Annotated in this window: 46 protein-coding genes and 2 tRNA genes (1 of these 48 running past the window's edge); 29 read left to right on the top strand and 19 right to left on the bottom strand. The window is 64.6% G+C overall.

Annotation, left to right across the window (positions count from 1 at the left end; all coding sequences use genetic code 11):
* From FW760_RS10750 to FW760_RS10735, 4 genes are all read left to right on the top strand, one after another.
* On the top strand, positions 1-633 hold a 633-nt coding region (locus tag FW760_RS10750), incomplete at its 5' end, for an RluA family pseudouridine synthase (protein ID WP_446443783.1).
* Positions 634-778: 145 nt separating this feature from the next.
* Positions 779-2068 carry a M18 family aminopeptidase gene (locus FW760_RS10745; protein ID WP_054914664.1) on the top strand — a complete coding sequence of 430 codons (1290 nt, stop codon included), beginning with the start codon at positions 779-781 and terminating at the stop codon, positions 2066-2068.
* Positions 2069-2238: 170 nt separating this feature from the next.
* A complete protein-coding gene (locus FW760_RS10740) occupies positions 2239-2403 on the top strand; it encodes a hypothetical protein (protein ID WP_167400231.1) in 165 nt (54 codons plus the stop codon).
* 47 nt (positions 2404-2450) lie between these two features.
* Positions 2451-4619, top strand: a complete 2169-nt coding sequence (locus FW760_RS10735) for a mechanosensitive ion channel family protein (protein ID WP_275732087.1) — start codon at positions 2451-2453, stop codon at positions 4617-4619.
* On the opposite strand, the gene FW760_RS10730 is transcribed toward FW760_RS10735, so the two are convergent.
* Positions 4616-5329, bottom strand: coding sequence for a UTRA domain-containing protein (locus tag FW760_RS10730; protein WP_446443782.1), 714 nt, complete (start codon positions 5327-5329; stop codon positions 4616-4618). The two genes, FW760_RS10735 and FW760_RS10730, sit on opposite strands and share 4 nt — an antisense overlap.
* Before the next feature lie 346 nt (positions 5330-5675).
* Between FW760_RS10730 and FW760_RS10725 the strand changes: the two genes are divergently transcribed.
* From FW760_RS10725 to FW760_RS10700, 6 genes are all read left to right on the top strand, one after another.
* Positions 5676-6740, top strand: coding sequence for an ABC transporter substrate-binding protein (locus tag FW760_RS10725; RefSeq protein WP_043859983.1), 1065 nt, complete (start codon positions 5676-5678; stop codon positions 6738-6740).
* Between the two features lie 79 nt (positions 6741-6819).
* Positions 6820-7626, top strand: coding sequence for an alkaline phosphatase family protein (locus FW760_RS10720; RefSeq protein WP_104572067.1), 807 nt, complete (start codon positions 6820-6822; stop codon positions 7624-7626).
* A gap of 5 nt (positions 7627-7631) precedes the next feature.
* Positions 7632-8465, top strand: a complete 834-nt coding sequence (locus FW760_RS10715) for an ABC transporter permease (RefSeq protein WP_054914921.1) — start codon at positions 7632-7634, stop codon at positions 8463-8465.
* A complete protein-coding gene (locus tag FW760_RS10710) occupies positions 8452-9249 on the top strand; it encodes an ABC transporter permease (RefSeq protein ID WP_054914667.1) in 798 nt (265 codons plus the stop codon). The genes FW760_RS10715 and FW760_RS10710 overlap by 14 nt, the downstream gene beginning before the upstream one ends.
* Position 9250: 1 nt before the next feature.
* Complete coding sequence (locus tag FW760_RS10705; RefSeq protein WP_043859980.1) at positions 9251-10240, top strand: ABC transporter ATP-binding protein; 990 nt, start codon at positions 9251-9253, stop codon at positions 10238-10240.
* 24 nt (positions 10241-10264) lie between these two features.
* Positions 10265-10918 (top strand): HAD family hydrolase, encoded by a 654-nt coding sequence (locus tag FW760_RS10700; protein ID WP_043859979.1) that lies wholly within the window; start codon positions 10265-10267, stop codon positions 10916-10918.
* A 59-nt stretch (positions 10919-10977) separates the two neighbouring features.
* Here FW760_RS10700 and FW760_RS10695 read toward each other — a convergent pair whose 3' ends face one another.
* A complete protein-coding gene (locus tag FW760_RS10695; RefSeq protein WP_043859978.1) occupies positions 10978-11940 on the bottom strand; it encodes an NAD(P)H-quinone oxidoreductase in 963 nt (320 codons plus the stop codon).
* Between the two features lie 139 nt (positions 11941-12079).
* Between FW760_RS10695 and FW760_RS10690 the strand changes: the two genes are divergently transcribed.
* A complete protein-coding gene (locus FW760_RS10690) occupies positions 12080-14161 on the top strand; it encodes a carboxy terminal-processing peptidase (protein WP_167400229.1) in 2082 nt (693 codons plus the stop codon).
* Between the two features lie 123 nt (positions 14162-14284).
* Entirely contained in the window at positions 14285-16060 is a 1776-nt protein-coding gene (locus tag FW760_RS10685; RefSeq protein WP_315406400.1) for a GGDEF domain-containing protein, read from the top strand.
* On the opposite strand, the gene FW760_RS10680 is transcribed toward FW760_RS10685, so the two are convergent.
* From FW760_RS10680 to pcaQ, 5 genes are all read right to left on the bottom strand, one after another.
* Positions 16042-16410: a hypothetical protein gene (locus tag FW760_RS10680; RefSeq protein ID WP_116055198.1), complete on the bottom strand. Its 369-nt coding sequence runs from the start codon at positions 16408-16410 to the stop codon at positions 16042-16044. The genes FW760_RS10685 and FW760_RS10680 overlap by 19 nt on opposite strands.
* The gene (locus FW760_RS10675) at positions 16407-16754 is read right to left on the bottom strand and encodes a helix-turn-helix domain-containing protein (RefSeq protein ID WP_058541022.1); all 348 of its coding nucleotides are present in this window, start codon (positions 16752-16754) and stop codon (positions 16407-16409) included. The genes FW760_RS10680 and FW760_RS10675 overlap by 4 nt, the downstream gene beginning before the upstream one ends.
* Positions 16755-16853: 99 nt before the next feature.
* The gene (locus tag FW760_RS10670) at positions 16854-17294 is read right to left on the bottom strand and encodes a YkvA family protein (RefSeq protein WP_043859973.1); all 441 of its coding nucleotides are present in this window, start codon (positions 17292-17294) and stop codon (positions 16854-16856) included.
* 276 nt (positions 17295-17570) lie between these two features.
* Positions 17571-18293 (bottom strand): FKBP-type peptidyl-prolyl cis-trans isomerase, encoded by a 723-nt coding sequence (locus tag FW760_RS10665; protein ID WP_054914671.1) that lies wholly within the window; start codon positions 18291-18293, stop codon positions 17571-17573.
* Positions 18294-18481: 188 nt separating this feature from the next.
* Positions 18482-19414, bottom strand: coding sequence for a pca operon transcription factor PcaQ (gene pcaQ, locus FW760_RS10660; protein ID WP_043859971.1), 933 nt, complete (start codon positions 19412-19414; stop codon positions 18482-18484).
* Between the two features lie 102 nt (positions 19415-19516).
* On the opposite strand from pcaQ, the gene FW760_RS10655 reads away from it, so the two are divergent.
* The 4 genes from FW760_RS10655 (at position 19517) to FW760_RS10640 (ending at position 24451) form a co-directional block, all read left to right on the top strand.
* A complete protein-coding gene (locus tag FW760_RS10655; RefSeq protein ID WP_043859970.1) occupies positions 19517-19720 on the top strand; it encodes a ParD-like family protein in 204 nt (67 codons plus the stop codon).
* Positions 19717-20499, top strand: a complete 783-nt coding sequence (gene map / locus FW760_RS10650; protein WP_043859969.1) for a type I methionyl aminopeptidase — start codon at positions 19717-19719, stop codon at positions 20497-20499. Before FW760_RS10655 ends, map begins: the two co-directional genes overlap by 4 nt.
* Positions 20500-21050: 551 nt before the next feature.
* On the top strand, positions 21051-21743 hold the full coding sequence (locus tag FW760_RS10645; protein ID WP_043860023.1) for a DUF1266 domain-containing protein: 693 nt from the start codon (positions 21051-21053) through the stop codon (positions 21741-21743).
* Positions 21740-24451 carry a molecular chaperone DnaJ gene (locus tag FW760_RS10640; RefSeq protein ID WP_446443781.1) on the top strand — a complete coding sequence of 904 codons (2712 nt, stop codon included), beginning with the start codon at positions 21740-21742 and terminating at the stop codon, positions 24449-24451. Before FW760_RS10645 ends, FW760_RS10640 begins: the two co-directional genes overlap by 4 nt.
* Here FW760_RS10640 and FW760_RS10635 read toward each other — a convergent pair.
* A complete protein-coding gene (locus FW760_RS10635; RefSeq protein WP_054914674.1) occupies positions 24448-26139 on the bottom strand; it encodes a molecular chaperone HscC in 1692 nt (563 codons plus the stop codon). The two genes, FW760_RS10640 and FW760_RS10635, sit on opposite strands and share 4 nt — an antisense overlap.
* Positions 26140-26345: 206 nt before the next feature.
* Between FW760_RS10635 and FW760_RS10630 the strand changes: the two genes are divergently transcribed.
* From FW760_RS10630 to FW760_RS10620, 3 genes are all read left to right on the top strand, one after another.
* The gene (locus FW760_RS10630; protein ID WP_446443780.1) at positions 26346-26870 is read left to right on the top strand and encodes a sigma-70 family RNA polymerase sigma factor; all 525 of its coding nucleotides are present in this window, start codon (positions 26346-26348) and stop codon (positions 26868-26870) included.
* A 44-nt stretch (positions 26871-26914) separates the two neighbouring features.
* Entirely contained in the window at positions 26915-27877 is a 963-nt protein-coding gene (locus FW760_RS10625; RefSeq protein ID WP_043860020.1) for a FecR family protein, read from the top strand.
* A gap of 108 nt (positions 27878-27985) precedes the next feature.
* Positions 27986-30451: a TonB-dependent siderophore receptor gene (locus tag FW760_RS10620; protein ID WP_254996448.1), complete on the top strand. Its 2466-nt coding sequence runs from the start codon at positions 27986-27988 to the stop codon at positions 30449-30451.
* Positions 30452-30614: 163 nt separating this feature from the next.
* Here FW760_RS10620 and FW760_RS10615 read toward each other — a convergent pair.
* A tRNA-Asp gene (locus FW760_RS10615) sits at positions 30615-30691 on the bottom strand.
* 16 nt (positions 30692-30707) lie between these two features.
* A tRNA-Val gene (locus FW760_RS10610) sits at positions 30708-30783 on the bottom strand.
* A 159-nt stretch (positions 30784-30942) separates the two neighbouring features.
* Here FW760_RS10610 and rdgC point away from each other — a divergent pair.
* From rdgC to sugE, 3 genes are all read left to right on the top strand, one after another.
* Positions 30943-31863, top strand: coding sequence for a recombination-associated protein RdgC (gene rdgC / locus FW760_RS10605; RefSeq protein WP_043860018.1), 921 nt, complete (start codon positions 30943-30945; stop codon positions 31861-31863).
* Positions 31864-32004: 141 nt separating this feature from the next.
* Positions 32005-32967, top strand: a complete 963-nt coding sequence (locus FW760_RS10600; RefSeq protein ID WP_116055209.1) for a bile acid:sodium symporter family protein — start codon at positions 32005-32007, stop codon at positions 32965-32967.
* A gap of 117 nt (positions 32968-33084) precedes the next feature.
* Positions 33085-33402, top strand: a complete 318-nt coding sequence (gene sugE / locus FW760_RS10595) for a quaternary ammonium compound efflux SMR transporter SugE (RefSeq protein WP_043860016.1) — start codon at positions 33085-33087, stop codon at positions 33400-33402.
* Positions 33403-33417: 15 nt separating this feature from the next.
* On the opposite strand, the gene FW760_RS10590 is transcribed toward sugE, so the two are convergent.
* Positions 33418-35292: an MFS transporter gene (locus FW760_RS10590; protein WP_088514018.1), complete on the bottom strand. Its 1875-nt coding sequence runs from the start codon at positions 35290-35292 to the stop codon at positions 33418-33420.
* Positions 35293-35460: 168 nt separating this feature from the next.
* Positions 35461-36603, bottom strand: a complete 1143-nt coding sequence (locus tag FW760_RS10585; RefSeq protein ID WP_116055212.1) for a TDT family transporter — start codon at positions 36601-36603, stop codon at positions 35461-35463.
* 174 nt (positions 36604-36777) lie between these two features.
* Between FW760_RS10585 and FW760_RS10580 the strand changes: the two genes are divergently transcribed.
* Positions 36778-37956, top strand: a complete 1179-nt coding sequence (locus FW760_RS10580; protein WP_043860013.1) for an MFS transporter — start codon at positions 36778-36780, stop codon at positions 37954-37956.
* A gap of 58 nt (positions 37957-38014) precedes the next feature.
* Here FW760_RS10580 and FW760_RS10575 read toward each other — a convergent pair whose 3' ends face one another.
* Positions 38015-39208, bottom strand: coding sequence for an MFS transporter (locus tag FW760_RS10575; RefSeq protein WP_100635012.1), 1194 nt, complete (start codon positions 39206-39208; stop codon positions 38015-38017).
* 90 nt (positions 39209-39298) lie between these two features.
* Here FW760_RS10575 and FW760_RS10570 point away from each other — a divergent pair, with 90 nt between their 5' ends.
* Positions 39299-39844, top strand: a complete 546-nt coding sequence (locus FW760_RS10570) for a TetR/AcrR family transcriptional regulator (protein ID WP_043860011.1) — start codon at positions 39299-39301, stop codon at positions 39842-39844.
* A 111-nt stretch (positions 39845-39955) separates the two neighbouring features.
* The gene (locus FW760_RS10565; protein ID WP_043860010.1) at positions 39956-43432 is read left to right on the top strand and encodes a PAS domain-containing hybrid sensor histidine kinase/response regulator; all 3477 of its coding nucleotides are present in this window, start codon (positions 39956-39958) and stop codon (positions 43430-43432) included.
* On the opposite strand, the gene rmuC is transcribed toward FW760_RS10565, so the two are convergent.
* Complete coding sequence (rmuC, locus tag FW760_RS10560; protein WP_162484864.1) at positions 43404-44789, bottom strand: DNA recombination protein RmuC; 1386 nt, start codon at positions 44787-44789, stop codon at positions 43404-43406. The genes FW760_RS10565 and rmuC overlap by 29 nt on opposite strands.
* 175 nt (positions 44790-44964) lie before the next feature.
* On the bottom strand, positions 44965-45390 hold the full coding sequence (locus FW760_RS10555; protein ID WP_078479791.1) for a tetratricopeptide repeat protein: 426 nt from the start codon (positions 45388-45390) through the stop codon (positions 44965-44967).
* 957 nt (positions 45391-46347) lie between these two features.
* On the opposite strand from FW760_RS10555, the gene FW760_RS10550 reads away from it, so the two are divergent.
* The 3 genes from FW760_RS10550 to FW760_RS10540 all read left to right on the top strand — a co-directional run bounded on the left by FW760_RS10550 (position 46348) and on the right by FW760_RS10540 (position 48809).
* The gene (locus FW760_RS10550) at positions 46348-46572 is read left to right on the top strand and encodes a hypothetical protein (RefSeq protein WP_446443779.1); all 225 of its coding nucleotides are present in this window, start codon (positions 46348-46350) and stop codon (positions 46570-46572) included.
* A gap of 335 nt (positions 46573-46907) precedes the next feature.
* Positions 46908-47390 (top strand): hypothetical protein, encoded by a 483-nt coding sequence (locus FW760_RS10545; RefSeq protein WP_054914682.1) that lies wholly within the window; start codon positions 46908-46910, stop codon positions 47388-47390.
* A 144-nt stretch (positions 47391-47534) separates the two neighbouring features.
* Positions 47535-48809 carry an OmpP1/FadL family transporter gene (locus FW760_RS10540; RefSeq protein ID WP_446443778.1) on the top strand — a complete coding sequence of 425 codons (1275 nt, stop codon included), beginning with the start codon at positions 47535-47537 and terminating at the stop codon, positions 48807-48809.
* A 41-nt stretch (positions 48810-48850) separates the two neighbouring features.
* Here FW760_RS10540 and FW760_RS10535 read toward each other — a convergent pair whose 3' ends face one another.
* On the bottom strand, positions 48851-49786 hold the full coding sequence (locus FW760_RS10535) for a LysR family transcriptional regulator (RefSeq protein WP_446443777.1): 936 nt from the start codon (positions 49784-49786) through the stop codon (positions 48851-48853).
* A 113-nt stretch (positions 49787-49899) separates the two neighbouring features.
* On the opposite strand from FW760_RS10535, the gene FW760_RS10530 reads away from it, so the two are divergent.
* Positions 49900-50166: a DUF2798 domain-containing protein gene (locus FW760_RS10530; protein WP_043862527.1), complete on the top strand. Its 267-nt coding sequence runs from the start codon at positions 49900-49902 to the stop codon at positions 50164-50166.
* A gap of 7 nt (positions 50167-50173) precedes the next feature.
* Here the strand turns inward: FW760_RS10530 and FW760_RS10525 are convergent, their stop codons facing one another.
* From FW760_RS10525 to FW760_RS10515, 3 genes are all read right to left on the bottom strand, one after another.
* Positions 50174-50725: a glutathione peroxidase gene (locus tag FW760_RS10525; RefSeq protein ID WP_054914684.1), complete on the bottom strand. Its 552-nt coding sequence runs from the start codon at positions 50723-50725 to the stop codon at positions 50174-50176.
* Between the two features lie 151 nt (positions 50726-50876).
* Positions 50877-52085: an MFS transporter gene (locus FW760_RS10520; protein ID WP_043862529.1), complete on the bottom strand. Its 1209-nt coding sequence runs from the start codon at positions 52083-52085 to the stop codon at positions 50877-50879.
* A 63-nt stretch (positions 52086-52148) separates the two neighbouring features.
* Positions 52149-52342: the 3' end of a MarR family winged helix-turn-helix transcriptional regulator gene (locus FW760_RS10515; protein ID WP_043862530.1), read on the bottom strand. It continues 211 nt past the right edge of the window; only the last 194 of its 405 coding nucleotides appear in the window; its start codon lies beyond the right edge, outside the window; it ends in the stop codon at positions 52149-52151.

The following is a 52342-nucleotide window of genomic DNA, read 5'->3' as shown; positions in this document are numbered from 1 at the left end:
CCGCTGTCCAACGTTCACATCCTTCACCAGGATGCCGCCATCCTGGTGGTCAACAAGCCGACCCTGCTGCTGTCCGTGCCGGGGCGCGCCGACGACAACAAGGATTGCCTGATCACCCGCCTGCAGGAAAACGGCTACCCCGACGCCCTGATCGTGCACCGTCTGGATTGGGAAACCTCGGGGATCATCCTGCTGGCGCGCGACGCCGACAGCCACCGCGAGCTGTCGCGCCAGTTCCATGACCGTGAAACCGAGAAGGCCTACACCGCACTGTGCTGGGGCCAGCCTGCGCTGGACAGCGGCAGCATCGACCTGCCGTTGCGCTACGACCCGCCCACCAAGCCACGGCACGTGGTGGACCACGAGCAGGGCAAGCATGCGCTGACCTTCTGGCGCATCGTCGAGCGCTGTGGCGATCATTGCCGGGTGGAGCTCACGCCGATTACCGGGCGTTCACACCAGTTGCGCGTGCACATGCTGTCGATCGGGCATCCACTGCTGGGGGATCGACTGTACGCCTACCCCGAGGCCCTGGCGGCGCATGAGCGGTTGTGCCTGCATGCCAGCATGCTGAGCTTCACCCACCCGGTGAGCGGCGAGCGACTGCGCTTCGAGTGCCCGGCGCCGTTCTGATACACCGCGGCGCGGCTATCGCGGGTCAGCCCGCTCCCACAACGATCACCCTGAACGCTGTGGGAGCGGGCTTGACCCGCGATAGGGCCCACGCAAATCCGTGATCAATACGTTAAACTCGCGCCACTGCTGTCTGGAGTGACCTATGCGCGATGCACTGAACCAAGGCCTGATCGACTTTCTCAAGGCCTCCCCCACGCCGTTCCACGCCACCGCCAGCCTGTCGCAGCGCCTCGAGGCCGCCGGCTACCAGCGCCTGGACGAACGTGACAGCTGGGCCACCACGCCCGGCGGACGCTACTACCTGACCCGCAACGACTCCTCGATCATCGCCATCAAGCTCGGCCGCCATTCGCCGCTGCTCGACGGCATTCGCCTGGTCGGCGCCCACACCGACAGCCCCTGCCTGCGCGTCAAGCCACAGCCCGAACTACAGCGCCAGGGCTTCTGGCAGCTGGGCGTGGAAGTCTACGGTGGCGCCCTGCTGGCCCCCTGGTTCGACCGCGACCTGTCGCTGGCCGGGCGCGTGACCTTCCGCCGCGACGGCAAGGTCGAAAGCCAGCTGATCGACTTCAAGCAGCCCATCGCGGTGATCCCCAACCTGGCGATCCACCTCAACCGCAGCGCCAACGAAGGCTGGGCGATCAACCCGCAGACCGAGCTGCCACCGATCCTGGCCCAGGTGGCCGGTGACGAGCGCGTCGACTTTCGCGCCCTGCTCACCGAGCAACTGGCCCGCGAACATGGCCTGAACGCCGACGTGGTGCTGGACTACGAGCTGAGCTTCTACGACACCCAGGACGCCGCCGTGGTCGGCCTGCATGGCGACTTCATCGCCGGCGCGCGGCTGGACAACCTGCTGTCGTGCTACGCCGGCCTGCAGGCCCTGCTGGCCGCCGACAGCGACGAGACCTGCGTACTGGTGTGCAACGACCACGAAGAGGTCGGCTCCAGCTCCGCCTGCGGCGCCGACGGCCCGATGCTGGAACAGACCCTGCGCCGCCTGCTGCCCGACGGTGACGATTTCGTCCGGGCCATCCAGCGCTCGCTGCTGGTGTCGGCCGACAATGCCCACGGCGTGCACCCCAACTACGCCGACCGGCACGACGGCAACCACGGGCCCAAGCTCAACGCCGGCCCGGTGATCAAGGTCAACAACAACCAGCGCTACGCCACCAACAGCGAAACCGCCGGTTTCTTCCGCCACCTGTGCATGGCCGAGGAAGTGCCGGTGCAGAGCTTCGTGGTACGCAGCGACATGGGCTGCGGCTCGACCATCGGCCCGATCACCGCCAGCCACCTGGGTGTGCGCACGGTGGACATCGGCCTGCCGACGTTTGCCATGCACTCGATCCGCGAGCTGTGCGGCAGCCAGGACCTGGCGCACCTGGTCAAGGTGCTGACCGCGTTCTACCTGAGCCGCGATCTGCCCTGACCTGACAGGCCTGCGCCCACAGCACTGCGGTGATCGCCAAACAGGCGCCGTACCTGTGGGCGCTGGCTTGCCAGCGAAGAGGCCACGACTGACCCCCATCAACCCGCGCGCAAACATTTGGCGCTATGCTTGCCCATCACTACACCTCCTACAGCATAAGGACCTTGCGCATGTCCGAGTTTCAAACGATGTTCCTCCCGGTGATCGCCGGGTTGATCCTGCTCACCGTCGGCTTCAGCATGCGCGAGCGCAACAGCGGGGTGCTGATGATGTGGATCGGCATGCTGGGCATCCTGGGCATCATGGTGTGGAAGATCCTCGAGAAACTCACCTGACAAATGCTCTACACTCGGGCGATTGAGTGTTCGAGGTTGATCGTCCGGTGCCTGCCTTCCTGCGTTTCCTGTCCCTGCTGCTGATTCTGTTCCTGCCCCTGGGCCACGCACACGCGGCCGGCCTACCGGGCCTGCTTGGCGGTTCGAGCAAACCCCAGCCCGAGGCGACTGAACCCCTCGCGCAATCGCTCGACGATGTCATCAAGAACCTCGAGAACGACCAGCAACGCAGCAGGCTGCTGGCCGACCTGAAGAAGCTGCGCGACGCCACCAGGCAAGCCCAGCCCAGTGCCGAGCAAGGTGTGCTGGGCCTGATCGGCACCACCTTCAACGAACTGGAAAAGCAGTTCAGCGGCGAGGCCAGCCCGTTCAACCGCTGGAGCCGCGAACTGGAACTGGCCCAGATCGAGCTCAGTGCGCGGGTGGTGCCGGTGCATGAATGGCCGACGATCCTGTTCGGTTTCGCCGCCATCATCGCGCTCTGGAGCCTGCTGGCCTACGCGCTGAACTGGGTCAGCCACCAGGTACGCCTGCGCTTCGGCCTCACCGAAGAGCTGCCGCAACACCCGCGCACCTGGGACCTGGTGCGCTTCGCCCTGCGCAAGCTCGGGCCTTGGCTGGTGGCGCTGATCATCACCGTGTACCTGAGCTTTGCCCTGCCCTCTTCGCTGGGCAAGTCGATGGCCATGGTACTGGCCTACGCCCTGGTGGTCGGCACCTGCTTCTCGGCCATCTGCGTGATCGCCTTCTCGCTGCTCGATGGCCCGCACCGCCACCGCGCCCTGTACATCCTGCGCCACCGCGCGTTCCGTCCGCTGTGGCTGATCGGCAGCTTTGCCGCCTTCGGCGAGGCGATGAACGACCCACGCATGGCCGCCGCCCTGGGCGACCACCTGGCGCACACCCTGGCGACCCTGGCCAACATTCTGGCGGCGCTGTCCACCGGGCTGTTCATCCTGCGCTTTCGCCGCCCCATCGCGCACCTCATTCGCAACCAGCCGCTGTCTCGGCGCCTGACGCGCCGCGCCCTGAGCGACACCATCGAGATCCTCGGCACCTTCTGGTACCTGCCGGCCCTGGTGCTGGTGGGCATTTCGCTGTTCGCCACGTTCGTGTCCGCCGGCGACACCAGCACGGCCCTGCGCCAGTCGCTGATGTGCACGGTGCTGGTGGTGATGTGCATGGTGGTCAATGGCCTGGTGCGCCGCCATGCGCTCAAGCCGCAGCGGGCCAACCGGCGCCAGGCGGTCTACGCCGAACGCCTCAAGAGCTTTGGCTACACCCTGGTGCACCTGCTCATCTGGCTGGTGTTCATCGAGCTGGGCCTGCGTGTATGGGGCTTCTCGCTGATCGGTTTCACCGAGGGCGAAGGCCACGAGGTGGCGGTGCGCGTGTTCGGCCTGGCCGGCACGCTGATCGCCGCCTGGCTGGTGTGGATCCTCAGCGACACCGCCGTGCACCACGCACTCACCCGCTCGCGCAAGGGCCTGGCCAATGCCCGTGCGCAAACCATGATGCCGCTGATCCGCAACGTGCTGTTCGTGGCCATCTTCATCATCGCGGTGATCGTGGCCCTGGCCAACATGGGCATGAACGTCACGCCGCTGCTGGCCGGTGCCGGTGTGATCGGCCTGGCCATTGGCTTTGGTGCGCAATCGCTGGTGGCCGACCTGATCACCGGCCTGTTCATCATCATCGAGGACTCCCTGGCCATCGATGATTATGTGGATGTCGGCGGCCACCTGGGAACCGTCGAAGGCCTGACCATCCGTACCGTGCGCCTGCGCGACATCGACGGCATCGTGCACACCATCCCGTTCAGCGAGATCAAGAGCATCAAGAACTACTCGCGCGAATTCGGCTACGCGATCTTCCGCATCGCCATCCCCTACAACATGAGCATCGACAAGGCCATCGGCCTGGTTCGCGACGTGGGCCAGAAGATGCGCAGCGATCCGCTGCAACGGCGCAATATCTGGTCGCCGCTGGAGTTCCAGGGGGTGGAGAGCTTCGAGTCCGGCTCGGCGGTGCTGCGCGCGCGCTTCAAGACCGCGCCGATCAAGCAATGGGAGGTGTCGCGGGCATTCAACCTGGCGCTCAAGCGCCAGCTCGACGAAGCCGGGCTGGACCTGGCTACCCCGCGTCTTTCGGTGCAGGTGGTGACCGCCGGCGGTGGCCCCGCCCAGGACACCGCCCCCGTCGACAGCAACGCCTAGCCCGCCTCGGCCACGATGCGAATCGCATCGTGGCGCCAGTACTCCAGGTCGCAGTCGATCAGCCGCCCGTGCTGGTCGCTGTTGACCCGGGTGATATGCAGGCCGGCACTGCCGGCCGACACCTTCAGCGCCATCGCCGCCGCCACCGGCAACGCGGTGGGCAGCGTCTCGAAACGCACCCGGCCATAGGCGATGCCGTAGTGCAGCGCGTACACCTCGGTCAGCGACTGGCTCAGGTCGAAATCCAGAATCCCGGCAAAGTACTCGGGGTTGAGGTAATGCTCGGCATAGAGCACCGCGCGCCCATCGATACGCCGCAGGCGGCAGATCTGGATCACGCTGGACAGCGCCGGCAATTGCAGGCGCGCACAGATCGCCGCCGGCGCCGGCTGCAGGCGGGCCGACAACAGTTCGGTAGCCGGCTGTCGACCCTGGTCGCGCACCATGGCATGGAAGTGGCTGCGCTCGATCAGGTCATAGCTCAGGCGCTGGGGCGCCACGAACCAGCCACGGCGTTCCTCGCGGTAGATCAGCCCGCAGGCCTCCAGTTGCACCAGCGCCTCGCGCAGGGTGATGCGCGTGGTATCGAACACCTCGCTGAGCTTGCGTTCGGCCGGCAACTTGCAGCCGGGCGCCAGCAGGCCATGCTCGATCTGCTCTTGCAGGGCATTGCATATGGCTGTTACTGCACGCGTGGGCAGTCGATGCATCAAGGGTTACCTATCTGGACTAGTCCAGCCTGGTGCGTGTGCCAGAACGGCGCAGCGACGATGGCCGGGCGGAGTAACCAAAGCCTAGGCAATCCACATGAACGGCACATGACAGCGCGCCGGACGGTCACGCACAGGCCCGGTCGAGTGCGGTCAAGGCGTTGCGGATCAAGCACTTGAAACTGGTCTACGCTCTATTTTCAGGGCCGCTGCACACACCTGGCGCGGCGCCTTCGACATCAAACTGTCATGCAACCGGCCTACCTTGGCTCGGGTATTGCTGACCTAGACCAACCGAATCGAAACCCTCTCAGCGTTTTGCACGGCACCCATCAAGGAGCTTCGGATGAAACAGCTTTTTCTGGCCTCACTGTTAGGCACCAGTATTGCCCTGTGCACCTCGGCCATGGCCGCGGACACCGACCTCAAGGCCCTCGAGGACGCCGCCCGCAAGGAAGGCGTCGTCAACAGCGTCGGCATGCCCGATGCCTGGGCCAACTGGAAGGGCACCTGGGCGGACCTGGCAAGCAAGTACGGCCTCAAGCACATGGACACCGACATGAGCTCGGCCCAGGAAGTGGCCAAGTTCGATGCCGAGAAAGACAACGCCAGCGCCGATATCGGCGACGTCGGCGCCGCCTTCGGCCCCATTGCGCTGGCCAAGGGCGTGACCCAGCCGTACAAGCCCAGCACCTGGGAGCAGATACCGACCTGGGCCAAGGACCAGGACGGACACTGGGCACTGGCCTATACCGGCACCATCGCCTTCATCATCAACAAGCAGCTGGTCAAGGAAGAAGACATTCCCAAGACCTGGCACGACCTGGAAAAGGGCAAGTACAAGGTCGCCATCGGTGACGTCGGCACCGCTGCCCAGGCGGCCAACGGCGTATTGGCTGCAGCCATTGCCTACAAGGGCGACGAGTCCAACATCGAGCCGGGCCTGCAACTGTTCACCAAGCTGGCCCAGCAGAAGCGCCTGTCGCTGGCCAACCCGACCATCCAGACCCTTGAGAAGGGCGAGATCGAGGTCGGCGTGGTGTGGGACTTCAACGGCCTGAGCTACCGCGAGCAGATCGACCCGAAACGCTTCGAGGTACTGATCCCGTCCGACGGCTCGGTGATGTCCGGCTACACCACCATCATCAACAAGTACGCCAAGCACCCGAACGCCGCCAAGCTGACCCGTGAATACATCTTCAGCGATGCCGGGCAGACCAACCTGGCCATCGGCCATGCGCGGCCGATTCGTGCCGAGCACCTGAAGCTGCCGGCGGACGTGCAGGCCAAGCTGCTGCCCAACGAGCAGTACGCGCCGGCGCAGCCGATCAAGGATGCAGCGGCATGGGAAGCCACCTCCAAGGCCCTGCCGCAGAAGTGGCAGGAGCAGGTCATCATCGAGATGGAGTGAAACCATCGCGGGTCAGGCCCGCTCCCACAAGGAGCGGGCTTGACCCGCGATGTGGTCATCGCTGTCACCGGAGCCACCCATGAACCACAACGTCATCCTCGTCATCCTCGACGGCCTCAACCACCAGGTGGCCCACCACGCCATGGGCCACCTGCATGCCTATGTAGAAGCAGACCGCGCTGCCCTGTACCGCCTGGAATGCGAGCTGCCGGCACTGTCGCGACCACTCTACGAATGCATCCTCACCGGTGTGCCGCCGATCGACAGCGGCATCGTGCACAACAACGTCACGCGCCTGTCCACCCAACGCAGCATTTTCCACTACGCCCGCGACGCCGGGCTGAGCACCGCCGCCGCGGCCTACCACTGGGTCAGCGAGCTGTACAACCGCTCCCCTTTCGAACCGCTGCGTGACCGCCACACCCATGCGCCGAAACTGCCGATCCAGCATGGCCTGTTCTACTACGCCGACCACTACCCCGACTCGCACCTGTTCGCCGACGCCGAGTACCTGCGGCGCAAGCACGCACCGAACTTCCTGCTGGTGCATCCGATGAACATCGACGATGCCGGGCACAAGCACGGCCTGGACAGCAGCCAGTACCGCAACAGCGCACGCAGCGCCGATATCCTGCTGGCCGACTACCTCAGCACCTGGCTGCAGGACGGCTACCAGGTGCTGATCACCGCCGACCACGGCATGAACAACGACCGCTCGCACAACGGCGTGTTGCCCGAGGAGCGCGAAGTGCCGCTGTTCGTGTTCGGCGATGCGTTCAGCCTCGACCCGGCCGCCAAGCCCCTGCAGACCGAACTGTGCGGCACCGTATGCGAACTGCTCGGCATCCCCCACGACAAGCCGGTATGCCGGGAGCTGCTCTCGTGAACTCGATCACCCGTGGCAAATGGCTGGCGCTGTTGTGCCTGCTGCCCTTCGCGGTATTTTTCATCATCTTCCAGATCGCCCCGCTGACCTGGGTGGCCGTGCACAGCCTGCAGGCCGAAAGTGGTTGGGGCCTGGACAATTTCAGCAAGGTGCTGGGCTCGAAGTTCTACCGCCAGGCCATCCAGCACAGCCTGGAGATCAGCTTCTGGTCGAGTCTGTTCGGCATCCTGATCGCCATCCTGGGCAGCTATTCGCTGCGCAAGGTGGACTCGCGCCTGCGCGACTTCGTCAACGCCTTCGCCAACATGACCAGCAACTTCTCCGGCGTGCCGCTGGCCTTCGCCTTCATCATCCTGCTTGGCTTCAACGGCGCGCTGACCCTGCTGCTCAAGCAGGCCGGGATCATCGAGGACTTCAACCTCTACTCCAAGACCGGGCTGATCATCCTCTACACCTACTTCCAGATCCCGCTGGGCGTACTGCTGCTGTACCCGGCGTTCGACGCCCTGCGCGAAGACTGGCGCGAATCGGCCGCCCTGCTGGGCGCCAGCGCCTGGGACTACTGGCGCCTGATCGGCCTGCCGGTGCTGACCCCGGCGCTGCTGGGCACCTTCGTGATCCTGCTGGCCAACGCACTGGGCGCCTACGCCACGGTGTACGCATTGACCACCGGCAACTTCAACGTGCTGCCGATCCGCATCGCCGCGCTGGTGTCCGGCGACATCTCGCTGGACCCGAACCTGGCCAGCGCGCTGGCGATGATCCTGGTGGGGCTGATGACCCTGGTCACGCTGGTGCACCAGTGGCTGTTGAAGAGGAGCTACCATGTCTCGCGCTGAATCGGGCCCGGCCGGGCTCTACCACCGCGTGGTGGTGTACGTGCTGTTCGTGATCCTGCTGCTGCCGCTGGCCGGCACCCTGCTCTATTCGTTGTCCACCAGTTGGTCGGCCAGCCTGCTGCCCAGCGGGCTGACCTTCAAGTGGTACCTGGCGCTGTGGAGCGAGCCGCGTTTTCTGGCCGCCTTCGGCCAGTCGCTGCTGGTGTGCGTGGGCGCGCTGGTACTGTCGGTGCTGCTGATCCTGCCGCTGCTGTTCGTGGTGCACTACCACTTCCCCAGGCTCGACGCACTGATGAACATCCTCATCCTGCTGCCCTTCGCGGTGCCGCCGGTGGTGTCGTCGGTGGGGCTGCTGCAGCTGTATGGCTCAGGGCCGATGGCGATGGTCGGCACGCCGTGGATTTTGATCGGCTGCTATTTCACCGTGGCCCTGCCCTTCATGTACCGCGCCATCACCAACAACCTGCAGGCGATCAACCTGCGCGACCTGATGGATGCCGCCCAGTTGCTGGGGGCCAACACCTGGCAGGCCGCGTTTCTGGTGGTGCTGCCCAACCTGCGCAAGGGCCTGATGGTGGCGCTGCTGCTGTCGTTCTCGTTCCTGTTCGGCGAGTTCGTGTTTGCCAACCTGCTGGTGGGCACCCGCTACGAGACGCTGCAGGTGTACCTGAACAACATGCGCAACAGCAGCGGGCACTTCAACAGCGCGCTGGTGATTTCCTACTTCCTCTTCGTGCTGGTGCTGACCTGGGCAGCCAACCGCCTGAACAAGGACAAGACCTGAAATGAGCTTCGTCAGCATCCAGAACCTGCAAAAAAGCTACGGCGCCAGCGCGGTGTTCAACGACATCAACTGCGAGATCGGCCGCGGTGAGTTCGTCACCCTGCTCGGCCCCTCCGGCTGCGGCAAGTCCACCCTGCTGCGCTGCATCGCCGGCCTGACCGCTGTAGACAGCGGCAGGATCCTGCTCGACGGGCAGGACCTGGTACCGCAGAGCCCGCAAAAGCGCGGCATCGGCATGGTGTTCCAGAGCTACGCGCTGTTCCCCAACATGAGCGTGGAACAGAACGTCGCCTTCGGCCTGCGCATGCAGAAGATCAAGGGCCAAGACAGCCGCCCACGGGTACTCGAGGCGCTGCGCATGGTCGAGTTGCAGGACTTTGCCAGCCGCTACCCGCACCAGCTCTCCGGCGGCCAGTGCCAGCGCGTGGCCCTGGCCCGCTCGCTGGTGACCCGCCCACGCCTGTTGCTGCTGGACGAGCCGCTGTCGGCGCTGGATGCACGCATCCGCAAGCACCTGCGCGAACAGATCCGCCAGATCCAGCGCGAGCTGGGCCTGACCACCATCTTCGTCACCCATGACCAGGAAGAGGCGCTGACCATGTCCGACCGCATCTTCCTGATGAACCAGGGCCGCATCGTGCAGAGCGGCGATGCCGAATCGCTGTACACCGCGCCTGTGGATGCCTTCGCGGCCGGCTTCATCGGCAACTACAACCTGCTCGATGCCCAGAGTGCCAGCCGCCTGCTGCAACGTACGGTGAACAGCCGCCTGGCAATCCGCCCCGAAGCCATCGCGTTGAGCCTGGAAGGCGAACGCGAAGGCCTGGTGCGCAGTCACAGCCTGCTGGGCAACGTGATCCGCTACCGCATCGAAGCGCGTGGTGTGGAGCTGGTGGTGGATGTGCTCAATCGTTCAGCCGCCGATCTGCATGCGGACGGCGAGCGGGTATCCTTGTCCATCGATCCCACCGCCCTCTGCGAAGTTGCCTGAGGGCCGAACAGGAGTTTTGTTGTTATGGCTTTAGCGATTTTCGATCTGGATGAAACCCTGATCCACGGCGACTGCGCCTCGCTGTGGAGCGAGCAGATGGTGCGCCTGGGCTGGGTGGACGGTGAGTCGTTCCTGCGCAGGGACCGTGAGCTGATGGAGGCCTACGGCAAGGGGCACCTGGCGATGGAAGACTACATGGCGTTCAGCCTGGAGCCGCTGATCGGGCGCACACCAGAGGAAGTCGATCATCTGGTCGAGCCGTGGGTGGAAGACTTCATCGAGCCGATCATCTTCAGTGAGGCCACCCGCACCATTGCCGAGCACCGCAAGGCGGGGGATCGAATTCTGGTGATCTCGGCCTCGGGTGTGCATCTGGTGGGACCGATTGCCGCGCGCCTGGGGATCGACGAGTACCTGGGCATCGAGCTGGAAGTGGAAAAAGGGTTCTACACCGGCAAGACCGTGGGCACCCTGACCTACCGCGAAGGCAAGATCACCCGCTTGCTGGAGTGGCTGGACCAGCAGGAAGAGAACCTGGAAGGCGCAAGCTTCTATTCCGATTCGCGCAATGACCTGCCGTTGCTGCTGAAGGTTGACCACCCGTATGTGGTCAACCCGGACCCGGTGCTGCGCGAGCATGCCGAGAAGAATGGCTGGCCGATTCTGGCCTGGGCCTGAAAAAAATTCGCCGGCAAGGTCGGCTCCTGCAGGAGTCGGCCTTGCCGGCGAACAGGGCCCTATACCAGGCTGTCGTCGATCACCAGCACCAACTTGCCCGATACCTGGTTGCCCGCCAGTTCGGCATACGCCGCCTCGGCGTCCTTCACCGCATAGCTGCCTACCAGTTGCGGCTTCAAGCGCCCTTCGGCGAACAGCGGCCACACCTGTTGGCCCAGGTCACTGAGCAGGTCGGCCTTGAACTGGTCATCGCGATTGCGCAGGGTCGAGCCGGTCACCTGCACCCGCTTGGCCAGTACCTGGGCCAGGTCCAGCTCGGCCTTGCGCCCGCCCATCAGGCCGATGATCACCCAGCGCCCGTCACGGGCCAGCAGTTTGAGGTTGAGCGCCGCATAGTTGGCCCCCACCGGGTCCAGGATCACATCGAACGGGGCGAAGTCGTTCAGCGCCTCTATATCGTCACCGCGCACCACGCCACCGCTGGCGCCCAGCGCCTGACAATAGGCCAGCCGCTCGGCCGAGCCCACGCTGACCCAGCTGGGGCTGCCGAAGGCCTTGCACAGCTGGATGGCCGCCGACCCCACGCCGCTGGCGCCGGCATGCAGCAACACCTTCTCGCCCGGCTTGAGGCCGCCCAGCTGGAACAGGTTGAGCCAGGCCGTGGCGTATACCTCCGGGATCGCAGCCGCCTGCTGCAGGCTCAGGCCCTCGGGCACCGGCAGCACGTGGCGCGCATCGACCACCACCTCTTCGGCCATGCCGCCACCGGCCAGCAGTGCGCATACCCGGTCGCCCACCTGCCAGGACACCCCGGCTCCCACTTCGCTGATCACCCCGGCACATTCCAGGCCCAGGAACTCGCTGGCGCCCGGTGGCGGCGGGTACAATCCGGCACGCTGCAACAGGTCGGCGCGATTGAGCCCGGCCGCTGCCACGCGGATGCGTACTTGACCTACATCGCAAGTTGGACTTGTCGTCTCAACCCACTCCACATGTCCGTCAACGCCTTGCAATGCCTTCACAGTGCCTCCATAGTTGAGTCATGACTGAGCCTGGCTGCCTTGGCACCAGGCTTTTTGCATTATGCGTCCGGCTCCATGGAACCGGCGAATTCAAAGACGGCCTAATATGCGTGATCAATTGCCCCTACGTCGAATCAGCATGAAGCATCTCCTGCCCAGCACTGCCCTCGCCCTGATGATCGGCCTTGGCAGCTTGCCGCTGGCCGGCGCCGCTTCGGCCGCCAACAGTTGGGACAAGTTGCAACCAGACCGCGATGAAGTGGTCGCCAGCCTGAACGTGGTCGAGTTGCTCAAGCGCCACCACTACAGCAAGCCGCCACTCAATGATGCGCGCTCGGTCATCATCTACGACAGTTACATCAAACTGCTCGATCCCTCGCGCAGTTACTTCATGGCCAGCGATATTGCCGAGTTCGACAAGTGGAAGACGCAGTTCGACGACTTCCTCAAGAGCGGCAACCTGGACCCGGGCTTCACCATCTACAAACGTTATCTGGATCGCGTGAAATCGCGCCTGGACTTCGCCCTGGCCGAGCTGAACAAGGGCGTCGACAAGATCGACTTCACCACCCAGGAAACCCTGCTGGTCGACCGCAAGGACGCTCCGTGGCTGCAGAACCAGGCCGAGCTCGACGACCTGTGGCGCAAACGCGTCAAGGACGAGGTGCTGCGCCTGAAGATCGCCGGCAAGGAACCCAAGGCCATCCAGGAACTGCTGACCAAGCGCTACAAGAACCAGCTCGCGCGCCTGGACCAGACCCGCGCCGAAGATATCTTCCAGGCCTACATCAACACCTTCGCCCAGTCGTACGACCCGCACACCAACTACCTGTCGCCCGACAACGCCGAGAACTTCGACATCAACATGAGCCTGTCGCTCGAAGGTATCGGCGCGGTGCTGCAAAGCGACAACGACCAGGTCAAGATCGTGCGCCTGGTGCCGGCTGGCCCTGCCGCCAAGACCAAGCAGGTGGCCCCGGCCGACAAGATCATCGGCGTTGCCCAGGGCGACAAGGAAATGGTCGACGTGATCGGCTGGCGCCTGGACGAAGTGGTCAAGCTGATCCGCGGCCCGAAGGGCTCCGTGGTGCGCCTGGAGGTCATCCCGGCCAGCAACGCGCCTAACGACCAGACCAGCAAGATCGTCTCGATCACCCGCGAAGCGGTCAAGCTCGAAGAACAGGCCGCCAAGAAGTCGGTGCTCAAGCTCAAGCAGGACGGACGCGACTACAAGCTGGGCATCATCGAGATCCCGGCCTTCTACCTCGACTTCAAGGCGTTCCGCGCCGGGGATCCGGAGTACAAGTCCACCACCCGTGACGTGAAGAAACTGCTCACCGAACTGCAGAAGGAAAAGGTCGACGGCGTGGTCATCGACCTGCGCAACAACGGCGGCGGCTCCCTGCAGGAAGCCACCGAGCTGACCAGCCTGTTCATCGACAAGGGCCCCACCGTGCTGGTACGCAACGCCGACGGCCGTGTCGACGTGCTCGAAGACGAAAACACCGGTGCCTTCTACAAGGGCCCGCTGGCGCTGCTGGTCAATCGCCTGTCGGCCTCGGCCTCGGAGATTTTCGCCGGCGCCATGCAGGACTACCACCGTGCCCTGATCATCGGTGGCCAGACCTTCGGCAAAGGCACCGTGCAGACCATCCAGCCGCTCAACCATGGCGAGCTCAAGCTGACCCTGGCCAAGTTCTACCGGGTTTCCGGGCAGAGCACCCAGCACCAGGGCGTGTTGCCGGACATCGACTACCCGTCGATCATCGACACCAAGGAGATCGGCGAGAGCGCCCTGCCTGAAGCCATGCCGTGGGACACCATCCGCCCGGCCATCAAGCCGGCCGTCGACCCGTTCAAGCCGTTCCTTGCGCAACTCAAGGCACGCCACGAAAACCGCAGCGCCAAGGACCCGGAGTTCGTCTACATTCGCGATCGCCTGGCCCTGACCCAGCAGTTGATGAACGAGAAGACCGTCAGCCTCAACGAGGTGGAACGCCGCGCTCGCCATGCCGACATCGAAGGCAAGCAGCTGGCGCTGGAAAACATCCGGCGCAAGGCCAAGGGCGAAGAGCCGCTCAAGGAACTGAAGAAGGAAGACGAAGACGCCCTGCCGGTCGAGCCGGATGACACCAAGCCGGAAGATGACGCGTACCTCGCCGAAACCGGGCGCATCTTGCTGGACTACCTGGGGCTGAATTCCTCGGTGGCCAAGCACTGAAACGATAATGGCAAAATAATGTGACGGTGCCCTTTTCGGGTCATCAAACAGTCATCATTCTGTCGTGAAATAAGGGACTGGGCGCCGATGGCCCCAGTCCCTTTTTTTCAAGGTAGCCCTGCCATGACCGTGACCGAACAGCTCAGCGCGTTGAGCTCCATCCTGGCTCAAAGCGGCTTGCACAGCCTGTTCCAACCCATCGTCTGCCTGTCCGAGCGACGCATCCTCGGTTATGAAGCCCTCAGCCGCGGCCCGTCCAACAGCCCGCTGCACTCCCCCATCAACCTGTTCGCCGTGGCCCGCCATGCCGGCCGCCTGACCGAACTGGAGGTGGCCTGCCGCGAAAGCGCGTGCCGGCGTTTCAGCCAGCAGCAACTGGAAGGCAAGCTGTTCCTCAACGTGTCGCCCGAGTCGTTGCTCGAGCCGCAATACCAGTCCGGGCGCACGCTCAAGCTGCTGCAGAGCCTTGGCATCCCACCCAGCCGGGTGGTCATCGAGTTGACCGAACAAACCCCCACCGACGACTTCCAGCTGCTGTTCAACGCCCTGCACCACTACCGCGACATGGGCTTTTCGATTGCCCTGGACGACCTGGGCGCCGGCTATTCCAGCCTGCGCCTGTGGTCGGAACTGCGCCCGGACTACGTCAAGATCGACCGGCATTTCATCGACGGCATTCACCAGGATGCGGTCAAGCGTGAGTTCGTCGGCTCGATCCTGCAGATCGCCAAGGCGTCGCGGGCCAAGGTGATTGCCGAGGGCATCGAGCTGGCCGAGGAGCTGGCGGTGCTCACCGAGATGGGGGTCGACCTGGTACAGGGCTACCTGCTGTGCCGGCCGCAGGAGCAACCGCCCCGCGACGCTACCGCCATGCTGCCGTCAGCGACGCACAGTGGCGCGGTGGTGCTGGGTGAGGACGGCCGCGATCTGAGTGCGCTGCTCAACGAGCAACCGGCCGTGAGCGGCGATACGGCGACCCTGGAGGTACTGGCGCTGTTTCGCCGCCAGGCCAACCTCAACTCGCTGGCTGTTCTCGACCATGCACAGCGCCCCTGCGGCATCGTGCACCGCCATTCGCTGTCCGACGCGCTGCTCAAGCCGTTCGCCACCGACCTGTATGCGCGCAAGCCGATCAGCCGGCTGATGAACGAGGACTTTCTGGCGGTGGAGCTCAACCAGTCGCTGCAGAAGGTCAGCCGCCTGCTGACCAGCCGCGCGCGCCAGCGCATCGAGGAAGACTTCATCATTACCCAGAACGGTCGCTACCTGGGCCTGGGGCGGGTGATCGACGTGCTCAAGCTGATCACCGAACAGAAGCTGCAGCAGGCCCGCTATGCCAACCCGCTGACCCTGTTGCCGGGCAACGTGCCGATCCAGCAATGCCTGACCCGCTTGCTGCAGCAACAGCGCGAGGCAGCGATCTGCTATGTGGACATCGACAGTTTCAAGCCCTTCAACGACATCTATGGCTATGCCAAGGGCGACGAAGTGCTGTTGAGCCTGGCCCAGTGCCTGAGCGAACGGGTCGACCCCAGCCGGGACTTCGTCGGCCATATCGGTGGCGACGACTTCATGCTGGTACTGGGTTCGAAGGATTGGGAGCAGCGCCTGAACGTGCTGCTGGACGACTTTCAGAATGCCTGTCGGCGCTTCTACCGCACCGAGCACCTGGAGGCCGGGTGCTTCATCGCGCACAACCGCGTGGGCCAGCGCCAGGAATTCCCGTTGCTGTCACTCTCGATCGGTGTGGTGCAACTGCATGCACATACCTGCGCGCAACTGGATGCCGGCCAACTGGCCGACCTCGCCTCCCAGGCCAAGCACCATGCCAAGGATGTGCCCGGGCACAGCCTGTACCTGATCGATACGGCGCTGGCGCCTCAGGCCTGTTCGGGATAGGTGTACTCGAACACCCGTACCACTTCCGAGGCATGCCAGGATGCTGCGGCCATGCCGTCCGATGGCCCGGAAAACCGCCCCAGGCGCTCGACGCATTCGAAAAAGCCGGTACGTGGCAAACGGCTGGCCCCCTGGCTGATCACCAGCGAGCTGCGCAGTGGCTGCTCGGCGCGTGCATCGATCACCGCCAGGTACTCAAGCGCGGCGGTCAGGGTCTGCATCGCCGGGCTTGGCAGCTCCAGGCGTTCGAGCAAGGCGCGGTAGGTCAGCAGGTGGCGTTGCCGGCGTGCCACGTCCAGCTCGCCCAGCAGCCCCTCCCATTGCTGACGGCTGATCCGCACGCCGCTCACGACGGCTCGCTCCAGCCTGCCACGCCCAGCTCCCAGGCCAGGCTGCGGCGGATCGCGGCATCCGGCTCGCGCTCACCGCTTTCAATCAGCGCCAGGTACACCGGACTGATGCCCACCTTGCGCGCCAGCTGCTCGGCAGCCAGGCCCTTGGCCTCACGCAAGGCGGCCAGCTCGCCCAACGCGGGCAGGCTGGCCGGCGTGGGTGCAGCGGCGCTGGCGTTGACGCCTGCCGGCTGCGCCGTGGCGGCCGGTTGACCTGCCGCCTTCAACAACGCTTGATAGTGCTCCCAGGGCACGACCGCGTACTCGGGTTGACCGTCTCGGCTGATAACCTGAATACCCATTACAACCCCCTTGTAAGAACCTGCGCATGTAATCGCTCGGTATAGCGCTTATGCCAAATATAGTACCAGCCGGCGCAGTATTGCAGGGTGTAACCGGATTTAGCGCTTTCCCTGCTCCAGGCGCAACGCTTCGGGGGTGTCGGGCAGGCGCTCGACCACGCGCAGTTTCTCGGGAGACTGACGATTGCGCCAGGCGCGAAAAGCCGCCAGCTCGCTGTCGAACGTCTTCAGCACCCAGGCCAGTACGGCGAGATCGTCGAGCAGGCCGATGCCGGGCAGCCAGTCCGGGATCGCGTCCAGCGGGCTGACAAAGTACAGCAGGCCGGCGACGATGGTCAGTAGCGCCCTTGAGCTGATGGCACGGTACTCGCCACGCCACCACGCCACGCACAGCGCCTGCAGCAGGCGTACGTCATCCTTGAGCTTGCCCAGGCTCGGGCCCTTGCGCGCCACGGCGAAGATCAGCGCTGGCAGGCGCCCCCGGCTCAAAAGGCGCTCGGCCAGCGGCAGGAAACGGGCAAAATTCCAGGGTGCTTTCATACCACCTCCAACGGCAGGGCCGGGAAGGTTATCCACAGTATTTGTGGATAACCTTGTGAACAGAGGCCATTTTCAGGCTCGGCGTGCCCGCCAGGCAAGGGCCTGGGTCAAATCGGGCGTTTTTTACACACCTGTTTCATTACGCGGTCACTTTGCGAAAGCCGTCACAGTTGCGCACGCCACCAAGGTGTGACGTCAGATCGCTCCCACGGTTCAGCCCGATCCATAAACGACAACGCCCCGTCGAGACGGGGCGTTGTGCACACAGCGGGACGCTTACTTCTCAGCAGCGTCTTCTGCTGCCTTGGCCGGGTCCTTGATGGCGATCAGTTCCAGATCGAACACCAGTACCGAGTTGGCCGGGATCATCGGGCTAGGGCTCTGTGCGCCATAGGCCAGGTCAGCCGGAATGAACAGCTTGACCTTCTCGCCCACGTGCATCAGTTGCAGGCCTTCCACCCAACCCGGAATCACGCCGCTGACCGGCAGGTCGATCGGGCTGCCGCGCTCGACGGAGCTGTCGAACACCTTGCCGTCGATCAGCTTGCCTTCGTAGTGAACAGTGACCACGTCGGTAGGCTTGGGCTGGGCGCCTTCGGCCTTCTTCACGATCTGGTACTGCAGGCCCGACGCGGTGGTGACCACGCCGTCCTTCTTGCCGTTTTCTTCAAGGAACTTCTTGCCGGCGGCGGCCGACTCTTCGCTCATCTTGACCAGGCGTTCTTCAGCACGCTTCTGCAGCGCGGCGAAGGCTTCGACCAGGTCTTCGTCCTTGATCTTCTGTTCCTTCTTGCCGACAGCGTCCTCGATGCCCTGGGCCACGGCCTTGGAGTCGAGATCGTCCATGCCTTCCTGTGCCAGGCTCTTGCCCATGTTCAGGCCGATACCGTAGGAAGCTTTCTGTGCCGGGGTCTTCAGCTCGACGCTGGTCTGCGAATCGCAACCCGCCAGTACCAGGCTAACCAGGGCAACCGCAGCCGCCAACCGATGCTGTTTCATGCTATTTCCTTGTTCATGCGCCAAAAGGGCAATCGAGTAAAGCCGCGAGCTTATCAGGCGGCCACGACCAATGGCTACCGGCATGAGAGCGACAAAAGGTCGAGAAGTTCAGCCAGGTGAAGGCTTCTTCATGCAGCCGATAAGCCAGTGGCCAGTATTGCAGCCAACGCCCCGGATCTGGATGAAATCTACGGGTAGTGTCCTTCGCGGTACTGCCCCGCCACTTCGCGCAGCACCTGGCACAACCACTGGGCCGGCAGGGCCTGTGGCAGCGCGGCATTGCTGCAGATACCCACCGAGCCACCGGGTTCGCGCACGCCCAGGTCGAGCTCGCACAGCTCGCCCCGCTGCAGGTCGACCCGCACCGCATCACGCGGGGCCACCCACACCGCATCGCTGCCCAGCACATAGCGCCGGCTCAGTGCCGGGGAAAGCGTTTCCAGACGTTGCTGCGGTTGTTCGATGGCGCATTGCACGAACAGGCTGTCGGCATGCTTGCGAATGGTGGTACCGGCCAGGGGCAGTACCAGCGGGTACTGGCCCACCTGGTTGCGCTCGATCGGGCTGCGTGCCAGCAGCGGGTGGCCGGGGCGCACCACCAGCGACATCGACTCGCTGTACAGGTGCTCGAACAGCAGGCCCTGGATCTGCGGGCTGTCGGTCATGCGCCCGATCACCAGGTCCAGCTCCCCCACGTGCAACTGCGCCAGCAGGTGCGCACTGGGGCCGGTGGCAACGCTGACCACCAGGGCCGGGTGGCGCTGGTGCAGGCGGCAGATCACTTCGGGGATGAGCAGGCTTTCGACGGTCGAGAGCACACCGATCTTCACCTGCGGCGGCGCGTGTTCCTCGCCGCGCAGGGTACTCACCCCTTCGCGCAGGGCCTGTACGCACGGGCCGGCGTAGCGCATGAAGCGCACCCCGGCCGCAGTCAGCTCGACACCCTGCTTGCCGCGCTCGAACAATCGCGTCTGCAGCAGTTCTTCGAGCTCCTTGAGGGTCTTGGAAATCGCCGGCTGGCTGATGGCCACGGCGTCGGCGGCCTTGGCGAAACTGCCTTGACGGGCGATTTCGAGAAAGCACAGCAGGTGGCGGAACTTGATGCGGGTATCGAGGTTCATGGCCGGAGTTTATCGCAACCGCAGCCCCTTTGCGGCGCCGGCCTCGAACAACACACCAGCTATATGCTATATATACGCTTCGTATACAGAGTGAGTATTGCCATGGGTATCGTCAAGATCGATGACGCGCTGCATGAAGACCTGCGCATTGCCAGCGGCGCGGTGTCGCGCTCGATCAACGCGCAGGCCGAGTACTGGATTCGCATCGGCATGCTGGCCGAGCTCAACCCGCACATGACCTACCAGGAACTGTTGCGCCAGTTGCTGCGCCAGGAGCAGGCCAGCCTCAGGGAGCTGATCGCATGAGCGAGGTGATCCTGAAGAACCCGCAGCAGCTGGCCTTGATGCGTACCGCCGGGCAATTGCTGACGCGGGTGTTCGAGCACCTGGACGGCTTTGTCGCGCCAGGGGTCAGCACCTTGCAGATCAACGACCGTGCCGAGGCGTACATCGTCGATGTGCTCAAGGCGCGTCCGGCCAGCAAGGGGCAGTACGGGTTCAAGTATTCGCTCAACACCTCCGTCGACCATGTGGTGTGCCACGGCGTGCCAAGTGCCGACGAGGTGCTGAAGGCGGGGTCGATCATCAATGTGGACATCACCCTGGAACAGGGTGGTTACATTGCCGACTCGTCGAAGATGTATGCGGTGGGCGCCATTGCCGACGAGGCGCGGCAATTGGTCGATACCACCTATGCCGCATTGTGGGCGGGCATTCGCCAGGTGCGGCCCGGGGCCACGCTGGGTGATGTGGGGCATGCGATACAGCGGCTTGCCGAGGGCGCGGGTTACAACGTGGTGCGTGAGTACTGCGGGCACGGCATCGGCAGGCAGATGCACGAGGCGCCGCAGGTGCTGCACTACGGACACCGCAACAGCGGGCTGGTGCTCAAGCCGGGCATGGTGTTCACCATCGAGCCGATGATCAACCAGGGCGGGCGTGGGGTGCGTACGCTCAAGGACGGGTGGACGGTGATCACCCGGGACCGCAGCCTGTCGGCACAGTGGGAGCATACGGTGGCAGTGACGGCGCAGGGGGTCGAGGTGTTGACCTTGCGTGAGGAAGAGCGGGGCATGGTCGGGTGACTGGCTCACCATCGCACTGGTGATCGGGCTTTTGATGTTCCGGTTCTTCAGGGGGGCTTGTGGGGCGCTTGGATCACCGCCCGTGCCGGATAATCTCTCGGCCCCCTTCCCGGGGAGCGACGGTTGCTCGATTTTCGAGCTTATCCAGCATGGACAGAGACGCCGAAGGCCCCTTCCGCTCTTACAGCGGCTTACTTTTTTCTTGGAAAAAGTAAGCAAAACCGCTCCGTCCAGCATCCGGCCCTACGCTTCGCTACGGGTCCCCTCATTCCACCCACGCTCCGTGGGGCCGCACCGTACGGGCATCCCTGCCCGTCGGCACTTTCCGGGCCATCCATGGCCCTACACCCCACTACACGCGGGCTCCATTCGGCCTCCTGAAGGACGGAAGATCAAAAGCAAAGCAACAGCAAGAGCAAGAAAACCAGCCCCGGTAGACACCACTGCCGAAAAAATCTGGATCCAATTGCCCCACCCGCCCCGCCTCTCTACAATCCGCGCCATTACGGTCGACCCCGCCCATTCCCCGTCGACCCCGGAGCCTTCTATTCATGGAAGAGATTGAACAGCACTGGCTGTACGCCCTTTCTGCACCCATGGCCGCCCTCAACGGCGCCAGCCTCACCTCCCCCCGTTATTTCGAAGCCGAAGGGGACCTGGACCTGAAAAAATGGTGGGGCATCAACAACCGCCGCGAGCTGCTCGACATGCTGCGCATGGCCGACACCGGCCACGCCGAAAAACTCAACGACGCCTACTGGCAATACCCTCGCCGCCAACCCAGCCAATGGCAGGCACTGCTTGACGAGCTGGGCCCGCGCGAGCGCGCCAATTATGAATTTGCCGCACGCACCTATGCCGATTGCGGCTTCGGCGGCACCCGCGCCTGGGACCTGGGCCGCATGGGCTACCTGCTGCGCGCCGGGGTGTTCGAGAACCTGATCACCGAGCCCGAAAGCCTCTGGCTGCACAGCCGCCTGGCCCTGCGCGCACGCCACTTCTACAACAGCTGGGACACCTACATCGCCGGCTACATGTTCGGCAAATCGCTATGGAACTGCTCCAGCCATGACGACGACGTCTACCCCTACCGTATCGACCGCCAGGGCGCCGAGCACTGGAACCGCTGCATCATCATGAACATGCTCAAGCGCGGCAAGGCACTGTTCGCCAGCCTGCCCTGGGACCTGCCGCTGGACTACCCGCCCCGGCCCGATTCGCTCGAGGAGGGCACCTGGTCATGAGTTGCTGGATAAAGCTGGGCATCGAGCCCACCAAGGACCAGGACGTCATCCGCGGCGCCTACCGCGCCCGCCTGCCGGAGTTTCACCCCGAAACCGACCCGCAGGGCTTCCAACTGCTGCGCCAGGCCTACGAGCATGCGCTCAAGCTCGCCACCCGCACGGATGACGATGACGAAGACGACGAGGACGCCGGCGAAGAACAGGCCTACGCAGAACGCCCGCCGCGCCCGCCCCGCGTGCACCCGGTCATCGCCACCTTCGCCCGCATGCTCGCCGACCCGGCCCGGCGCTACAACGTCGATGCCTGGCAGGACTACTTGCGTGAGCTCGACCAGTTGCCCCTCGAAGAACTCGAGGACGTAAGCTGGGAGCTGCTGTGGCGCCTGGAAGAAGCCGGCCAGCTGTCCAATGCCTGCGTGCAGGTACTGGCCAAGCGCCTGGCCTGGGACAAACAGTTGCTGCGCCTGGGCTTCGAAGAGGCGCAGGAAGTCGAGACGCTGCTGGCTCGCTTCGCCGCCCCCGACCCGTTCGACATGCGCCTGATGAACGACTGGTCTACGGCCGCGCAGTTGGAAACCCTGTGGTACCTGCGCAGCCTGGACCACCTCTACAACAACCGCCCACTGTTCGAACTGGCCGCTTTCGCCCGGGAACACACCGTGGTCGCCCTGCCTCCGGACGCCGCACTGGTCGAACGCCTGCTGCTGCAGATCGGCCAGGCCGGGGTGGCCAGCCCGAGCCTGTACGCGCTGTGCGTTGAACGCCAGGCGCTACAACCCGACGGTGTCGACGCGCTGTACCAGCTGGCCTGCCAGGCCAGCCTGCTGGGCAAGGAAGAAGAAGCGCTGTCGTGCTGGAGCCGCCTGTGGCTGGAGTTCCGCCACCCGGTGGCCGCCCGCGAGCTGCTGGACCTGTGCACCGCGCACCAGCCGCAACGCCTGCCGCTGATGATCCAGGCCTTCGACCGCCTGGCGCCGGTGCGCACCTGGCCCGACGACCTGAGCGAAGACGAACAGACCCTGGGCAGCCCGGCGCAGCGCCCGGAAACCCTGACGCGCTGGTTCCAGGCCGCGCGCCTGGAACTGGACGGCATCGCGGGGCAGTTCGTCGACTGGCGGGCCACCGATGAGCGTGAGCTGGAACTGCTCGCCAGCCTGATCGACGAACACCCGGACCCGGCCCTGCAGCGTCTGTACCGTCACGCCTGGGCCCTGCACTGCGGTGACGCCGCGCTGTTGCAACAGGTGCTCGACGAACCGAAAAGCAGCCACCTGATCGATGAACTGATCCTCGACGGCTTGCGCTACCAGGCCAAACAGCAACTGGCCTGGCTGCAACAGGCGCCGATCCCCCTGGCGATCCAGGCGTTCCTGAACAGCAACTCGCCGCACCCACAACTGCCCGACGTGCTCAAGGACGGCGCCACCACCCTGTGCCGCGACTGGCTGCGCCGCCTGCGCGCCTACGACGGGCGCACCCTGGCCCGCCTGCACGAGACCTTCAGCCCGCGCGCCATGATGCCGGTACCGTTCGGCCTGGAGATGCAATGCGAGCTGGGCGCCGCAGGCGTGGTGCTGCCTCCCGCACCGGCCGGCGCCGAGTTGTGGCACTGGCACCGCCAGGCACTGTTCATGCTGGCCCTGGCCCAGGCGCCACAACGCTGGCTGGCGCTGGTGACGCCGAGCATGCTCGACACCCTGCAGTGCCCACCCGGCCATCCGTTGGCAAAGGTCCATACCCTGCTGCTGAACCTGCTGCAGGAACAAGGCAACCTCGATGGGCTGCTGGGCTGGCTGGACAGCCGCGACCCGCTGCAAAAAGCCATTGCCGACAGCCTGCCCGCGCCGGACCAGGCCCTGAGCAGTGCGCGCCTGCCCAGCACGCTGGCGTTGCTGGCCAGCTACCAGAAGGACGAAGAGGCCTTCGCCGACGACCTGCTGGGCATGATGCTGTTCTGGGCGGTGCTCTACCACGACCCGGCACTGGATGCCGAACAGCACCGCGTGCTGCTGCGCACCATGGCCGACATCTCCAGTGAAGAGCCGTGGTTCGAAGCCTTTCGCAGCGGCCTGATCAAGGGCGAGCCGAGCCGGCCGCCGCGCGAGAAGCTCGATGCCTACGGCATGGACAGCGCGGTGTTCTACCAGGTCATGGATACGCTCAAGGGCCTGATCCGCTACGGCCGTGTCGGCGTACCGCGCCTCAAGGTGCTCAAGCAGCTGCAAAAGGCCAAGGATGACCCCAGCACCGGTATCGGCCTGCGCTTTGCGCTGACCGCGGTGTTGTCCTGGTGCGAGCGCCTGCTGCTGGCCCAGGCCGATCTTCAGCCAGTATCGCCCTGGGCCTTCTGGCGCTGGAACACGCGCCTGGGCCGTGGCGCATTCGTCGGCCAGCTGATGTTGTGGTTCTTCGTCACCCTGGTGCTTGCCATCACCTCCAGCGATGCGCCCGAGGCCATGGTCAAGATCGGCCTGGGCCTGGCCCTGCTGTTCGGCACCTGCCTGCGCCGGCTGCACGACATCGGCCACGGGATCGTGGTGATGGTGCTGCTGGCTGCACTGTCGGTAGCGCTGCCGTTCCTGCCGCTGGTGCTTGTGGTGATGCCCGGCGACGTGCTGCCCAACCGCTGGGGCGTGTCGCCGGAGCATCATGACCCCGACGCTCTCAGCGGCGGGCTGCAGGCTGTGCTGCGGCGCCTGATCGGCTAGAGGTTGAGTGCGTCCAGCGCCTCGTTCAACTGCTGGCGCTGGCTGGCGATCAGGCTGGACTGCTGGGTGGCCAGCACCTGGCTGAAGTCGCTCAGCCAGGTGCCGATCTGCTCGCGCTCATCGCCCAGGCACTGCATCCAGGCGCGCTCCAGGCGCGCCGTCAGGGTTCGGTTGGGCAATGCATCGCGCGGGTGGATCTTCAGCCCGGCCAGGCGCTGATGGCTGTTCTGGCGCGCCTCTTCATCCAGCCCGGTGGGGCTGCGGTCGATGCTGTGGCTGTGGCGCTTGCCGGTGTCCACCAGGGTCACGTCGACTTCGAGCAGGCCGTTGATGTCGTAACTGAAGCGGATGTCCAGTGACTGGATCTTGTCCATCGGGGTCAGCTCGACGACGAAGCTGTCGATGAAGATGTTGTCACGCACCCACGGCCGCTCACCCTGGTAGACCTCGACGTTGATGGTCTTCTGCTGTTCGTGGGAGGTGTAGAAGCGCTGCACCCGCGAGGTCGGTATCACCGTGTTGCGCTCGATGATCGGCGAGAATACCCCGCTGATGTTGGCGCCGCGGGTGGTCTCGATGCCCAGGGTGTAGGGGCATACGTCGGTCAGGATCAGCTCTTCGATGGCCGAGTCGCGGGCCTTGCAGGCCGCCTGGCTGGCAGCGCCCAGGGCGACGATGGTGTCGGGGTCGAGGTGGCGGTACGGCAGGCGGCCGAACAGCTTGGCCACCATCTGCTGCACCACCGGCATGCGCGTGGCACCGCCCACCAGCACCAGGCTGTCGAGGTCGCGCGGGCTCAGCCGCGCGTCGCGCAGGGCCTGCTCGATGGGCGCGCGCACCCGGCCCAGCAGCGGCTCCCAGATCGTCTGCGCGCCCAGCTCGTCCAGGGTCCACTCGCGGGGCTCGCCGGCACCCTTCCAGTAGACCGTCTGCGGGCCTTCGCCCAGCTTGCACTTGAGCAGTTCGATGCTGTCGTACAGGCTCGCCAGCGCCTGCGGTTCGACGCTGGACAGGGTCATGCCCCAGTCCTTCAGGCAGGCCTGCAGCAGCGCTTCGGTGAAGTCTTCGCCGCCAAGAAAGTTGTCGCCGGTGGAAGCATGCACCTCGATCAGCGGCAGGGCGTATTCGAGCACAGTGACGTCGAAGGTACCGCCCCCCAGGTCGAAGATGAGTGTGCGCTCGAATTTCTGCTCGTGCAGGCCGTAGGCCATGGCCGCGGCGGTCGGTTCGTTGATCAGGCGCTGCACCTTGAGGCCCGCCAGCTCGGCGGCGAACACGGTGCGCTTGCGCTGTTCATCGCTGAAATAGGCCGGCACCGAAATCACCGCCTCGTGCACCGCGCAGCCCAGAAAGGCCTCGGCGTCGTGCTTCAGCGAGCCCAGCACCAGGGCCGACAGCTCTTCGGGGCTGAATGCCTGCCCGCCCAGCTCCAGGCGCTTTTCGCTGCCCATGAAACGCTTGAACGCCGCGACGCTGCGATCGGGGTGGGTGGTCAATCGCGAACGGGCGGCGCGCCCCACCAGGATGCTGCCGTCGTCATCGATACTGACCACCGAGGGGGTAAGCACCTCGCCAAGGGCATTCGGGATCAGTTGGGCACGGCCTTGCTGCCATACGGCGATCAGGCTGTTGGTGGTGCCCAGGTCAATGCCCAGCAAGGGCGCGGCGGCGGGGGTTGCATCCTGCATATGAGGTCTCTGGCAGTGGTCGTCATCGGCCAGCGGCCGGAGCTCGCCCGGCCTGCTGAAAGGCGCCCTACTTTAACTGAACCCCCCACCTCGACAAACAGCGAATGCACACACGGCGAAAAAGGCCTGACCTGTAAAAAAACATATCTATGATAGTCATTCTCATTTGAGATAAGCTTGCGCATTACGTCGCACGAGCACAATGGATGTCCACCCCAACCTCCGCCGTCAACCCGCTGGTCAGCGCCTTCCAGGAGCATTACGCCGACCTTCTGGCGTTTCTTGCACGGCGCATGGGCAATGTGGAAAAGGCCGCGGACGTGGCCCAGGACACCTACCTGCGACTGGCCACCCTGTCCGATACGGCGCAGATTCTCGAACCGCGTGCCTTTGTCTTTCGCGTTGCCAGCAACCTTGCCATCGACCGCCTGCGCCAGGAACAGCGACGCTCGGCGCTGCATGACGACGTCAGTGACAACCTGGACGTCTGCGACCCCCTCGCCTCCCCCGAGAAGCAGTTCCTGGCTGCCGAAGCAATCGAACAACTGGACCGCAGCCTGGCCCAGTTGCCCAGCAAGGCGCGCCTGGCACTGTTGCTCAATCGCCTCGAAGGCTTGACCCATGCACAGATCGCCGTGCGCCTGGACGTGTCAGAAAGCACGGTGGGCAAGTACATTGTGCAAGCCATGCGGCACTGCCGCGATTGGCTACGTCAGTCGGAATCTATTTAGAATGCCCGGTACGCCCCCTCTGAAGGTTTCAGCAGCCCCTCATCATGACTAGACCCAACCCTTCCCAACCATCCCCTGTCGAGCTGGAGGATCAGGCCATCGAGCAGTGGGTGATGCTGATGTCGGGGAATGCCAGCGAGTCGGATCATGCCGCGTTTCGCCAGTGGCGACAGCGCAGCCCGGCGCACGAAGCGGCGGCGCGGCTGGCCGAGCAGATGTGGCACGGGGTAGCACAGACGGCCACCGCGCAATCCTTCGTGCCGCCAGCGCCCCAACGCCGTGCAAAACCCTTGCGATGGGCTGCGCTGGCCGCCGGGCTGGCGGTGCTGGCCGTGACCCAGTTGGGGCAGCCAATGAAGGTGTACATGGCCGACCAGTCGACCGCCGTCGGCGAACGCAGGCACCTGGTGCTGGAGGACGGCAGCGAGGTCTGGCTCAACAGCGCCAGCGCACTGTCGGTGCGCTATTCGTCCACGCGTCGCGATATCGACCTGATCAAGGGCGAGGCGCTTTTCCAGGTCAGCAAGAACCCGGCGCGTCCATTCGTGGTGCATGCCGCCGCAGGCACGGCCCAGGCACTGGGCACCCGGTTCGACGTGAACCTGCTCGAACAGCAGGTGCGGGTCGGCGTCAGCGAGGGCGTGGTGCAGGTAACGTCCGGTGGCCAGAGCGCGCGCCTGGAACCGGCCCAGCAACTGGACTATGCCCAGGGCCTGCCACCGTCCTCCACGCGCCCGCTGGACCTGACCAGTGATTCGGCATGGCAGCGCGGCAAGCTGATCTTCAATCGACGCCCACTCGACGAGGTGGTCAGCGAAATCGGGCGCTATGTACCCGGCGCACTGGTGGTGACCGGGCAATTGCCGAGCACGGCGGTGAGCGGGGTGTTCAACCTGGACGACGGTGCGCAGATGTTCAGTACCCTGGCGCGCACCCAACCGCTGCGGGTCGTGCAACTGCCGTGGCTGACCCTGGTGATGAACCGCGAGAGCGTCGAAGAAAAATAAATCCGGATTTTGTTGGCAAGGTTGACGGCAATGAATCGTCGTTGGTTTGAACGCGAATACTTCTCATAAATATCGCTTCTTACCAACATTTGATGACGGACGATTTCAATGCAGGCGCTTTCCAACGCTTTTCCGTTCAGTGGCCGTACCCTGACGCTGGCCATCGCTCTGACCCTGGGTGGCGGGGTGCCGCTGACCCTGCCGCTGGCCCACGCAGCCGAAACCACCACGCGCCTGACCCTGAACCTGGCGCCCCAGGCGCTGGACCGGATGCTCACTCAACTGGCCGACCAGGCCAACGTACGTCTGGTGTTCAACTCCAGCGACCTGTCTGGCCGGTCCGGCCCGGCCCTGCAGGGTGCCTTTACCCTGGCCCAGGCCCTGGACCGGTTGCTGCAGGGTAGCGGCCATACCTGGCAGTTGCTGGACGGTCAGACCCTGTTGCTGGAAAAACTGCCTGCTGCCGATGCGTCCGTGGTGCTGGGCGCCACCAACATCGACAGCCGCGCAACCGAATCGGCCTACGGCCCGGTCGACGGGATCGTGGCCAAGCGCAGCGCCACCGGCTCCAAGACCGACACGGCCCTGAGCGAGATCCCGCAGACGATCAACGTCATCACCCAGGACGAAGTGAAGATGCGCGGCGCCCAGTCGGTCACCGAGGCCCTGCGCTATACCGCCGGCATGACCGGTGGCGGCTTCGCCGACCGGGTGAAGGTGTTCGATGAACCCACCTCCCGCGGCTTCTCCCCCACCCCGCTGTACCTGGACGGCCTGCACCTGCCCTACAGCGGCGGCAGCACCGGTGGCTCGCTGCAGATCGACCCCTACACCCTGGAGCGCATCGAAGTGCTCAAGGGCCCGGCGTCGGTGCTGTATGGCCAGAACCAGCCGGGCGGCATCGTCAACATGGTGAGCAAGCGCCCCACCGCCACGCCGCTGCATGAAGTGGTCATCGGTGGCGGCAGCTACGATCGCAAGTACGGGGCCTTCGACCTCGGAGGCCCGATCGACGATCAGGGTCAGTTCCTCTATCGCCTGACCGGCGTGGTCAACGACAGCAACTCGCAGATCGACTACGCCGACCAGAACCGCATGCTGCTGGCGCCCAGCCTGACCTGGCTGGCCAACGAGCGCACCACCGTCACGGTGTTCGGCCAGTACCAGAAAGACCGCGACACCCCGGAAGCCCAGGGCCTGCCGGCCAAGGGCACGGTGTACAGCACCGCCAACGGGCGCATCAGCCGCAGCCTGTTCATCGGCGAGCCGGGCCTGAACAAATATGACCGCGAGCAGTTCGTGGTCGGCTACGAGATCGCCCACGAGCTCAACGACACCTGGACCCTCAAGCAGAACGCACGCTACGCCGACCTCGACGACCGCTACGTCGCGCCACTGCACGGCTATTCATTCGGCCCCAACCCGGTCACCGGCGCCAACGACTTCAGCTACCAGGCAGACCGCTTCGGGGTGGACTGGGCGCAGCACAACCGGGTCTACGGCATCGATAGCACCGCCCAGGCCAAGTTCAAGACCGGCGAGCTGGACCACACCCTGCTGCTGGGGGTGGACTACTACCACTTCAACTCCGAGTTCCTCGGCCGATACGACCGTCGCGGCCCGGGCATCGACCTGTACAAGCCGGTCTACGGCAGCAAGTTCACCTTCACCCAGCCTTACCGCTGGGACAACACCATTACCCAGACCGGCCTGTATGCCCAGGATCAACTGCTGTGGAACAAATGGTTCCTGACCGTGGGCGGCCGCTATGACTTTGCCGAAACCGACAACAAGACGCCGCTCAACGGCGGCCACACCAACCAGAAGGATGAAAAGTTCACCGCGCGTGCGGGGCTGGGCTACTCGTTCGACAACGGTGTGACGCCCTACGTGAGTTACGCCGAGTCGTTTTTGCCGCTGTCCGGTGTCGACGCCAACGGTTCGGGTTTCGACCCCACCAACGGCAAGCAGTATGAAGTGGGCATCAAGTACGAGCCCAGGTCGATCGACGGTTTCATCCAGCTGTCCGCCTACCAGATCGACCAGGACAACATGCTGACCAACGACCGCGACGACCCGAGCCTGAGCGTGCAGAGCGGCTCGGTGCGTTCGCGTGGTGTCGAGCTGGAAGGCAAGGTCAATGTCACCGACAACCTGAGCGTGCTGGCTGCGGTATCACGCAACCAGATCAAGTGGCGCAGCATCAACGACGGCCGCGAAGGCCGTACCCTGGCCATGCAGCCACCGCTGACCGCTTCGGCGTGGGTCAACTACGACTTCGACGTTTCCACCGTACTGGCCGGGTTCGGTGTGGGCCTGGGCGCGCGCTACGTGCGCAGCAGCTACGGTTCGGACTACGTGGGCGACTCTTTCCAGATTCCGTCCTACACCGTGTATGACGCCATGGTGTCCTATGACCTGGAAAAATCGCCGCTGCACGTCAAGGGCGTGAAGCTCAAGGCCAACCTGCAGAACCTCACGGACGAGAAGTACGTGGCGGCCTGCAATGGCGGGCTGGACTGCTATTACGGCGAAGGCCGCACCCTGAGTGCAGATGTGACCTACAACTGGTAAGACGGCGCGAGGCTGTCTGGAAAAGGCGCCCTCAGCGGCGCCTTTTTCGTTGTTGGAGGGGGATGCATGGCAGGCGCGGCCAAACGCCAGGCACAAAAAAAGCGACCCTAGGGTCGCTTCGTTTGTGGCTTCAGGGAGTTCAGTGGGCCCTGAAGCTAATATATGGCGCAGCGGACGGGACTCGAACCCGCGACCCCCGGCGTGACAGGCCGGTATTCTAACCGACTGAACTACCGCTGCGCGATACACTGAGAAGTGGTGGGTGATGACGGGATCGAACCGCCGACCCTCTGCTTGTAAGGCAGATGCTCTCCCGGCTGAGCTAATCACCCTTCGTCTCGGTGTGGCGCGCATTCTACGGAGCACCTCACACTCTGGCAAGCACTTTTTTAAAATTATTTTTCAGGCCTTCCAATGACTTAGCGGGCTTGGCCTGAACACGCCGCTCGGAGAATAATGCCCTCCTTATGTACCGAGGAGAGATGCACCCCATGTGGTTCAAAAACCTGCTGCCCTACCGCCTTACCCAGGACATCCAGTTCGACGCCGAGGCGTTGGAAACCGCACTGGCCAGCAAGCCGGCGCGCCCCTGTGCCAGCCAGGAGTTGACCACCTACGGTTTCGTCGCGCCCTTCGGCAAGGGCGAAGATGCGCCCCTGGTGCATGTCAGTGGCGACTTCATGCTGATCGCGGCACGCAAGGAAGAACGCATCCTGCCCGGCAGCGTGGTGCGTGACGCGGTCAAGGAGAAGATCGACGAGATCGAAGCCGAGCAGATGCGCAAGGTCTACAAGAAGGAGCGCGACCAGATCAAGGACGAGATCATCCAGGCCTTCCTGCCCCGCGCCTTTATCCGTCGTTCGATGATCTTCGCCGCCATCGCGCCCAAGCAGGGCCTGATCCTGGTCAACTCGGCCAGCGCCAAGCGTGCCGAGGACCTGCTGTCGACCCTGCGTGAAGTGATGGGCTCATTGCCGGTGCGCCCGGTGACCGTGAAGATCGCCCCGAGCGCGACCCTGACCGACTGGGTCAAGTCGCAGAAGGCTGCGCCCGACTTCTATGTGCTGGACGAGTGCGAGCTGCGCGACACCCACGAAGACGGCGGCATCGTACGCTGCAAGCGCCAGGACCTGACCAGCGACGAGATCCAGCTGCACCTGGGTACCGGCAAGGTGGTGACGCAGCTGTCGCTGGCCTGGCAGGACAAGCTGTCGTTCGTGCTGGACGACAAGATGGTGATCAAGCGCCTGAAGTTCGAAGAGCTGCTGCAGGACCAGGCCGAGGAAGACGGCGGCGAAGAGGCCCTTGGCCAGCTCGATGCCAGCTTCACCCTGATGATGCTGACCTTCGGCGACTTCCTGCCGGCGCTGTTCGAAGCGCTGGGTGGAGAGGAGATCCCGCAGGGGGTCTGATCGTCTGCTCTCTATATAGCTATGTAGAGGCCTTGCGGGCCTCATCGCGGGTCAAGCCCGCTCCTACAGGGTCGCTGCAATCCTTGTGGGAGCGGGCTTGACCCGCGATGGGGCCGCCGATAATAAAAAAGGAGCACCCCCATGCGCGCCCTCGCCGCCCTCAGCCGCTTCGTCGGCAATACATTCGCCTGGTGGGTGCTGCTGTTTGCCCTCCTGGCCTTCTTCCAACCCGCCTGGTTCATCGGCCTCAACGTCGCCATCGTGCCGCTGCTGGGCCTGGTGATGTTCGGCATGGGCCTGACCCTCAAGGTCGAAGACTTCGCCGCCGTGTTCCGCCAGCCCTGGCGCGTGGCCCTGGGCGTGGTCGCCCACTTCGTGATCATGCCGGGCGTGGCCTGGCTGCTGTGCCAGCTGTTCCACCTGCCCGCCGAAATCGCCGTGGGCGTGATCCTGGTCGGCTGCTGCCCAAGCGGTACCTCCTCCAATGTGATGGCGTGGCTGGCCAAGGGCGACCTGGCCCTGGCCGTGGCAATAGCCGCCGTCACCACCCTGCTCGCCCCGCTGCTGACCCCGGCGCTCATCTGGCTGCTGGCCTCGGCCTGGCTGCCGGTCTCGTTCATGGAGATGTTCTGGTCGATCCTGCAACTGGTGATGCTGCCGATCGTGCTCGGCGTGCTCGCCCAGCGCCTGCTCGGCCCGCGCGTACACCTGGCGGTGCAGGTGCTGCCGCTGGTGTCGGTGGTGAGCATCGTGCTGATCGTGTGCGCGGTGGTGGCGGCCAGCCAGGCCAAGATCGCCGAATCGGGCCTGCTGATCATGGCGGTGGTGATCCTGCACAACACCTTCGGGTTCGCCCTGGGCTACGTCACCGGCAAGCTGTTCAAGCTGCCGCTGGCCCAGCGAAAATCCCTGGCGCTGGAAGTCGGCATGCAGAACTCCGGGCTGGGCGCGGCACTGGCCAGTGCGCATTTCTCGCCCCTGGCGGCGGTGCCCAGCGCGCTGTTCAGCGTGTGGCACAACATCTCCGGTGCGCTACTCTCGACCTGGTTCCGGCGCATGGAAGAACCCGTCGCCGAAACGGCAGCGGTCGACGCCACGCGCTGACCGCCACTTGCCCCCCGGCAAGGAAATGTGCACTATAGTGCGCACTGTGAGGACGACCTCACGACGCACCGCGTGACCGATCCGGGGACGGCCCCATCAATAGATGGAGTACTGCGCATGTCCTGGATCATCCTGTTTTTCGCCGGCCTGTTCGAAGTCGGCTGGGCCATCGGCCTCAAATACACCGACGGCTTCACCCGCCCCCTGCCCACTGTGCTCACGGTTGCCGCCATGGCGGTCAGCCTCGGCCTGCTCGGCCTTGCCATGAAGGAACTGCCACTGGGCACCGCCTATGCGATCTGGACCGGTGTGGGCGCAGTGGGTACGGTGATCGCCGGGATCATCCTGTTTGGCGAATCCATGGCGTTGATGCGCCTGGCCAGCGTGGCACTGATCATCATCGGCCTGGTGGGGCTCAAGGTCAGCGCCAGCTGACCCCGGCCCCCGCGCCTAGCGCCAGGTGCCGCGTAGTTCGCTGACCCGCTCGCGCAACAGCGCCGGTTGCGCCGTTTCCACCGGTACGGCGCTACCGGCCACCAGGGTCACCCGCGACCACAGGCGCCGGAAGAACCCCTTGGCCGGGTCACGGCTGAAGAAACTCCCCCACAGGCCTTGCAGCGCCAACGGAATCACCGGCACCGGGGTGCGCTCCAGAATCAGGCTCAGGCCGCCCTTGAATGCATCGATCTCGCCATCGGAGGTCAGCTTGCCTTCCGGGAAGATGCACACCAGCTCGCCGTCGGCCAGGTAGGCGGCAATTTTCTCGAACGCACGCTCGTAGGTCGTCAGGTCTTCGTTGCGCCCGGCAATCGGGATCGCCCCCGCAGTACGGAAGATGAAATTGAGCACCGGCAGGCGGTAGATCTTGTAGTACATGACAAAGCGGATCGGCCGGCGCACGGCCCCGGCAATCAGCAGCGCATCGACGAACGACACGTGGTTGCACACCAGCAGCGCCGCGCCTTCATCCGGGATCTTGTCCAGGTCGCGGTGTTCGACGCGGTACATGGAATGGCTGAGCAGCCAGATCATGAAGCGCATGCTGAACTCGGGCACGATGCGGAAGATGTAGGTGTTGACCGCGATGTTGAGCAGCGACACCACCAGAAACAGCTGCGGGATACTCAGCTTGGCCAGCCCCAGCAACAGCATGGTGACCACGGCCGAGACCACCATGAACAGTGCATTGAGGATGTTGTTGGCCGCGATCACCCGGGCACGCTCGTCTTCGGGGGTGCGCGACTGGATCAGCGCGTACAGCGGCACGATGTAGAAACCGCCGAAAACACCCAGGCCCATGATCGACAGCAGGATCCACCAGGCCTTGCTCATGCCCAGCAGGGCGAGCCAGTCATACGGCGCGCCGGCGGCCGGGATATCCCCCGAATGCCACCACCACAGCAGGCCGAACACCGTCAGGCCGAACGATCCGAACGGCACCAGGCCGATCTCCACCTTGCGCCCGCTGAGGCGCTCGCACAGCAGCGACCCCACCGCGATGCCCACCGAGAACAGCGTGAGAATCAGCGTGACCACGGTTTCGTCGCCGTGCATCCACTCCTGGGCATAGGCCGGGATCTGCGTGAGGTAGATGGCACCGACAAACCAGAACCACGAGTTGCCCACGATCGAGCGCGATACCGCCGGGGTCTGTTTCAGGCCCATGCGCAGGGTCGCGACGGTCTGGCTGAAGATGTTCCATTGCAGCTTGAGTTGCGGCGACGAGGCCGCGGCACGGGGGATTGCGCGGCTGGCCAGGTAGCCCAGCACCGCCACCAGCACCACCGCGCTGGCCACGATGGGCGCGTAGTGGGTGCTGGACATCATCACCCCGGCGCCGATGGTGCCGGCCAGGATCGCCAGAAAGGTACCCATCTCCACCAGGCCGTTGCCGCCCACCAGCTCCTCTTCGCGCAGGGCCTGGGGCAGGATCGAGTACTTGACCGGGCCGAACAGCGCCGAATGGGTCCCCATGGCGAACAGCGCTACCAGCATCATCCACAGGTGGTTATAGAGAAAGCCCGCGGCGCCCACGCCCATGATGACTATCTCGGCCAGCTTGATGGTGCGGATCAGCGCATCCTTGGCGAACTTTTCGCCGAACTGGCCGGCCAGGGCCGAGAACAGGAAGAACGGCAGGATGAACAGCAGCGCGCAGAGGTTGACCAGCATCGTGCCGTCGCCGCCCAGGCTGAGCTTGTAGAGAATGGCCAGGATCAGCGATTGCTTGAACAGGTTGTCGTTGAACGCCCCCAGCGACTGGGTGACGAAAAACGGCAGAAAGCGCCGTTTTTGCAGCAGGGCAAACTGTGAGGGGTGACTCATCGTCCAGGGTCCTGAGTGGGGCTTTGTTATTGGAGGAAGCCAGCCCGCAAAAAGCCACAGATGCACGGGTAAATGCAAGCCACCGCATGAACCGCTTCGCCGACAAGGCCTTCTAGCGCCAGCAAAACCCTGCCGGAGCCGGCCTTGCCGGCGAAACTGCCACCATCGTCACTTGCCCGTGCACCCCGCAATGCACGGCGACACGAACAGCTCGCCACGCCAGGCCCCCGCCAGGGTACGGCTGGCCACCACCAGCCACAGCCCTGCCAGCGCCACCACCAGCATGTGGCCCATCACCGTGAAGAACCCCAACTGCAGCCACGCCGCCAGCTTCAACGTGGCCAGGGCATACACCCCCAGCGGAAAGGTGAAGCCCCACCAGCCCAGGTTGAACGGCATGCCATCGCGCAGATGGCGCAGCGTGATCAACACGGCAGTGAGCAACCACCACAGCCCCGCACCCCACAGCACGATACCGGCCACCAGCCCCAGCCCGCGGGCAATCTCGCCCAGGCTGCCCAGGCCATTGGCAGCGAAGATCGCCGGTGCATCACTGCCCAGCAGCATCATGCCCAGGGCACCGGTGCCGATCGGCCCGAGTGCCAGCCAGCTCGAAGCGGCCATGCTCGCCTGGGGCAGCTTGTGCAGCGCCATGCGCAGGGTGAGGATGGTCAGGATGCTGAACGCCACCGGCAACGACACCGCCCACAGCACATAGCTGGTGATCAGTACCTGGAACTGGCGATGGACGTCCGTCAGGTGCGGGGCCAGCAGGCCGCCGCTGGCCGCGGCCACTTCGGCCGCCACCACCGGCAGCAGCCATACCGCGGTCATCTGGTCGATGCTGTGCTCCTGGCGGGTGAACATCAGGTAAGGGATCGCCACCCCGCACAGCAGCGCCAGGGCCACGTCCAGCCACCACAACGCCTCGACCCACGGCAGCACCCCCGTGCCCCACCGCTCGACTCCGAATACCAGCGCCCCATTGAGAATGGTCGCCAGGCCCATGGGGATGGTGCCAAAGAACATCGAGACCGTGGAATGCGCGAAAATCCGCCGCGCCTCATCGAAGAACATCACCCAGCGCGCGGTGTAGAGCACGCTGAACAGCACGAACAGGCCAATGGTCAGCAGCCACAGCGCCTCGGCCATACCCGACAACCCCGGCACCGCCTGCCGCAGCGCCAGCGCCAGCACGCCGGTGCCCATGGTCGCGGCGAACCAGTTGGGGGTGAACTGTCGGATCACCTCGCGCGGGTGAGCCAGGCGGCTCAGCGGGCGCAAGGGGTGGGCTATCTTGGTGCAGGTCATGGTGTCGGTCTCCTGTCCTCCGGTGAGGTGAAATCGATGTTACAACCCTATGGAATATCGATATAACGGGTAATTTCTCTAACTGTTATCTGTTTTACCTATATATAAGCCGTTCGCGAGCCTTTCAAGGCTGACGTATGCTGGCGGCTGACCTCACCGGACAAGGACGTGAACATGCTCGAAAGCCTGCGGGGCTATGGCGCCGAGGTTCGCCTGCTGCTGTGCACCACCTTCGTGCTGACCCTGGCGCGGGCCATCACCCTGCCGTACCTGGTGGTGTACCTGTCGGAGCACTTCGCCCTGGGCATCAGCGCCATCGGCCTGATGATCGGCGGTGCACTGATCGTCGGCTCGCTGCTGAGCCTGTACGGCGGCTACCTGATCGACACCCTGCGCAGCTACACGGTGATCGTGTTCTCCACCCTGGCCTTCGCCCTGGCGTTCTTCGTGGCCGTGGCCAGCCGGCAACTGGGGATGCTGTTTGCCTGCCTGGTGGTGATCAACCTCACCCTGGCAGTGGTGGACATCGCCGCCAAGGCCGGCTTCTGCGCGCTGTTGCCAGTGCAGGCACGCGGCGAGGTGTTCTCGATCAAGTACACCCTGAGCAACGTCGCCTATGCCGTCGGGCCTTTTGTGGGGGTGGCGCTGGTGCTATTGGATGACCGGCTGCCGTTCGTGCTGTCGGCATTGCTGGGGCTGGGCATGTGCCTGAGCTATCAACGCCGGGGCGAGCGTGCTGCACGCGCCGGGCTCGGCGGGCCGACGCTGGGCCTGCTGGCGGTCGGCAGGCACCTGCTCGGCGATCGGCGCCTGGTGTACTTCACCCTGGGCGGCGCGCTCAGCGCGGTGGTGTTCGGCCAGTTCACGGCCTACCTGTCGCAGTACCTGGTGACCACCACATCGGCCATCCAGGCCAACCAGACCGTCAGCTACCTGGTGGCGACCAACGCCATCACGGTGATCGCCCTGCAATACGCCATCGGCCGGCGCATCGGCAGTCGCCAGCTGATGCCCTGGCTGCTGGCCGGGATGCTGCTGTTCGTGATCGGGTTGCTGGGGTTCTCGCTGGCGCAGACATTGTGGGTGTGGTGCCTGGCGATGCTGGTGTTCACATTGGGCGAGATCATCGTGATCCCGGCCGAATACATGTTCATCGACAGCATTGCCCCGGAGCACCTGCGCGGGGTGTATTACGGCGCACAGAACCTGTCCAACCTGGGGGCGGCGCTGGGGCCGGTGCTGTGCGGGTTTGCGCTGGCACACCTGATGCCGACGGCGATGTTCTACCTGATGATGCTGTCGGTGGGGCTTGCGGGGCTGTTCTATTGCCTGGGGGCACGGCGCCAGGCCTGAAGGCCGGCGCCGACAAAGATCCACGCTGCTCTTGCCGCAAAACGCAGCACCACCGAGATCAGATAGATCGCGCTCCGCGCATCGCCGGCAGGTTCAACACCCCCGCCACCGCGCACAACCCGACCAGCACCAGCGCATACACCTCGCTGGTGGCCACCAGCCCGAACTGGCGCACCATCAACCCGGCCGCCAGCGCGGGCACACAGAACGCCAGGTAGCTCAGCACGTAGAACGTGGCCATCAACCCCGCCCGTTCATGGGCCTCGGCCAGTGGCAGGGTGCTGCGCAACGCACCCAGAAACCCCGCACCAAAGCCGCTGCCCGCCACCAGCGTGGCGGCGAAGAACAGCACCAGGCTGGCGTTGTACAGCGCCAGCAGAATCAGCCCCACCCCGCCGGCCAGCAGCCCGGTGCCCAGCGCCAGCACCTGCTGTGCCGGGCGCAGGCGCAGCCGATAGATCGCCAGCGCACCACTGAGGGTCAGGGTCGCCACCAGCGCGCCACCGACCAGGCTGGAGCCCAGGCCGCTCACCTCCCGCACCAGCGACGGCCCCAGTGAGAGGAAGAACCCGCCAAGCGCCCACACCGCAATGTTAACCGGCAGCATGCGCCACACCGCGCCACGCGCCTGAGGCGGCACCAGCAGGCTCGGACGCAGGGCGCGCAGCGCGCCCGGCTGGCGGCTGACGCTCTCCGGCAAACGCCACACCAGCAGCGCCAGCACCACGAACAGCGCCAGCAGCACCCCATACACAAGGCGCAACGGCCACGGCGCGAACTCCACCAGCACGCTGGTGCCCAGCGCCCCGCAGGCCATGCCCAGCAGCGGCGCCAGGCTGTTGACCAACGGCCCCTGTTCGCGGTCGGTATCGAGCAGCGCGGCGCCCAGCACACTGGTGGCCATGCCGGTGGCAAAGCCTTGCAGCAACCGCGCCGCAAGCAGCCAGGGCACCGACTCGGCCTGGATGAACAGCAGCATCGCCACGCTCTCGAGCAGCAACGCCACGAAGATCACCGGCCGGCGCCCCAGGTAATCGGACAGCGACCCCACCGTCAGCAACGCCGCCAGCAGGCTCAAGGCATACACCGCAAACACCAGGGTCAGGGTTGCCGGCGAAAACTGCCACGCATGCTGATACAGCTGGTACAACGGCGTCGGCGCACTCGAGGCCGCCAGAAACCCGAGCAGCGCGACGGCCAGGTACACCAGCCGCAAACGCGCCGACGCCGGACGGCTGAACAATCCGATCATGTGCTTTCTCCACTAAAGCTAACCGTTAGCTTTTGTGCAGTCTGCGCGCCCTTAATCCTTAACGCAAACCCTTTGTGTTAAGGTCGCGCCATGGCGATCAAAGAAGGTATTCGCACGGGCGGTCGCAGCGCCCGTGTCCAGCAATCGGTGCACAGCGCCGTGCGGGCCCTGCTCCAGGAGCAGGACCGCGCGAGCCTGACCGTACCCATGGTGGCCGCACGTGCCGGCGTCACCCCCTCGACCATCTACCGGCGCTGGGGTGAACTGGCGGCGCTGCTGGCCGACGTGGCGGTGGAGCGCCTGCACCCCGACAGTGAACCCCTCGACACCGGCACCTTGCGCGGCGACCTGCTGGCCTGGGCCGAGCAGTATCTGGACGAGATGAGCTCCGAGCCCGGCCGACACATGATGCGCGACGTGCTCAGCAGCGCCTGCCCCGGCTACTGCACCACCCTGCTGCGCGGCCAGTTGCAGACCTTGCTGGACCGCGCGCAGCAGCGTGGCGAAGCCGGCCCCGGGGTGGAACGGCTGCTCGACCTGCTGGTGGCTCCCACGGTGTTTCGCATTCTGTTCGCCGAAGCGCCCCCGAGCCTGCAGCAGCTGCATGAACTGGTCGAACTGGCCCTGCGCGACTGAGCACTGCGACGCTCTGCCACTGCGACCTTCGTCGGCGCTGACGAAGTGAGAACGGCGTGCCAGACTGATTGATCGTGGTTGGCCGTTACCGTTTTTTCGTTCGGAGTTTTCATGTCGCTGTCCAGCGGGCTGATCGCCCTGGTCGCCCTGGCCTATATGGCCATCATGTTCGCCATCGCCTTCTACGGCGACCGGCGCAGCACCCCGCTGCCGCCCCGCCTGCGCGCGTGGGTGTACAGCCTGTCGCTGGCGGTGTACTGCACCAGCTGGACCTTCTTCGGCGCGGTCGGCCAGGCCGCCGAACAACTCTGGGCCTTTCTGCCCATCTACCTGGGGCCAGTACTGCTGATGCTGTTTGCACCCTGGGTGCTGCAGAAGATGGTGCTGATCAGCAAGCAGGAGAACATCACCTCCATCGCCGACTTCATTGCCGCGCGCTACGGCAAGTCCCAGACCCTGGCCGTGGTGGTGGCGCTGATCTGCCTGGTGGGCGTGCTGCCGTACATCGCCTTGCAGCTCAAGGGCATCGTGCTGGGGGTCAACCTGCTGATCGGTGCCGGGGCCGATGCCACCGGCAGCCGCGTGCAGGACACCGCGCTGGTGGTGTCGCTGGTGCTGGCGCTGTTCAGCATCGTGTTCGGTACCCGCAGCCTGGATGTGACCGAGCACCACCGCGGCATGGTGCTGGCCATCGCCTTCGAATCGCTGGTCAAGCTGCTGGCGTTTCTCGCCGTGGGCGCGTTCATCACCTTCAGTCTGTATGACGGCTTCGACGACCTGTTCAGCCAGGCCCGCCTGGCGCCCGCCCTTGACGGCTACTGGCAGGAAACCATCAACTGGCCGTCGATGATCGTGCAGACCGGCGTGGCGATGATGGCGATCATCTGCCTGCCGCGCCAGTTCCATGTCACCGTGGTGGAGAACATCGAACCGCAGGATATGCGCCTGGCACGCTGGGTGTTTCCGGCCTACCTTATCCTCGCCGCGCTGTTCGTGGTGCCGATTGCCCTGGCCGGGCAGATGCTGCTGCCCAACTCGGTGCTGCCGGACTCGTTCGTGATCAGCCTGCCGCTGGCCGAAGCACACCCGGCGCTGGCCTTGCTGGCCTTTATCGGCGGCGCCTCGGCCGCCACCGGCATGGTCATCGTCGAGGCCGTGGCGCTGTCGACCATGGTCTCCAACGACATGCTGCTGCCCTGGCTGCTGCGGCGCAACAACGCCGAGCGCCCGTTCGAGGTGTTCCGCCACTGGATGCTCACGGTACGCCGGGTGACCATCGTGGTGATCCTGCTGCTGGCCTACGTCAGCTACCGCCTGCTGGGTTCCACCGCCAGCCTGGCCACCATCGGCCAGGTCGCCTTTGCCGCCGTCACCCAACTGGCCCCGGCCATGCTCGGTGCGCTGTACTGGAAGCAGGCCAACCGCCGCGGCGTGTTCGCCGGCCTGGCCACCGGCACCTTCCTGTGGTTCTACACCCTGGTACTGCCGATTGCCGCCCACAGCGTGGGCTGGTCGCTGGAGCTGTTCCCGGGCCTGGCCTGGCTGCACGGCAACCCGCTCAACCTGCCGATCACCCCGCTGACCCAGGGCGTGGTGCTGTCGCTGGCAGGCAACTTCACGGTGTTCGCCTGGGTTTCGATCCTGTCGCGCACGCGGGTATCGGAGCACTGGCAGGCCGGGCGCTTCATTGGCCAGGAAACCAGCGCGCGGCCCAGCAGCCGTTCGCTGCTGGCGGTACAGATCGACGACCTGCTGCACCTGGCCGCGCGCTTTGTCGGCGAAGAGCGTGCGCGCCAGAGCTTCATCCGCTTCGCCTATCGCCAGGGCAAGGGCTTCAACCCCAACCAGAACGCCGACGGCGAATGGATCGAGCACACCGAGCGCCTGCTGTCCGGCGTGCTCGGCACCTCCTCGACCCGCGCCGTGGTCAAGGCGGCCATCGAAGGCCGCGACATGCAGCTGGAGGACGTGGTACGCATCGCCGACGAAGCTTCCGAGGTGCTGCAGTTCAACCGCGCCCTGCTGCAAGGGGCCATCGAGAACATCAGCCAGGGCATCAGCGTGGTCGACCAGTCGCTGCGCCTGGTGGCCTGGAACCGTCGCTACCTGGAACTGTTCAACTACCCCGACGGGCTGATCAGTGTCGGCCGGCCGATTGCCGACATCATCCGCTACAACGCCGAACGCGGCCTGTGCGGCCCGGGCGAGGCCCAGGTGCATGTGGCGCGGCGCCTGCACTGGATGCGTCAGGGGCGCGCGCACACCTCCGAGCGGCTGTTCCCCAATGGCCGGGTGATCGAGCTGATCGGCAACCCCATGCCCGGCGGCGGGTTCGTGATGAGCTTTACCGACATCACCCCCTTCCGCGAGGCCGAGCAGGCCCTCAAGGACGCCAACGAAGGCCTGGAGCAGCGCGTGGCCGAGCGAACCCACGAGCTGTCGCAACTGAACCTGGCGCTGACCGAGGCCAAGAGCCATGCCGAAGCGGCCAACAAGTCCAAGACCCGCTTCCTGGCGGCCGTGAGCCACGACCTGATGCAGCCGCTGAACGCCGCACGGCTGTTCTCCGCCGCGTTGTCGCACCAGGAAGAGGGCCTGTCGGGCGACGCCCAGCAACTGGTGCAGCACATGGACAGCGCCCTGCGTTCGGCCGAAGAGCTGATCAGCGACCTGCTGGACATCTCGCGCCTGGAGAACGGCAAGATCAACCCGGACGCCAAGCCGTTCGCCCTCAGCGAACTGTTCGACGCCCTGGGTGCCGAGTTCAAGGTACTGGCCCAGCAGCAGGGCCTGGATTTTCGCGTGCGTGGCAGCAAGCTGCGGGTGCACAGCGACGTCAAGCTGCTGCGGCGTATCCTGCAGAACTTCCTCACCAACGCCTTCCGCTATGGCAAGAGCCCGATCCTGCTGGGCGTGCGCCGCGCCGGGGACCGCCTGTGGCTGGAAGTATGGGACCGCGGCCCGGGCATTGCCGACGACAAGCTGCAGGTGATCTTCGAGGAATTCAAGCGCCTGGACAGCCACCAGACCCGCGCCGAAAAAGGCCTGGGCCTGGGCCTGGCGATCGCCGACGGCCTGTGCAAGGTGCTCGGCCACCCGCTGGAGGTGCGCTCATCGCCCGGCAAGGGCAGCGTGTTCCGCGTCAGCGTACCGCTGGCCAGCGCCGCGAGCCCGGCCCAGGCCAAGCCAGCCGAACAGGCCGGCCAGCCGCTGGCGGGGTTGCAGGTGCTGTGCGTGGACAACGAAGACAGCATCCTGATCGGCATGAACAGCCTGCTCAGCCGCTGGGGTTGCCTGGTGTCGACGGCGCGCAACCGCGAGGAATGCGCCGCCCTGCTCGACAAGGGCCTGCGCCCGCATCTGGCGCTGGTGGACTACCACCTGGACAACGGCGAAATCGGTACCGAACTGATGGCCTGGCTACGCACGCGCCTGGGCGAGCCGGTGCCGGGGGTGGTGATCAGTGCCGACGGCCACGGCGAGACCGTGGCGCGGGTACATGCCGCCGGCCTCGACTACCTGAGCAAGCCGGTCAAGCCGGCGGCCCTGCGTGCCCTGCTCAATCGTCATCTGAGCCTGGTGCAGTAAGGCCTTCGGCAAGGTTGTCGGTGCCGCCCATGGCGCGCTCCAGCAGGTCGGCCGGCAGGCTCTTGCTGGCCCGCGCGCCGAGCAGCTTGAGCTGCTCGCTGCGACTGATCAGGTTGCCGCGCCCCTCGCAGAGCTTGTTGCGCGCCGCGGCATAGGCCTTGTCGACCTGTTGCAGGCGGTTGCCCAGCTCGTCCAGGTCCTGGATGAACAACACGAACTTGTCGTACAGCCAGCCGGCGCGCTCGGCGATCTCGCGGGCGTTCTGGCTCTGGCGCTCCTGTTTCCACAGGCTGTCGATGACCCGCAGGGTGGCGAGCAACGTGGTCGGGCTGACGATCACGATCTGGCGGTCGAAGGCCTCCTGGAACAGGTTGGGCTCGGCCTGCAGCGCCGCCGAAAACGCCGCCTCGATGGGCACGAACAACAGCACGAAATCCAGGCTGTGCAGGCCCTCGAGGCGGTTGTAGTCCTTGCCCGAGAGGCCTTTGACATGGTTGCGCAGCGACAGCACATGCTGCTTGAGCGCAGCCTGGGCCACGTCGGTTTCACTGGCGTTTACATATTGCTGGTAGGCCGTGAGGCTGACCTTGGAGTCGACCACCACCTGCTTGTCGCCGGGCAGCATGATCAGCACGTCGGGCTGGAAACGCTCGCCATCGGCGCTCTTGAGGCTGACCTGGGTCTGGTATTCGCGGCCCTTTTCGAGCCCCGCATGTTCCAGCACCCGCTCCAGAATCAACTCGCCCCAGTTGCCCTGGGTCTTCTGGCCCTTGAGTGCCTGGGTCAGGTTGGTGGCCTCGTCGCTCAGGCGCTGGTTCAACTGCTGCAGGCGCTCGAGTTCCTTGCCCAGCGAAAAGCGCTCGCGGGCTTCCTGCTGGTAGCTTTCCTCGACGCGCTTCTCGAACGACTGGATACGCTCCTTGAGCGGGTCGAGCAGTTGCCCCAGGTGCTGCTGGCTGGTCTGGGCGAAACGCTGCTCGCGCTCGTCGAAAATCTTCGTCGCCATTTCGGCAAACTGTGCACGCAGCTCGTCGCGCGAGCCCTGCAGATCGTTCAGGCGCTGCTGGTGGCTATCCTGCTGCTCGCGCAGTTCGGCGGCAAGGCCGGCGCAGCGCGCTTCGAGGCGGCGCAGCTCGGCTTCACGGGCGTTGCGTTCAAGGTTCCAGGCATGGGCGGCATCGCGTGCGTTGTCGCGCTCGATCTGCAGCAACTCCAGCTCGCGGCCCTGAGCGGCCAGGCTGGCCTGCTTGGCGGCATTGGCCTGGCCCAGGTCGCTGATTTCGTCACGGCTGGCGTCGAGTTGCGCGCTCAGGCCCTCCTGCGCCAGCAGCGCACTGCTCAGGCGCTCCTCGGCCAGTGCGGCGGCGGCCTGCCTGTCAGCCAGCTGACGTTGCAGACGCACCAGCACCACCACAGCGGGCAAAGCCGCCACCACCATTCCCAGCACGATGCTGGTCAGATCCATTGCAGCCATAGACAGCATGCTCACCCCCAGGGAAATCCCCCAGAGCTTAACAGCCCCGGGCGGTCGATCAGTGGCTCGTGAGTTGCCCGAGCAGCCGCACGGCTTCTTTGGAGCCCTGCGCGGCAGCTTGTTCCAGCCAGTAACGTGCCTGCTCCGGCTCGTTGACCTGGGGCTGGGTGCACAGACGGCCGTATTCGAGCTGTGCCCTGCGGTCACCGGCCCGGGCAGCCTGGCGCAGCAGCTCGTGGCCGATGCGCCGGTCACGGGCGTTGCCGCAATCGCGGCACAGCATCTGCCCCAGCCGGCTCTGCGCCACCACCACACCCTGGCGTGCCGGTTGCTTGAGCAGGCGCCCGGCGAAGTGCTTGACGTTGGGGTTGTCGCCCAGGCGCGGGCTGTCGAGCAGCCACAGGGCCACCTTCAACGAAAAACGTCGGGGCTCGGCAACGGGGGGTTGGGCAGTGGGGCTTGGGGTTTTGCTGCGAAACTTCATAAAAAACGGCGAAGGCAACTCGAGAGGCGCGCCACTCTACCGGATTTTCTCGTGCATGGCCCGAGGGAATTCGAGGCTTTTTTTCCGTCAGACGATGTTTTTTTTTGACACGTCAGTAGACATTTCGCGCGAGCCGAAATGCGCCGCGAAAATTGTCAGACACTTCCTGCATTGCTGGCACCCGCGTCCTAGAGCAGACCCGCATGACAATCCACAGAAGCTGTGGATAACTCGGTGGACAACCCCCTCCTACACCCCGCAAACCCCGGTAGAATGGGGCCCGCGCTCAAACTGACGATTTTTTCACCAGCTAAAAAAAGTGTTTTTTTTCATTGACTTGTACTTTCGAACTGGTCATCGCCAGGGCCCTGCCGCGGTGTAGCGCCACATTGACAAGAGGTGTTACAGGTGTGGACAGGTGCCCCAAAGCGAGGCACGGGATTGCACGAAAATGCTCCGCACGCGCGGTGGTGCCTCCTGGGGCCCTCTTCACAGAACAGCCTGAAATCGAGATAATGGCCGGCTTGGCGCACGAAAAGCACAAAGGGTTGCCACAACCTGGAAACTGCTGTAGTGTTGCCAGCGTTAGTACCAAGCTGAAACTCAATTCTGGCCAAAGCAGTCCTTGCAGCGTCCTGATCCGACAACGGAACAGCACCTGTTGAAACCAGGACCGGCCCACTTGATGACTCCCAGGTAACCATTACCTACTCTTGGCGAGTCACCCTGCAGATTGAACAGGATCTTCACACAGCGGCGCAGAACCTTAGCCCTGACGTGTTGCCTGTCTTCCTAGTACCTACCAGTCAGCCCTGGCGCCACCTAATCAATGCGCTTACCTCTGGCTGCCCTGTTCCAGTCAGGTTCTTCGCTCTAGCCCTAAAGCTTTGCGTTACTGGAACGTTTTATATGAACACGGCTCTTATGCTGTGTCTTTTGCAGGAACATCTAATAACTATGAATACATCCATCCATACTCAGGCTGCCATTCGCACCCTTACCCAGGCATTTGCCCCGTTGAACTGCATGATCCATGCGGCGCGCAAAGGCAGCTTCAGCTTTACCCTGGTCAATGAACACGGCATTGCTCGTCACAGCGAGCGTCTGTATCCGGAGCAGTACGAGAGTGCTGAGCCGCTGCAAGCGGTGATTGACCGGACTCGCCAGGCACTGGTTGCCTGATGGTCGTCTGAGACGCAAGAAGCCCTGCCGGTTGGCGGGGCTTTTTTATGCCTGAAATTCAGTGACCGCCGCGCTCGACCTGCCCTCTGCAAGGCCCGGATTCATTGGCCAAACCCCAACCACCGAAAGCGCTTTAACCCCCACGGCCTAATACCCAAGCGTCATATGGGTTATGCCAAGCCACCACAATCGATTTAAAAACAGTCCTTTACAGCATAGATATGACACTACACTTCAACTCAAGCGGCCTTGCCCGCTTCCGGCGGGCCTGACCCCGACCCACCTGCTGCCAAGCACCAGCGTCCCGCCGGCCATTTACGAAGTTCGAGGGCATTATGGCTATCGCCGCGAGCGAGTTGAGTGAATTCGTCATCCGCCCCACCCTGTTGTACCTGGGCCGCTACTGCCCCAGCGCCGAAGCCCTGCTGCTGGGCATCGCAGCCAGCCAGTCGGGCATGGGTTCGGCCCTGCACGACCGCCGTGGCCACGGCCTGTACCGCATCGGCGAACTGCGCCACCAATCGATCTGGGACCAGTTCCTGGCCCACGACCCCGAACTGGCCAGCCTGGTCCGCGGCCTCGCCAGCCAGCACGCGTTCCTCAGCGGCCCGCACCTGGAACTGACCGTCAACCTGCGCTACGCCACCGCCATCGCCTGGATGCTGGTCGAAGAAAAGGCGCTGCCGCTACCAGAATCCGACGACCTGCTAGGTCTCGCAAGAATCTGGCGTCAAACATTCCAGCCCCACGCCCGTTTACGCGACTTCACCCAGGCCTGGCAGGCATGCGTCGGCAAACCGGCACTCCAGGCCTGCTGAGAACCATTTTCAAACAACCGGATAAAATCAGCGTATCTGGTCGGATTGTCCTACAAAAACGCGGTATCTCCTGATTTAGAGCCTATAGCGCACGTCCAAAATTGTTGATACTTTGCGCTCCGGTGATCCCATGGAGTTCTAATAATGAAAAAAGTAATACTCAAATCCTCACTCGGCCTCGCTGTCGCTTTCGCATCAACTCAACTCTTCGCCAGCGGTTTTGCCCTCAACGAGCAAAGCATCAGCGGCATGGGCACAGGTTTCGCGGGTCGTTCTTCTTCTGCCGATGACGCCAGCACCGTGTTTGGCAACCCTGCCGGCATGTCCCGCCTCAAACGCGAACAAGTGACCGTCGGCGGCGCGGCCATCATTGCCAAGTCCGACATCAGGGGCAGCGGCACCTTCGGCGGCAGCAACGACGGCGACATGGTCCCCGTGGTTGGCGTACCGATGGGCTACTACGTCAAGCCGATCGATGACCACTGGGCATTCGGCTTCGGGGTCTACGTGCCTTTCGGCCTGATCACCGACTACGAGCACGGCTTTGCCGGCCGCTACTTCGGCAGCAAGAGCGAAGTTCAGGTCGTGACCCTGCAACCGACCATCAGCTACGCCTTCAACGACAAGGTCTCGATCGGTTTCGGCCCGACCATCAACCGTATCGACGGCACCCTGGAGTCCGCCGCGCTGAACCGCGCCACCCCAGGCAGCAACGACGGCAAGGTCAAGATCACCGGTGACGACACCGCCGTCGGCTACAACATCGGCGTGATGGTGCAGGCCACCGACAGAACCCGCGTCGGCCTGACCTACCACTCGATGGTCGACTACAAGCTCAAGGGCGACACCAAGATCAGCGGCCCGGGCTTCGGCCCGTTCAGCGGCAGCAAGTTCGACGCCTCGCTGAAGATCAAGACCCCCGAGTCGGTCGACTTCTCGGTCACCCACGAACTGGATGACAACTGGACCCTGTACGCGGGCAGCACCTGGACCCGCTGGAGCCGCCTGGAGTCCATCGTGGTCAACAACGAGGGCACCGGGCCACTGGCACCGGCACTGGGCCAGATCGCCGAAGAACAGAACTGGCACGACACCTGGGCCCACGCCATCGGCGCTGCCTACAAGCTGAACAAGGAATGGACCCTGCGCGCCGGCTTCTCCGTCGACCAGTCGCCAGCCAACAACCAGAACCGTTCGCCACGCATCCCAACCGGCGACCGCAAGGTGTTCAGCCTGGGCGCCGGCTGGAACCCGAGCGACGACATGACCATCGACGTGGCCTACTCGTACCTGATGGAAGAAGACGTCAAGATTCACCAGAGCACCGCCATCACCGACCCTTCGTTCAAGGGCTCGTACAACGCCAAGTACGAAAACAGTGCACACGGCCTGGGTGCTTCGCTGACCTACCGCTTCTGATCGCTGTTGCATGAAAAAACCGCCTTCCAAAGGCGGTTTTTTTATGCCCGTGCGCGCACGCGCCAGGCCTGCGCCAGGCAGTCCTCCACATACGCCATGAAGGCTCGCACCTTGGACGTCAGCGCCGAGCGGTCGGCCACGCACAGGTAGATGTCCATGGGCGAGGTCTGTGCATAGGCCTGGTGGGGTTGGGCATATTCGAACAGCGGCACCAGTTGCCCGTTCTCCAGGTAAGGCCGCGCCACGAACTCGGCCAGGCGCACGATCCCACCCCCCATCACCGCCATCTGCGCCAGCACGTCGATGTCATCGCTGATCGACACATCCCCGAACTCGGCATCGAAACGCAGGCCGTCACGCACAAAGCCCCATCGCAGAAAGCGGCCGTCCACCGGGTAACGGAACACCAGGCAGCGATGCCCCTTCAAGGCTTCCGGGGTGCCGGGCCGGCCGGCACGCTCCAGGTAGGCAGGCGCTGCGCAACAGATGAACGGGATCTGGGCAACGTGCCGCGCCAGCAGGCCGTCTTCCAGCTGGGGGGTGATGCGCACACTCACGTCAATCGACTCGCGCGCGTGGTCCACACGCCGGTCGCTCGTAAGCAATTCAATTGAAAGCTGCGGATAGCGCAGGTTGAATGCCGGCATCAGGGGCGCCAGCACATAGCGCGCGAAGGCCGAAGAAGAGGATATGCACAACCGGCCCTGGGGTTCGCCGTCATCGGCCGTGACGGCCAGCTGCGCCAGCTCCAGATCACGCTCCACATGCCTGACCTTGTCGTAATAGGCGCGACCATTGGGCGTCAACGCCATGCTGCGGGTGGTGCGGGCCAGCAGGCGCACTTGCAGATGGGCTTCCAGGCGCGCGATGTTCTGGCTCACTGCGGCGGCGCTCAAGCCCAGGGTGCGGGCCCCACCGGCGATGCTGCCAGCCTCGACCACCTTGATGAAACTGCGTATCGAGCCCAACAGGTTCACGGCCAAACTCCAGGATTCGTAAGGTTCTCTTTATAAAGACCTAAGCTGGCGTCGTCTACCTCGTACCCTGGCAGCCTGCTAGTCTGGCGCCTCCCCTACCCTCAGGAGCCTGCATGACCAGCCAGACCCGCCCTCGCCCACGCCTGAAACTCGGCGTACGCGCCACCCCCTACGTATTCGCGTTCTACATGTCGTCGATCATGGCGCTGCTGATGTGCTTCGTGATCACCGCCGCCAACAGCGGCGTCGGCGAGCATTACCTGGCCAATGTGCTCAAGGCCTACCAGCTGGCCATGCCGGTGGCCTTCGCCTGCGTGCTGGTGGTACGGCCGATCGTGCTCAAGCTGGTGGCCTGGACCGTCCACCCGGGCAAGGCCTGAGCCCACCTCAGGGCTGCGAGGCGATGGCCTTCTCAATGGCAGCCCTGAACGCCGGGTCGTCCGGCTTGGTCAGGCTGGAGAAGCTGGCCACCACCTTGCCCTGGCGATCGACCACATACTTGTAGAAATTCCACCTGGGCGCATTGCTCTGCCTGGCCAGCTCGCGAAACAGCGGCGTGGCGTCGTCGCCGCGCACCTTCTGTGGCTCGGTCATGGTGAAGGTCACGCCGTAGTTGGCATAGCACACCTTGGCGGTCTTCTCGCTGTCGGCGTCTTCCTGCTTGAAGTCGTTGGACGGCACCCCGAGCATTTCCAGGCCCTGCCCGTGATAAGCCTTGTAGGTGCTCTCGAGCCCTTCGAATTGCGGCGCGAAGCCGCAATAGCTGGCGGTGTTGATCACCACCAGCGGCTTGCCGGCGAAGCGCTCGCACAGGTTCACCTGTTCCTTGGCGCGCAGCTTGGGCAACTCGCCCTGCAGCAAGGCCGGGCAGTCGGCGGCCAGCACGGCCCCCGAACCAACCAGGATCAATAGCGGTACCAACAGCCAGCGTGCGTACATGGTGCGTCTCCCTTGCCTGAGTGCAGGGGTTCAGCTTACGCCTAGCACACGCCCATGCCCAACTGCATCAGCGCCAGACCACCCTGGTGCCAGCCCCACCACACCAGCGCCAGCATCAGGCCAGCCAGCACCAACGCTACCAGGCGCGCGGTCATGCCGCCTCCGGCCGCGCCTGCAGCCGCGCCACCGGGCGCTCGCGCACCGGCCAGTTGAGCGCGGCAGCCAGCAGGCTGAGCAGGATCGAGATCTGCCACACCAGGTCATAGTTGCCGGTACGGTCGTACACCACACCGCCCAGCCAGCCGCCCAGGAATGCGCCCAACTGATGGAACAGAAAGACGATGCCGCCCAGCATGGACAGGTTGCGCACCCCGAACAGGGTGGCGACGGTGCCGTTGGTCAGCGGCACGGTCGACAGCCACAGCAGGCCCATGGCGATACCGAACAGGTAGGCGCTGAACTGGGTCACCGGCGCCCACAGGAACAGCACGATCACCACCGCCCGCAGCAGGTACAGGGTGGTCAACAGGCGCGGCTTGGACATGCGCCCGCCCAGCCAGCCGGCGGTGTAGGTGCCGACGATATTGAACAGCCCGACCAGTGCCAGCACCGTGGTGCCGATGGTGGCCGGCAGGTGCTGGTCGACCAGGTAAGCCGGCAGGTGCACGCCGATGAACACCACCTGGAAACCGCACACGAAAAAGCCCAGCGCCAGCAACCAGAAGCCCGAGTGCGAACAGGCTTCGCGCAGCGCCTGCATCAGGGTCTGTTCGTGCCCCTGGCTGGGCAGCGGGTTATCGCGCAGCATGCCCACCAGCGGCACGATGAAGGCCACCAGCAGGCCCAGCACCAGCAATGCCGCCGACCAGCCCAGCCAGCCGATCAGGCCCAGGGTGCCCGGCAGCATCGCGAACTGGCCGAAGGAGCCTGCGGCGCTGGCGATGCCCATGGCCATGCTGCGCTTGTCTGCCGGCACGGCACGTCCTACCACACCCAGGATCACCGAGAACGAGGTGCCCGACAGGCCGATGCCGATCAGCAGCCCGGCACTGAGCGACAGTGACCACGCCGAGTCCGCCATGCCCATCATCACCAGCCCCACGGCGTAGAGAATGCCGCCGATGATCACCACCTTGGCCGCGCCCAGGCGATCGGCCAGGGCACCGGCAAACGGCTGGGCCAGGCCCCAGATCAGGTTCTGCAAGGCGATGGCGAAGGCGAACACTTCGCGCCCCCAGCCGAATTCGGCGCTCATCGGCGCCAGGAACAGGCCGAAGCCATGCCGCACCCCCAGCGACAATGCCAGGATCAGCGCCGCCCCCAACAGCACCCAACCGCTCGTGCGCCATACCGATGTCATTCTTGTTCTCCCAGACCGCCGCAAGGTTACACGGGTATATACCCGCTTATTGGTGTAGTACGCTCAAGCCAACTGTTCCAACAGGCGCACCAGTTCATCGCGCTGCCCTTCGCCCAGGTTGCTCACCAGGGCATCCTGGGCCTGCTCCCAGGCAGGCGTGGCGGCCACCAGGCGCGCCAGGCCCTTCTCCGTCAGCAGTACGATGCGGTTGCGCAAGTCGACACCTTCGGCCAACGCCACCAGGCCGTCGGCTTCCA

Source organism: Pseudomonas sp. 1176_21, from assembly GCF_052850635.1.
Note: the sequence above shows the minus strand (reverse complement) of the source record. Positions and strands in the feature narration are given on the sequence as shown.

Coding starts and splice junctions, on each gene's coding strand:
- map (WP_043859969.1), top strand. CDS start 19,717: ATGAGCGAGGTGATCCTGAAGAACCCGCAGCAGCTGGCCTTGATGCGT.
- FW760_RS10630 (WP_446443780.1), top strand. CDS start 26,346: ATGTCCACCCCAACCTCCGCCGTCAACCCGCTGGTCAGCGCCTTCCAG.
- FW760_RS10740 (WP_167400231.1), top strand. CDS start 2,239: ATGTCCGAGTTTCAAACGATGTTCCTCCCGGTGATCGCCGGGTTGATC.
- FW760_RS10670 (WP_043859973.1), bottom strand. CDS start 17,294: ATGAAAGCACCCTGGAATTTTGCCCGTTTCCTGCCGCTGGCCGAGCGC.
- FW760_RS10635 (WP_054914674.1), bottom strand. CDS start 26,139: ATGCAGGATGCAACCCCCGCCGCCGCGCCCTTGCTGGGCATTGACCTG.
- FW760_RS10720 (WP_104572067.1), top strand. CDS start 6,820: ATGAACCACAACGTCATCCTCGTCATCCTCGACGGCCTCAACCACCAG.
- FW760_RS10690 (WP_167400229.1), top strand. CDS start 12,080: ATGAAGCATCTCCTGCCCAGCACTGCCCTCGCCCTGATGATCGGCCTT.
- FW760_RS10675 (WP_058541022.1), bottom strand. CDS start 16,754: ATGGGTATTCAGGTTATCAGCCGAGACGGTCAACCCGAGTACGCGGTC.
- FW760_RS10730 (WP_446443782.1), bottom strand. CDS start 5,329: ATGCATCGACTGCCCACGCGTGCAGTAACAGCCATATGCAATGCCCTG.
- FW760_RS10625 (WP_043860020.1), top strand. CDS start 26,915: ATGACTAGACCCAACCCTTCCCAACCATCCCCTGTCGAGCTGGAGGAT.
- FW760_RS10550 (WP_446443779.1), top strand. CDS start 46,348: ATGAATACATCCATCCATACTCAGGCTGCCATTCGCACCCTTACCCAG.
- rdgC (WP_043860018.1), top strand. CDS start 30,943: ATGTGGTTCAAAAACCTGCTGCCCTACCGCCTTACCCAGGACATCCAG.
- FW760_RS10570 (WP_043860011.1), top strand. CDS start 39,299: ATGGCGATCAAAGAAGGTATTCGCACGGGCGGTCGCAGCGCCCGTGTC.
- FW760_RS10590 (WP_088514018.1), bottom strand. CDS start 35,292: ATGAGTCACCCCTCACAGTTTGCCCTGCTGCAAAAACGGCGCTTTCTG.
- FW760_RS10545 (WP_054914682.1), top strand. CDS start 46,908: ATGGCTATCGCCGCGAGCGAGTTGAGTGAATTCGTCATCCGCCCCACC.
- FW760_RS10725 (WP_043859983.1), top strand. CDS start 5,676: ATGAAACAGCTTTTTCTGGCCTCACTGTTAGGCACCAGTATTGCCCTG.
- FW760_RS10640 (WP_446443781.1), top strand. CDS start 21,740: ATGAGTTGCTGGATAAAGCTGGGCATCGAGCCCACCAAGGACCAGGAC.
- sugE (WP_043860016.1), top strand. CDS start 33,085: ATGTCCTGGATCATCCTGTTTTTCGCCGGCCTGTTCGAAGTCGGCTGG.
- pcaQ (WP_043859971.1), bottom strand. CDS start 19,414: ATGAACCTCGATACCCGCATCAAGTTCCGCCACCTGCTGTGCTTTCTC.
- FW760_RS10555 (WP_078479791.1), bottom strand. CDS start 45,390: ATGAAGTTTCGCAGCAAAACCCCAAGCCCCACTGCCCAACCCCCCGTT.
- FW760_RS10700 (WP_043859979.1), top strand. CDS start 10,265: ATGGCTTTAGCGATTTTCGATCTGGATGAAACCCTGATCCACGGCGAC.
- FW760_RS10575 (WP_100635012.1), bottom strand. CDS start 39,208: ATGATCGGATTGTTCAGCCGTCCGGCGTCGGCGCGTTTGCGGCTGGTG.
- FW760_RS10685 (WP_315406400.1), top strand. CDS start 14,285: ATGACCGTGACCGAACAGCTCAGCGCGTTGAGCTCCATCCTGGCTCAA.
- FW760_RS10525 (WP_054914684.1), bottom strand. CDS start 50,725: ATGTACGCACGCTGGCTGTTGGTACCGCTATTGATCCTGGTTGGTTCG.
- FW760_RS10665 (WP_054914671.1), bottom strand. CDS start 18,293: ATGAAACAGCATCGGTTGGCGGCTGCGGTTGCCCTGGTTAGCCTGGTA.
- FW760_RS10710 (WP_054914667.1), top strand. CDS start 8,452: ATGTCTCGCGCTGAATCGGGCCCGGCCGGGCTCTACCACCGCGTGGTG.
- FW760_RS10745 (WP_054914664.1), top strand. CDS start 779: ATGCGCGATGCACTGAACCAAGGCCTGATCGACTTTCTCAAGGCCTCC.
- FW760_RS10645 (WP_043860023.1), top strand. CDS start 21,051: ATGGAAGAGATTGAACAGCACTGGCTGTACGCCCTTTCTGCACCCATG.
- FW760_RS10585 (WP_116055212.1), bottom strand. CDS start 36,603: ATGACCTGCACCAAGATAGCCCACCCCTTGCGCCCGCTGAGCCGCCTG.
- FW760_RS10600 (WP_116055209.1), top strand. CDS start 32,005: ATGCGCGCCCTCGCCGCCCTCAGCCGCTTCGTCGGCAATACATTCGCC.
- FW760_RS10620 (WP_254996448.1), top strand. CDS start 27,986: ATGCAGGCGCTTTCCAACGCTTTTCCGTTCAGTGGCCGTACCCTGACG.
- FW760_RS10580 (WP_043860013.1), top strand. CDS start 36,778: ATGCTCGAAAGCCTGCGGGGCTATGGCGCCGAGGTTCGCCTGCTGCTG.
- FW760_RS10530 (WP_043862527.1), top strand. CDS start 49,900: ATGACCAGCCAGACCCGCCCTCGCCCACGCCTGAAACTCGGCGTACGC.
- FW760_RS10705 (WP_043859980.1), top strand. CDS start 9,251: ATGAGCTTCGTCAGCATCCAGAACCTGCAAAAAAGCTACGGCGCCAGC.
- FW760_RS10540 (WP_446443778.1), top strand. CDS start 47,535: ATGAAAAAAGTAATACTCAAATCCTCACTCGGCCTCGCTGTCGCTTTC.
- FW760_RS10565 (WP_043860010.1), top strand. CDS start 39,956: ATGTCGCTGTCCAGCGGGCTGATCGCCCTGGTCGCCCTGGCCTATATG.
- FW760_RS10520 (WP_043862529.1), bottom strand. CDS start 52,085: ATGACATCGGTATGGCGCACGAGCGGTTGGGTGCTGTTGGGGGCGGCG.
- FW760_RS10655 (WP_043859970.1), top strand. CDS start 19,517: ATGGGTATCGTCAAGATCGATGACGCGCTGCATGAAGACCTGCGCATT.